This window comes from Mesorhizobium sp. M0119, assembly GCF_040322615.1.
Classification (GTDB): Bacteria; Pseudomonadota; Alphaproteobacteria; order Rhizobiales; family Rhizobiaceae; genus Mesorhizobium.
In genome coordinates this window covers 114,973-171,293 of record NZ_JAMYTU010000007.1, presented here as the reverse complement: position 1 = coordinate 171,293, position 56,321 = coordinate 114,973, and the positions used below count along the sequence as shown (strand labels likewise).

Annotated in this window: 55 protein-coding genes (2 of these 55 only partly in view); 31 read left to right on the top strand and 24 right to left on the bottom strand. The window is 63.5% G+C overall.

Annotated features, from left to right (window positions below; genetic code table 11):
* Positions 1-845: the 3' portion of a BMP family lipoprotein gene (locus NKJ40_RS09840; protein WP_292657345.1), read on the top strand. 145 nt of this gene lie to the left of the window's left edge; the window shows 845 of its 990 coding nt (coding positions 146-990); its start codon lies off the left edge, out of view; it ends in the stop codon at positions 843-845.
* Between the two features lie 83 nt (positions 846-928).
* Here NKJ40_RS09840 and NKJ40_RS09835 read toward each other — a convergent pair whose 3' ends face one another.
* Positions 929-1,138 carry a SlyX family protein gene (locus NKJ40_RS09835; RefSeq protein ID WP_352465915.1) on the bottom strand — a complete coding sequence of 70 codons (210 nt, stop codon included), beginning with the start codon at positions 1,136-1,138 and terminating at the stop codon, positions 929-931.
* A 181-nt stretch (positions 1,139-1,319) separates the two neighbouring features.
* Between NKJ40_RS09835 and NKJ40_RS09830 the strand changes: the two genes are divergently transcribed.
* From NKJ40_RS09830 to deoA, 6 genes are read left to right on the top strand one after another with little or no spacing between them, the layout of a single operon-like run.
* A complete protein-coding gene (locus tag NKJ40_RS09830) occupies positions 1,320-2,852 on the top strand; it encodes an ABC transporter ATP-binding protein (RefSeq protein WP_352465914.1) in 1,533 nt (510 codons plus the stop codon).
* Positions 2,849-3,988 (top strand): ABC transporter permease, encoded by a 1,140-nt coding sequence (locus NKJ40_RS09825; protein ID WP_352465913.1) that lies wholly within the window; start codon positions 2,849-2,851, stop codon positions 3,986-3,988. The genes NKJ40_RS09830 and NKJ40_RS09825 overlap by 4 nt, the downstream gene beginning before the upstream one ends.
* Before the next feature lies 1 nt (position 3,989).
* Positions 3,990-4,961, top strand: a complete 972-nt coding sequence (locus NKJ40_RS09820) for an ABC transporter permease (RefSeq protein WP_352465912.1) — start codon at positions 3,990-3,992, stop codon at positions 4,959-4,961.
* Between the two features lie 6 nt (positions 4,962-4,967).
* Positions 4,968-5,360, top strand: a complete 393-nt coding sequence (cdd, locus tag NKJ40_RS09815; protein ID WP_352465911.1) for a cytidine deaminase — start codon at positions 4,968-4,970, stop codon at positions 5,358-5,360.
* The gene (locus NKJ40_RS09810; RefSeq protein WP_352465910.1) at positions 5,357-6,175 is read left to right on the top strand and encodes a purine-nucleoside phosphorylase; all 819 of its coding nucleotides are present in this window, start codon (positions 5,357-5,359) and stop codon (positions 6,173-6,175) included. The genes cdd and NKJ40_RS09810 overlap by 4 nt, the downstream gene beginning before the upstream one ends.
* A complete protein-coding gene (deoA, locus tag NKJ40_RS09805) occupies positions 6,175-7,494 on the top strand; it encodes a thymidine phosphorylase (protein ID WP_352465909.1) in 1,320 nt (439 codons plus the stop codon). Before NKJ40_RS09810 ends, deoA begins: the two co-directional genes overlap by 1 nt.
* Here deoA and NKJ40_RS09800 read toward each other — a convergent pair whose 3' ends face one another.
* The 3 genes from NKJ40_RS09800 to NKJ40_RS09790 form a co-directional block, all read right to left on the bottom strand.
* Positions 7,495-8,055 (bottom strand): TIGR02281 family clan AA aspartic protease, encoded by a 561-nt coding sequence (locus NKJ40_RS09800; protein WP_352465908.1) that lies wholly within the window; start codon positions 8,053-8,055, stop codon positions 7,495-7,497.
* Between the two features lie 100 nt (positions 8,056-8,155).
* Positions 8,156-8,785 (bottom strand): uracil phosphoribosyltransferase, encoded by a 630-nt coding sequence (upp, locus tag NKJ40_RS09795; protein ID WP_352465907.1) that lies wholly within the window; start codon positions 8,783-8,785, stop codon positions 8,156-8,158.
* 143 nt (positions 8,786-8,928) lie between these two features.
* Complete coding sequence (locus tag NKJ40_RS09790; RefSeq protein ID WP_352465906.1) at positions 8,929-9,903, bottom strand: adenosine deaminase; 975 nt, start codon at positions 9,901-9,903, stop codon at positions 8,929-8,931.
* 168 nt (positions 9,904-10,071) lie between these two features.
* Between NKJ40_RS09790 and ubiE the strand changes: the two genes are divergently transcribed.
* From ubiE to coaBC, 3 genes are all read left to right on the top strand, one after another.
* Complete coding sequence (gene ubiE, locus NKJ40_RS09785) at positions 10,072-10,848, top strand: bifunctional demethylmenaquinone methyltransferase/2-methoxy-6-polyprenyl-1,4-benzoquinol methylase UbiE (RefSeq protein ID WP_352465905.1); 777 nt, start codon at positions 10,072-10,074, stop codon at positions 10,846-10,848.
* Between the two features lie 70 nt (positions 10,849-10,918).
* Complete coding sequence (ubiB, locus tag NKJ40_RS09780) at positions 10,919-12,493, top strand: 2-polyprenylphenol 6-hydroxylase (protein ID WP_352465904.1); 1,575 nt, start codon at positions 10,919-10,921, stop codon at positions 12,491-12,493.
* A gap of 66 nt (positions 12,494-12,559) precedes the next feature.
* Entirely contained in the window at positions 12,560-14,023 is a 1,464-nt protein-coding gene (gene coaBC / locus NKJ40_RS09775; protein ID WP_352465903.1) for a bifunctional phosphopantothenoylcysteine decarboxylase/phosphopantothenate--cysteine ligase CoaBC, read from the top strand.
* Here coaBC and NKJ40_RS09770 read toward each other — a convergent pair.
* From NKJ40_RS09770 to NKJ40_RS09745, 6 genes are all read right to left on the bottom strand, one after another.
* On the bottom strand, positions 14,020-15,477 hold the full coding sequence (locus tag NKJ40_RS09770; RefSeq protein ID WP_352465902.1) for an MFS transporter: 1,458 nt from the start codon (positions 15,475-15,477) through the stop codon (positions 14,020-14,022). The genes coaBC and NKJ40_RS09770 overlap by 4 nt on opposite strands.
* Before the next feature lie 414 nt (positions 15,478-15,891).
* Positions 15,892-16,365, bottom strand: coding sequence for a DUF992 domain-containing protein (locus NKJ40_RS09765; RefSeq protein ID WP_292657306.1), 474 nt, complete (start codon positions 16,363-16,365; stop codon positions 15,892-15,894).
* Positions 16,366-16,501: 136 nt separating this feature from the next.
* A complete protein-coding gene (locus NKJ40_RS09760; protein ID WP_352465901.1) occupies positions 16,502-17,347 on the bottom strand; it encodes a tetratricopeptide repeat protein in 846 nt (281 codons plus the stop codon).
* Positions 17,348-17,508: 161 nt separating this feature from the next.
* Positions 17,509-17,781 (bottom strand): 30S ribosomal protein S21, encoded by a 273-nt coding sequence (gene rpsU, locus NKJ40_RS09755; protein WP_023675331.1) that lies wholly within the window; start codon positions 17,779-17,781, stop codon positions 17,509-17,511.
* A 265-nt stretch (positions 17,782-18,046) separates the two neighbouring features.
* Positions 18,047-18,433, bottom strand: coding sequence for an SET domain-containing protein (locus NKJ40_RS09750; protein ID WP_352465900.1), 387 nt, complete (start codon positions 18,431-18,433; stop codon positions 18,047-18,049).
* Between the two features lie 109 nt (positions 18,434-18,542).
* The gene (locus NKJ40_RS09745) at positions 18,543-19,301 is read right to left on the bottom strand and encodes an SDR family oxidoreductase (protein ID WP_352465899.1); all 759 of its coding nucleotides are present in this window, start codon (positions 19,299-19,301) and stop codon (positions 18,543-18,545) included.
* Between the two features lie 197 nt (positions 19,302-19,498).
* Between NKJ40_RS09745 and NKJ40_RS09740 the strand changes: the two genes are divergently transcribed.
* The 7 genes from NKJ40_RS09740 (at position 19,499) to NKJ40_RS09710 (ending at position 26,190) form a co-directional block, all read left to right on the top strand.
* Complete coding sequence (locus NKJ40_RS09740; RefSeq protein ID WP_352465898.1) at positions 19,499-20,239, top strand: hypothetical protein; 741 nt, start codon at positions 19,499-19,501, stop codon at positions 20,237-20,239.
* Positions 20,240-20,367: 128 nt separating this feature from the next.
* Positions 20,368-21,621 carry a sarcosine oxidase subunit beta gene (locus NKJ40_RS09735; RefSeq protein ID WP_352465897.1) on the top strand — a complete coding sequence of 418 codons (1,254 nt, stop codon included), beginning with the start codon at positions 20,368-20,370 and terminating at the stop codon, positions 21,619-21,621.
* Positions 21,621-22,043 carry a hypothetical protein gene (locus NKJ40_RS09730; RefSeq protein ID WP_352465896.1) on the top strand — a complete coding sequence of 141 codons (423 nt, stop codon included), beginning with the start codon at positions 21,621-21,623 and terminating at the stop codon, positions 22,041-22,043. Before NKJ40_RS09735 ends, NKJ40_RS09730 begins: the two co-directional genes overlap by 1 nt.
* 11 nt (positions 22,044-22,054) lie before the next feature.
* Entirely contained in the window at positions 22,055-22,351 is a 297-nt protein-coding gene (locus NKJ40_RS09725; RefSeq protein ID WP_292519105.1) for a sarcosine oxidase subunit delta, read from the top strand.
* Positions 22,348-25,341 carry a sarcosine oxidase subunit alpha gene (locus tag NKJ40_RS09720; protein ID WP_352465895.1) on the top strand — a complete coding sequence of 998 codons (2,994 nt, stop codon included), beginning with the start codon at positions 22,348-22,350 and terminating at the stop codon, positions 25,339-25,341. The genes NKJ40_RS09725 and NKJ40_RS09720 overlap by 4 nt, the downstream gene beginning before the upstream one ends.
* A complete protein-coding gene (locus NKJ40_RS09715) occupies positions 25,334-25,912 on the top strand; it encodes a sarcosine oxidase subunit gamma (protein ID WP_352465894.1) in 579 nt (192 codons plus the stop codon). Before NKJ40_RS09720 ends, NKJ40_RS09715 begins: the two co-directional genes overlap by 8 nt.
* A 53-nt stretch (positions 25,913-25,965) precedes the next feature.
* Positions 25,966-26,190, top strand: a complete 225-nt coding sequence (locus NKJ40_RS09710) for a hypothetical protein (RefSeq protein ID WP_352465893.1) — start codon at positions 25,966-25,968, stop codon at positions 26,188-26,190.
* Positions 26,191-26,667: 477 nt separating this feature from the next.
* On the opposite strand, the gene NKJ40_RS09705 is transcribed toward NKJ40_RS09710, so the two are convergent.
* From NKJ40_RS09705 to NKJ40_RS09685, 5 genes are all read right to left on the bottom strand, one after another.
* Positions 26,668-26,907, bottom strand: coding sequence for a DUF680 domain-containing protein (locus NKJ40_RS09705; RefSeq protein WP_352465892.1), 240 nt, complete (start codon positions 26,905-26,907; stop codon positions 26,668-26,670).
* 190 nt (positions 26,908-27,097) lie between these two features.
* Positions 27,098-27,739: a TetR/AcrR family transcriptional regulator gene (locus NKJ40_RS09700; RefSeq protein WP_352465891.1), complete on the bottom strand. Its 642-nt coding sequence runs from the start codon at positions 27,737-27,739 to the stop codon at positions 27,098-27,100.
* A gap of 397 nt (positions 27,740-28,136) precedes the next feature.
* Positions 28,137-28,631: a MaoC family dehydratase gene (locus tag NKJ40_RS09695; protein ID WP_031211357.1), complete on the bottom strand. Its 495-nt coding sequence runs from the start codon at positions 28,629-28,631 to the stop codon at positions 28,137-28,139.
* 39 nt (positions 28,632-28,670) lie between these two features.
* The gene (locus NKJ40_RS09690) at positions 28,671-29,486 is read right to left on the bottom strand and encodes an SDR family oxidoreductase (RefSeq protein WP_352465890.1); all 816 of its coding nucleotides are present in this window, start codon (positions 29,484-29,486) and stop codon (positions 28,671-28,673) included.
* A gap of 522 nt (positions 29,487-30,008) precedes the next feature.
* Positions 30,009-30,836 (bottom strand): MurR/RpiR family transcriptional regulator, encoded by an 828-nt coding sequence (locus NKJ40_RS09685; protein ID WP_352465889.1) that lies wholly within the window; start codon positions 30,834-30,836, stop codon positions 30,009-30,011.
* A gap of 145 nt (positions 30,837-30,981) precedes the next feature.
* Between NKJ40_RS09685 and NKJ40_RS09680 the strand changes: the two genes are divergently transcribed.
* The 14 genes from NKJ40_RS09680 to NKJ40_RS09615 all read left to right on the top strand — a co-directional run bounded on the left by NKJ40_RS09680 (position 30,982) and on the right by NKJ40_RS09615 (position 46,110).
* The gene (locus NKJ40_RS09680; protein ID WP_352465888.1) at positions 30,982-31,806 is read left to right on the top strand and encodes an N-formylglutamate amidohydrolase; all 825 of its coding nucleotides are present in this window, start codon (positions 30,982-30,984) and stop codon (positions 31,804-31,806) included.
* Between the two features lie 21 nt (positions 31,807-31,827).
* Positions 31,828-33,390 (top strand): amino acid permease, encoded by a 1,563-nt coding sequence (locus NKJ40_RS09675; RefSeq protein WP_352465887.1) that lies wholly within the window; start codon positions 31,828-31,830, stop codon positions 33,388-33,390.
* Positions 33,391-33,474: 84 nt separating this feature from the next.
* Positions 33,475-34,845, top strand: a complete 1,371-nt coding sequence (locus tag NKJ40_RS09670) for a glutamine synthetase family protein (RefSeq protein WP_352465886.1) — start codon at positions 33,475-33,477, stop codon at positions 34,843-34,845.
* Between the two features lie 115 nt (positions 34,846-34,960).
* Complete coding sequence (locus tag NKJ40_RS09665; RefSeq protein ID WP_352465885.1) at positions 34,961-35,365, top strand: helix-turn-helix domain-containing protein; 405 nt, start codon at positions 34,961-34,963, stop codon at positions 35,363-35,365.
* On the top strand, positions 35,355-35,774 hold the full coding sequence (locus tag NKJ40_RS09660) for a type II toxin-antitoxin system VapC family toxin (protein WP_352465884.1): 420 nt from the start codon (positions 35,355-35,357) through the stop codon (positions 35,772-35,774). Before NKJ40_RS09665 ends, NKJ40_RS09660 begins: the two co-directional genes overlap by 11 nt.
* Complete coding sequence (locus NKJ40_RS09655) at positions 35,737-37,173, top strand: aldehyde dehydrogenase family protein (protein WP_352465883.1); 1,437 nt, start codon at positions 35,737-35,739, stop codon at positions 37,171-37,173. The genes NKJ40_RS09660 and NKJ40_RS09655 overlap by 38 nt, the downstream gene beginning before the upstream one ends.
* An 18-nt stretch (positions 37,174-37,191) precedes the next feature.
* The gene (locus NKJ40_RS09650) at positions 37,192-38,364 is read left to right on the top strand and encodes an iron-containing alcohol dehydrogenase (protein WP_352465882.1); all 1,173 of its coding nucleotides are present in this window, start codon (positions 37,192-37,194) and stop codon (positions 38,362-38,364) included.
* A gap of 242 nt (positions 38,365-38,606) precedes the next feature.
* Positions 38,607-39,713, top strand: coding sequence for an ABC transporter substrate-binding protein (locus NKJ40_RS09645; protein ID WP_352465881.1), 1,107 nt, complete (start codon positions 38,607-38,609; stop codon positions 39,711-39,713).
* 64 nt (positions 39,714-39,777) lie between these two features.
* A complete protein-coding gene (locus tag NKJ40_RS09640) occupies positions 39,778-40,692 on the top strand; it encodes an ABC transporter permease (protein WP_352465880.1) in 915 nt (304 codons plus the stop codon).
* Positions 40,689-41,480 carry an ABC transporter permease gene (locus tag NKJ40_RS09635; protein WP_352465879.1) on the top strand — a complete coding sequence of 264 codons (792 nt, stop codon included), beginning with the start codon at positions 40,689-40,691 and terminating at the stop codon, positions 41,478-41,480. The genes NKJ40_RS09640 and NKJ40_RS09635 overlap by 4 nt, the downstream gene beginning before the upstream one ends.
* Positions 41,481-41,496: 16 nt before the next feature.
* Positions 41,497-42,561 (top strand): ABC transporter ATP-binding protein, encoded by a 1,065-nt coding sequence (locus tag NKJ40_RS09630; protein ID WP_352465878.1) that lies wholly within the window; start codon positions 41,497-41,499, stop codon positions 42,559-42,561.
* Positions 42,562-42,702: 141 nt separating this feature from the next.
* The gene (locus NKJ40_RS09625; RefSeq protein WP_352465877.1) at positions 42,703-44,253 is read left to right on the top strand and encodes a cation:proton antiporter; all 1,551 of its coding nucleotides are present in this window, start codon (positions 42,703-42,705) and stop codon (positions 44,251-44,253) included.
* 89 nt (positions 44,254-44,342) lie between these two features.
* Complete coding sequence (locus tag NKJ40_RS09620; RefSeq protein ID WP_352465876.1) at positions 44,343-45,257, top strand: endonuclease/exonuclease/phosphatase family protein; 915 nt, start codon at positions 44,343-44,345, stop codon at positions 45,255-45,257.
* Positions 45,258-45,264: 7 nt separating this feature from the next.
* Positions 45,265-46,110, top strand: coding sequence for an EamA family transporter (locus NKJ40_RS09615; RefSeq protein ID WP_352465875.1), 846 nt, complete (start codon positions 45,265-45,267; stop codon positions 46,108-46,110).
* Here the strand turns inward: NKJ40_RS09615 and NKJ40_RS09610 are convergent, their stop codons facing one another.
* From NKJ40_RS09610 to NKJ40_RS09570, 9 genes are all read right to left on the bottom strand, one after another.
* Positions 46,111-46,422, bottom strand: coding sequence for a Dabb family protein (locus NKJ40_RS09610; protein WP_352465874.1), 312 nt, complete (start codon positions 46,420-46,422; stop codon positions 46,111-46,113). It abuts the gene before it with no gap.
* 10 nt (positions 46,423-46,432) lie between these two features.
* Positions 46,433-48,061: a GMC family oxidoreductase gene (locus tag NKJ40_RS09605; protein WP_352465873.1), complete on the bottom strand. Its 1,629-nt coding sequence runs from the start codon at positions 48,059-48,061 to the stop codon at positions 46,433-46,435.
* 29 nt (positions 48,062-48,090) lie between these two features.
* Positions 48,091-48,852 carry a 3-ketoacyl-ACP reductase gene (locus NKJ40_RS09600; protein WP_352465872.1) on the bottom strand — a complete coding sequence of 254 codons (762 nt, stop codon included), beginning with the start codon at positions 48,850-48,852 and terminating at the stop codon, positions 48,091-48,093.
* Positions 48,849-50,363 (bottom strand): GMC oxidoreductase, encoded by a 1,515-nt coding sequence (locus tag NKJ40_RS09595; RefSeq protein ID WP_352465871.1) that lies wholly within the window; start codon positions 50,361-50,363, stop codon positions 48,849-48,851. Before NKJ40_RS09595 ends, NKJ40_RS09600 begins: the two co-directional genes overlap by 4 nt.
* Positions 50,364-50,368: 5 nt before the next feature.
* Positions 50,369-51,484: an ABC transporter ATP-binding protein gene (locus NKJ40_RS09590; RefSeq protein ID WP_352465870.1), complete on the bottom strand. Its 1,116-nt coding sequence runs from the start codon at positions 51,482-51,484 to the stop codon at positions 50,369-50,371.
* Between the two features lie 4 nt (positions 51,485-51,488).
* Entirely contained in the window at positions 51,489-52,433 is a 945-nt protein-coding gene (locus tag NKJ40_RS09585; protein WP_352465869.1) for a carbohydrate ABC transporter permease, read from the bottom strand.
* A complete protein-coding gene (locus NKJ40_RS09580) occupies positions 52,430-53,389 on the bottom strand; it encodes a carbohydrate ABC transporter permease (protein ID WP_352465868.1) in 960 nt (319 codons plus the stop codon). The genes NKJ40_RS09585 and NKJ40_RS09580 overlap by 4 nt, the downstream gene beginning before the upstream one ends.
* Before the next feature lie 141 nt (positions 53,390-53,530).
* Positions 53,531-54,784, bottom strand: a complete 1,254-nt coding sequence (locus NKJ40_RS09575; RefSeq protein WP_031194023.1) for an ABC transporter substrate-binding protein — start codon at positions 54,782-54,784, stop codon at positions 53,531-53,533.
* Positions 54,785-54,843: 59 nt separating this feature from the next.
* Positions 54,844-56,321 carry the 3' portion of an aldehyde dehydrogenase family protein gene (locus tag NKJ40_RS09570; protein ID WP_352465867.1) on the bottom strand. The gene runs 34 nt beyond the window's last position, so only the last 1,478 of its 1,512 coding nucleotides appear in the window; the start codon falls outside the window, past its right edge; its stop codon occupies positions 54,844-54,846.

Sequence of the window (56,321 nt, the reverse complement as noted above, 5' to 3'; positions counted from 1 at the left end):
AGTTCAAGACCGAGACCGGCATCCCCTATGTGGAATTCGAGGTCAGCAACGCCACCCAGCGCGAGCAGGCGCTGCGCCGCTTCGCCGAGGACGGCCGCAATCCGATCGTCATGGCGGGCTTTTCCTGGGCTGACGCGCTGGACAAGATCGCCACCGAGTTCCCCGACACCAAATTCGCCATCATCGACATGGTCGTCGACAAGCCCAATGTCCGCTCCCTGGTCTACAAGGAGCAGGAAGGCTCCTATCTCGTCGGCGTGATGGCGGCGATGGCTTCCAAGACCAAGAAGGTCGGCTTCGTCGGCGGCATGGACATTCCGCTGATCCGCAGGTTTGGCTGCGGCTATGTCGGCGGCGCCAAGGCGGCCGGCGCCACCGACGTCATCCAGAACATGACCGGCGATACGCCGGCAGCCTGGAACGATCCGGCCAAGGGCGGCGAGATCGCCAAGACGCAGATCGACCAGGGCGCCGACGTGGTCTACGCAGCGGCAGGCGGCACCGGTGTCGGTGTGCTGCAGGCAGCGGCCGACGCCGGCAAGCTCGGCATCGGCGTCGATTCCAACCAGAACGGCCTGCAGCCCGGCAAGGTGCTGACCTCCATGGTCAAGCGCGTCGACGTTGCCGTCTACAACACCTTCATGGATGCCAAGGACGGCAAGTTCACGGCCGGCGTCAACGATCTCGGCCTCAAGGAAGGCGGCGTCGACTACGCCATGGACGATAACAACAAGGCACTTGTCGACGATGCGATGAAGGCAGCGGTCGAAAAGGCCAAGGCCGACATCATCGCCGGCACCATCAAGGTGCACGACTACATGTCGGACAATGCCTGCCCGTATTGATTTGATTGCCCTTATTGATCGACTAGCACTGCTGAATTGACGCGCCGCCGGGTCAAAGCCCGGCGGTTTGCATTGTCAGCCGCTCACCAGTGCGGCGGCTTGGTTACCGGCACGTCGGGTGCGGCCTGTTCCTCCAGCGCTAGGAAGCGCTCGGCCAGCGCATCGAGCTTGCGCTGCATGCGCTCGATCACCTTCCACTGTTCGGCGATCTGGCCGGACAGGTCCTCGATGGTCTTCTCCTGCTCGGCGGCGCGGATTTCCAGCGTCGTCAGCCGGTCGTCGGGCATGGTCATTTGAAATCCTCGATCAGGCGATTGTGCAGGCTGCGGCTACGTTGGAAATTGACAAGCATGGCGGGATTTGTCGAGAGTGAACCCTGCTCCGGCCAATTGGCACAGACCCAATTGGCACAGACTGGGCGTCATGCTAGGCGTTTGACCAAGCGGTAAAAAAATAACAGTGGGAACAGGCTGCATGGCGCAAGCCGCAATCGAGCTGATCGGCATCGACAAGAGCTTTGGCGCCGTGCGCGCCAACCGCGACATCAATCTGGAGATCATGCGCGGCACCATCCATGGCATCGTCGGCGAAAACGGCGCCGGCAAGTCGACGCTGATGTCGATCCTCTACGGTTTCTATCAGGCCGATTCCGGCGAAATCCGTGTCGGCGGCCAGCCGGCATCGATCAAGACACCCAATGATGCGATCGCGCTCGGCATCGGCATGGTGCATCAGCATTTCATGCTGGTCGACAATTTCTCGGTGCTGGAAAACGTCATCCTCGGCGCCGAAAGCGATGCGCTGCTGAAGAAGAGCATCGCCAAGGCGCGTTCCGAGCTGGAGCGGCTCGAGCGCGAATACGGGCTCGAAGTCGATCCAGACGCGATCATCGAGGAGTTGCCGGTCGGCCTGCAGCAACGCGTCGAAATCCTCAAGGCGCTCTATCGCGGCGCCGAGATCCTGATCCTCGACGAACCGACCGGCGTGCTCACGCCGGCCGAGGCCGACCACCTGTTCCGTATCCTCAGGCAGTTGAAGGAGCAGGGCAAGACGATCGTGCTGATCACCCACAAACTGCGCGAGATCATGGCGATCACCGACACGGTCTCGGTGATGCGCCAGGGCACGATGGTGGCGACACGCGAAACCAGGAAGACCACGGTCGAGGAGTTGGCCGAGCTGATGGTCGGCCGGCGCGTGCTGCTGCGCGTCGAGAAGGGCGAGGCGAAGGCCGGCGGCGTCAAGCTCGCGGTCAAGAACCTGAGGGTCAAGGATTCCCGCGGCGTCACCATGGTCGACGACGTCTCCTTCGACGTACACGCCGGCGAGATCGTCGGCATTGCCGGCGTCGCCGGCAACGGACAATCCGAACTGCTCGAGGCGATTTCCGGCATCAGGCATGCCGTGTCGGGCTCGGTTATGCTGGACGGAAAGCCGATCGACCTGACCGGCGCCGCCGACCCTGGCGAGCTGCGCGAGCGCGGCCTTGCCCATGTGCCGGAGGACCGCCACCATGTCGGCTTGGTGTTGGCCTTCGAGGAGAACGAGAATTCGATCCTCGGCTACCAGGACGACGAGCGCTATCTGAAGGGGCCGTTCCTCGACATCGACGCCATCCGTAACGATGCCAGGGACAAGATCGTCAAATACGACATCCGCCCGGCCGACTGCCGCCTCAAGACCGCCAATTTCTCCGGCGGCAACCAGCAGAAGATCGTGCTGGCGCGGGAAATGGAGCAGGATCCCGGCGTGTTGATCGTCGGCCAGCCGACGCGCGGCGTCGATGTCGGCGCCATCGAATTCATCCACAAGCGCCTCATCGCGATGCGCGACCAGGGCAAAGCGGTGCTGGTGGTTTCGGTCGAGCTCGACGAGATCCGTTCGCTTTCCGACCGCATTCTGGTGATGTTTGCCGGCCGCATCGTCGGCGAGCGCGGCCCCGACGCGACCGAGGGCGAACTCGGTCTGCTGATGGCCGGCGTCGAGCACCGGGAGGCGGCCGAGTGAGCACTCCCTATGCCAAGCTGCCGGCCTGGGCCGATTACGTGCTGATCCCGCTGATCAATCTGTTCGTCGCCTTCGTCGTTGCCGGCTTCGTCGTCATATTGGTTGGCGAGAACCCGCTGCGCGCAGCCGTCGTCCTGGTCGAGGGCGCCTTCGGTCGCGGCCAAGGCATCGCGTTCACGCTTTTCTATGCCACCACCTTCATCTTCAGCGGGCTTTCGGTGGCGGTTGCGGCGCATTGCGGCCTGTTCAACATCGGTGGCGAGGGCCAGGGCTATATCGCCGGTCTCGGCATCGGCATCGTTTGCCTGGCCTTCGACAGCGTGCTGCCCTGGTGGCTGACCTTCCCGATTGCCATTGTCGCCGCAGCGGCGATGGGCGCGCTGTGGGCGCTGATCCCGGCCTATCTGCAGGCCAAGCGCGGCTCGCACATCGTCATCACCACCATCATGTTCAATTTCATCGCCGCCAGCGTCATGGTCTATGCGCTGGTGGGCATGCTGAAGCCGCCCGGCTCGATGGCGCCGCAGACGCGCACCTTCCTCGAAGGCGCACAATTGCCGAAGCTCAACTGGATCATCGAATTGTTCGGCGCCAAAATCCGTTCGGCGCCGTTCAACGTCAGCTCGCTGCTGGCGCTGGCCATGGCCTTTCTCGTGTGGGTGCTGATCTGGCGCACCAAGCTGGGCTACGAGATGCGCACCTATGGCCATAGCCCGAAAGCGGCGCGCTATGCCGGCATTTCGGAGATCCGCATCATCATCATCGCGATGATGATCTCGGGCGCGCTGGCCGGCATGATGGCGCTCAACCCGACGATGGGCGACCAGCACAATGTCGCACTCGAATTCGTTTCGGGCGCCGGTTTCGTCGGCATCGCAGTGGCGTTGATGGGCCGCCTGCACCCGGTCGGCATCGTGCTTGCCGCAATACTGTTCGGCATGCTCTACCAGGGCGGCGCCGAGCTCGCCTTCGAGATGCCGGCGATCAGCCGCGACATGATCGTCATCATCCAGGGCCTCGTCATCCTGTTCGCCGGCGCGCTCGAGCATATGTTCCGGCCCTACGTCCAGGCGCTGTTCGCCTCGCTCAGCCCGAGATCGGTTGGTATGGAAGCGGTCAAGGGGAAGGGTGCCTGAGATGGATTTCTTCAATGCCATCGTGCAGGTCCTGGACTCGACCATCCGCCTGTCGGTTCCCTTGCTGCTCGCCTGCCTCGCCGGCCTCTATTCGGAGCGCGCCGGCGTCTTCGACATCGGGCTCGAGGGCAAGATGCTTGTCGGCGCCTTCGCCGGAGCCGCCGCCGCCTCGGTCTTCCACTCGGCCTATCTCGGGCTCGGCATGGCCATCCTCATCTCGGTTGCCTTCGCGCTGATCCACGGCTTTGCCTCGATCACCCATCGCGGCAACCAGATCGTTTCCGGCGTCGCGATCAATTTCATTGCGGCCGGATCGACGATCGTGCTCGGCCAGGCCTGGTTCCAGCAAGGCGGGCGCACGCCAGCGCTGGCCGCCGGCGAGCGCTTCGAGGCAATCATCTGGCCGGGCGCGGATGCGCTCAGGAGCGTTCCGATCCTCGGGCCGATCTATTCGGAACTCATCTCCGGCCACTCCGTGCTGGTCTATCTCGCCTTCCTGGCCGTGCCGTTCACCTGGTGGGTGCTGTTTCGCACCCGCTTCGGCTTGCGCCTGCGCGCCGTCGGCGAGAACCCGGCCGCGGTCGATACCGCCGGAATATCCGTCGCCTGGCTGCGCTACCGGGCGCTGATCTGCACCGGCGTGCTCACCGGCATTGCCGGCGCCTATCTGTCGATGGTGCAGAATGGCGGCTTCGTGAAGGACATGACCGCCGGCAAGGGCTACATCGCGCTGGCCGCGCTGATCTTCGCCAAATGGAAACCGGTCAACGCCATGTTCGCCTGCCTGCTGTTCGGCTTCCTCGACGCGGCGTCGATCCGCCTGCAAGGCACGCCGCTGCCGCTGATCGGCAAGGTGCCGGTGCAATTCATGCAGGCGCTGCCCTATGTGCTGACCGTCATCCTGCTTGCCGGCTTCATCGGCAAGGCAATCCCGCCGCGCGCCGGCGGCGTGCCGTATGTCAAGGAACGCTGATTTATCATGGCTCGTGATCTGTTCGAAGCGGCGAAAGCCGCCATGGCCAAGGCCTATGCGCCCTATTCGAAATTTCCGGTCGGCGCGGCGTTGCGCACCGAGGACGGCCGTGTCTTCACCGGCGCCAATGTCGAGATCGCGTCCTATCCAGAGGGCTGGTGCGCTGAAACCACCGCGCTTGCCAACTACATCATGGGCGGCGGCGGCAAGATCACGGAAGTCGCCGTGATCGCCGAACGCGTGGCAAAATGCTCGCCCTGCGGCGGCTGTCGGCAGCGGCTGGCGGAATTCTGCCGGCCGGAAACGAAGTTCTATCTCTGCGACGATGGCGGCGTGGTCGAGACCGTGACCATGGGCGAGTTGCTGCCATACGGATTCCAGGGCGATGTGTTGAAATGAAGGAAGCGCTCGATCACCTCGTCGAAAGGCTGGACGGGCTGGCGCCGACCACTGCTTTGGTTCTGGGCTCAGGGCTTGGCGGGCTTGTCGACAAGGTCGAAGATGCGGTGCGCATTTCCTACGCCGACTTGCCAGGCTTCCCGAGAAGCGGCGTCAGCGGCCATGCCGGCGAGGTGGTGGCGGGGCTCTTTGCCGGCACGCCGGTGCTGATGCTGTCCGGCCGCGCGCATTATTACGAGCACGGCAACGCAGCGGCAATGCGGCCGGCACTCGAGGTGCTCGCCGGCCTCGGCATCTCCAAACTGATCCTCACCAACGCCGCCGGTTCGGTCGATCCCGGGATGGGCCCGGGCTCGGTGATGCTGATCACCGACCACATCAATTTCTCGGGCTCCAACCCGCTGATCGGCGAACCGAGCGACCGCCGTTTCGTCGGCCTGACCGAAGCCTACGACGCCGGTCTCCGCTTCGCCATCGAGCAGGCGGCGAAGGCCACCGGTACCAGGCTGCACAAGGGCGTCTATATGTGGTTCTCCGGCCCATGCTTCGAGACGCCCGCCGAGATCCGCATGGCGCGCGTCATGGGCGCCAACGCGGTCGGCATGTCGACGGTGCCGGAGGTCATTCTCGCCCGCTTCCTCGGGCTGCGCGTCGCCGCCTGTTCGGTCGTGACCAACCTTGCCGCTGGCATGACCGGAGCCGAGCTGTCGCACCAGGAGACCAAGGACATGGCGCCGGTCGGCGGGGCGCGGCTGGCGACCATCCTGCAGCGTGTTTTTCAGGACGGGCTTCCGGAGCACAGGATCGACGCCTGATGCTTCCCCAGGAAATCATCCGCCGCAAGCGCGATGGCCAGAAGCTCTCGGCTGAGGAGATCGCGTTCTTCATCGAGGGCCTGACCGCCGGCACCGTCACCGACGCGCAGGTCGGCGCCTTCGCCATGGCGGTATTCTTCAACGGCATGAGCCGCGACGAGGCGGTGGCGCTGACAATGGCGATGCGCGATTCCGGCGATGTGCTCGACTGGTCGGATCTGCCCGGCCCGGTCACCGACAAGCATTCGACGGGCGGCGTCGGCGACAATGTCTCCTTGATGCTGGCGCCGATCGTCGCTGCCTGCGGCGCCTATGTGCCGATGATTTCCGGCAGGGGTCTGGGCCATACCGGCGGCACGCTGGACAAGATGGATGCCATCCCCGGTTATATCAGCCAGCCGGACATTGCACGCTTCCGCAAGACGGTGCTCGAAACCGGCTGCGCCATCATCGGCCAGACCGCCGATCTCGCACCCGCCGACGCCAGGCTCTACGCCATCCGCGATGTGACGGGAACAGTGGAATCGGTGCCGCTGATCACCGCCTCGATCCTATCGAAGAAGCTGGCCGCCGGTCTCAATTCGCTAGTGCTGGACGTCAAGGTCGGCAACGGCGCCTTCATGGAGAAATCGCGCGATGCAACCGCGCTGGCCAACAGCCTGGTCGACGTCGCCAATGGCGCCGGCCTTAAGGCCTCGGCGCTGGTCACCGGCATGAACGAGCCGCTGGCATCCGCTGCCGGCAATGCGGTCGAGGTGCGCAACGCCGTCGATTTTCTCACCGGCCGCTTTCGCGACCGGCGGCTGGAGGACGTGACGCTGGCGCTGGCCGCCGAGATGCTGCAATCGGCAGGCCTGGTGTCGTCCAACCAGAACGGCCTGCGCCGCGCCGCCGAGACGCTGGCCGGCGGCCGCGCCGCTGCCATCTTCGCCCGCATGGTGGCGGCACTTGGCGGTCCCGCCGACTTCATCGAAAATCCGGAAAAATATCTGCCGAAAACGGCAACGGAATTTGCCGTCAAGGCGAGCGCGAACGGCTTTGTCACCGGCATCGCGACCCGCGAGATCGGGCTTGCGGTGGTCGGGCTTGGCGGCGGGCGGACGCGGCCCGACGACAGGATCGATCACGCCGTCGGCATCACCAGGCTGTTGCCGGTCGGCGCTGAAGTGCGGACCGGCGAAGCGCTGGCGCTGGTCCATGCCCGCAATACCGGGGATGCCGAAGCGGCCGCCGCCGCCGTGCTTTCGGCCTATACGATCGGCACTTCCAAACCGGCCACGGAGAAAACCGTCATCCGGCGGATCCTGCCGCGCGGGTGATCACTGAACCAGCAGCAGCGTGCCGTCTTCGACCTGGTATCTTTCAAGCCGCTGCAGAAAGCTCATGCCGATCAGATTGGTGTGCAGCGCCCTGTCGTCGAGCACGACGGCCTCGACGCCCTCGACGGCGATCTTGCCGATCTGCAGGCGGTCGATCGTCACCACGGCGGCCTTGATCGCGCCGTTGGCGGTGTTGACCTGATGGCTGAAGTCCGACGAATTGAGCGAGATGCCGATCCTGCGCGCTGTCGAGCTGTTGATGGCGACGAGCGTTGCGCCGGTATCGATCATGCCGTCGATCTGGCGGCCGTTCAACTTGAAGACGGACATGAAATGCCCGCGCGCGTCCGCGGTGACGACGACCTTGCGGCCGAGCGGCTGCGGCGTCGCCGGCCTGTCCGGAACGGCGGCGAGGTTCAGGTCGGTTTGTGTGTCGGCCGGCTTGGTTCCGACGGCGGATTTCAACAGCCGCTCGATTACCTGTGGATTCGACTGATAGACGATCGGCAGCGATGCCGACGTTCCGGCAAACACGCCAAGGATGAGAAGCTTGCGCAGCATGGACCGGCCTTTGTGGTTGCCGATCCTTAGTCCGACATGGTGTTTGCCGCTTTAACGAATGCGGAAACCAGCCGTTTGGGTAAACAATCGGTAAACGGATCTATTTGGTGCCGTACATGCGGTCGCCGGCATCGCCGAGACCGGGCATGATGTAGCCCTTCTCGTTGAGTTGGCGGTCGATGGAAGCGGTGAAGACCGGAACATCGGGATGCGCCTGGGTAAATCGCTCGAGGCCCTCTGGTGCCGCCAACAGGCAGAGAAAGCGGATGTTGGTAGCACCGCGGCCTTTCAGCTTGTCGATCGCCGCGATCGCCGAATTGGCGGTCGCCAGCATCGGGTCGACGACGATCACCAGCCGGTCGGCGAGGTCGCCCGGCGCCTTGAAGAAATACTCGACCGCTTCCAGCGTCTCATGGTCGCGGTAGAGGCCGATATGGGCGACACGCGCCGCCGGCACCAGATCGAGCAGGCCTTCAAGCAAGCCGTTGCCGGCGCGCAGCACCGAGGCGAAGACCAGTTTCTTGCCCTCCAGCATCGGCGCCTCCATCGTCTCGATCGGCGTTTCGATCGTCGTCGTCGTCAGTTCGAGGTTGCGGGTGACCTCGTAGCCGAGCAATAGCGAGATCTCGCGCAGCAGCCGCCGGAAACCGGCCGTCGAGGTTTCCTTCTTGCGCATGATGGTCAGCTTGTGCTGGACAAGCGGATGGTCGACGACGGTGACGCCCTTCATGGTGTTCTCCGAACTGCGCAGGTGAATAGTGGATGGTGAATGGTGAATAGTGAATAGTGAACTGGTTTGCGAGTCCTTGGTTGCGCGGAAAAACTCGCGGTTGATGGACCGAAGCGCCGGGTGAACCATTCACCATTCACCATTCACCTGCCCTTGGCGCCGAGCCTGCCCAGCAGCGCCGCCCTGGTCTTCCTGTCGACGAAGGCTGCCTCGATGGCCGTCCTGGTGACGGCGGTGAGCGCCTTGTCATCCATGGCAAAATGCTCGGCGGCGATGTCGTATTCGCGTTTCAGCGAGGTCCAGAAATAGGGCGGGTCATCGGAGTTGAGCGTCACCTTGCAGCCCGCCGCGCGCAAGGCGGGAAAGGGATGGTCGGCGAAGCTGTCGAAGATTTTCAGGGCGATATTGGAGCCGGGGCAGCATTCGAGCACGACGCCTTCGTCGGCGATGCGCCGCACAAGCTCGGGGTTCTCGATGGCGCGCACGCCATGGCCGATGCGAGACGGGCGGATGTGGTCGAGTGCCGCCTCGACGCTTTCCCAGCCCAACAACTCGCCGGCATGAACGGTGATGCCGAGGCCGGCCTCGCGGGCGATCTCGAAGGCCCTGACATAGTCTTCCAGGTCGCCTATCCGCTCGTCGCCGGCGACGCCGAAGCCGGTGACCAGCGGATGTCCGCTGCGGGCGGCGAAACGTGCCGCCCGCTCGATCGATTCGACGCCGAAATTGCGCACGCCGGTGACGATCATGCGGCCTTCGATGCCGGTCTTTGCCTTGGCGCGGGCCATGCCTTCGCCGAGCGCGTCGGTATAGGCCTTCGGCGACAGCCCGGCCTTGCTGGCGTGGTCGGGCGAGGTGAAAACCTCGGAATAGATGGCGCCGTCTCGGGCAAGGCTGGTCAGGTAATGATCGGCCAGCCGCGCATAGTCTTCTTCGGTGCGGAACAGGTTGGACGAGAAGTCGTAGGCGGCGAGGAAAGAGGTGAAATCGTGCCAGACGAAGGAGCCGTCCTGGATGTAGGGCGAGGCATCCTTGCCGTATTTCTCAGCCTGGCGGAGGACGAGTTCAGGCGCCGCTGCCCCTTCGATGTGGCAGTGCAGTTCTGCTTTCAAAGGCATTCGATTATCCCGTCAGGCTTTTTCTTATGACGCAAGTTCTTGCCGGAAAACCGTGTGACACTTTTCCGGAACCTGCCTTCGAAGCGCGGCCGAACACCGCGCCTTAAACAATAGCGCCCGCACCATCGATCGGCTATGGTCCCGCCGATTTTATGGCGGATCAAAACGATGTCGGTTGAAAGAACCACTGCTGCGGGCGGTATGGAAACCTCCTATGGTTTCAAGCGGGTAGGACCAGGCGACAAGCAGTCCCTGGTCAATGATGTTTTCCACAAGGTGGCGAACCGCTACGACCTGATGAACGACCTGATGTCGGCCGGGTTGCATCGGTTGTGGAAGGACGCCATGGTCGCCTGGCTCAATCCACCGAAGCGGCCGGGCTGGAGCGTTCTCGACGTTGCCGGCGGCACCGGCGACGTCGCCTTCCGCATCGTCGAGGCGAGCGGCAGGCACGCTCATGCAACGGTTCTCGATATCAACGGCTCGATGCTCGCCGTCGGCCGCGACCGGGCCGAGAAAAAGGGCCTGTCGGCAAATACCGATTTCGTCGAAGCCAATGCCGAGGAATTGCCTTTTGCCGACGCTACTTTCGATGCCTACACCATTGCTTTCGGCATCCGCAACGTGCCGCGCATCGATGTGGCGCTTGCCGAAACCTATCGAGTGCTGAAGCCTGGCGGGCGCTTTCTCTGCCTTGAATTTTCCGAGGTCGAGATGCCGCTGCTCGACAAGGTCTATGAAGCATGGTCGTTCAACGCCATCCCGTGGATCGGCAAGGTGGTGACCGGCGATGGCGAGCCATATTCCTATCTGGTCGAATCGATCCGCAAATTTCCCAATCAGCAGAATTTCGCGGCGATGATTTCGCGCGCGGGCTTCGACCGCGCCTCATTCCGCAATTATTCCGGCGGCATCGCCGCGCTTCATTCGGGCTGGAAGCTTTGAGGCTGGCCCGCATTTTCATAGCCCGACGTGCCTTTCGCCAGTTCAGGAAACCGGCAGGGCGAAGCCAGCCATGAGCAGCATCGGCGCTGGTTTCAGGCTCGTGCGGGCCGGCTGGGTGCTGGTCCGCGAAGGCGTCATCGCGGCTTTGCCTGGCGACGAACTCTTCGGCCTGCCGAAATTCGGCTGGCGCATGGCCCGGCTGTTCACCCGCCGGCGCGCGCTTGCCTATGAGCGCGGCGACAGGCTGGCCAAGGCGGTCGTGCGGCTCGGCCCGTCCTACGTCAAGCTCGGCCAGTTCCTGGCGACACGGCCAGACGTCGTCGGCAACGATATCGCGCTTGATCTCGCCATGCTGCAGGACAAGATGCAGACCTTTCCCAAGGCCGAGGCCATAGCGGCGATAGAAGCATCGCTCGGACGCAAGGTCGGTGAGCTCTATGCCAGTTTTGGCGAGGCCGTCGCCGCCGCCTCGATCGCGCAGGTCCATACCGCCGAAACGATGCAGGACGGCGTCGTTAGGCGAGTGGCGGTGAAGGTCATCCGGCCGGGCGTGCGCCGCCGCTTCTTTCGCGATCTCGAGAGCTATTTCCTCGCCGCCCGGCTGCAGGAAAAGTACATCCCGTCGTCGCGCCGGCTGCGGCCGGTCGAGGTGACGGAGACGCTGGCCCAGACCACCAAGATCGAAATGGATTTGAGGTTGGAGGCGGCGGCTTTTTCGGAGCTCGGCGAGAACACCAAGGACGATCCCGGCTTTCGCGTGCCGTCGGTCGACTGGGAGCGCACCGGTCGTGACGTGCTGACCATGGAATGGGTCGACGGCATCAAGTTGAACGATATTGCCGGCCTCGCCGCCGCCGGCCACGACCTGAAGGCGATTGCCGCCAACCTGGTCCAGTCGTTCCTGCGCCATACGCTGCGTGACGGTTTCTTCCATGCCGACATGCATCCGGGCAACTTGTTCGTCGAGGCCGACGGCACCATCGTCGCTGTCGATCTCGGCATTGCCGGCCGGCTCGGCAGGAAGGAGCGCCGCTTCCTCGCCGAAATCCTCTACGGCTTCATCACGCGCGATTACCAGCGCGTCGCCGAGGTGCATTTCGAGGCCGGCTACGTGCCGCGCCAGCACAATGTCGCAGCCTTTGCCCAGGCGATCCGGGCGATCGGCGAACCGATCCACGGCCAGCCGGCTGAGACCATCTCGATGGCCAAGCTTTTGACGCTGCTGTTCGAGGTGACCGACCTCTTCGACATGGCGACGCGATCCGAGCTGGTGCTGCTGCAGAAGACCATGGTGGTCGTCGAAGGCGTCGCCCGCACCCTCGACCCGGCCTTCAACATGTGGAAGACGTCGGAACCTGTGGTGAGCGGCTGGATTACGCGCAATCTCGGCCCGCGCGCTTTGCTGGCCGATGCGCGCGACGGCGCCAACGCGCTGCTGGCGCTGGCCCGCCAGGCGCCGGACCTCGCTGCCCGCACCGAGCGGCTGTCGCGTGAGATCGACCTGATGGCCGAACACGGCCTGCGCTTCGACGAAAGGACCGCGCACGCGATCGGCAAGGCCGAGGCGCGCTACACCCGCTCCGGCCGGCTGGCGCTGTGGGTGATCGCGCTGACGCTGGTGTATATCGCCTGGAAGCTGCTCTAACGCCTTGTTGTCGATTGATTGCATTGCTATCATTGCCTTCGGCGATTTCGGGTAAAGTGCAATCACATGGCCAGCATCACGATCCGCAACCTTGATGACGAGGTCAAGGATATGCTGCGCCGATTGGCTGCGGAGAATGGCCGGTCAATGGAAGACCAGGCGCGGGTCATGATCCGCGCAGCGGTCGAAGGTCAACTCGGTTCGTCCGGCCGCATCGACCAGATCGAGAAAACGTTGCGCGAACTGACAAGCTTGCAGAATCCTGCAGCCCCGGTGGTCGCGGTCCCCAGCCAAGTCGCGCGAGGTGTCCTCTCCGGCAAGCGCATCCTGCTCATCATCGGCGGAGGCATCGCTGCCTACAAAGCGCTCGACCTGATCCGTCGGCTGCGCGAGCGTGGTGCTTCGGTGCGCGTGGTGATGACCGCGGCGGCGCAGGAATTCGTCACCACGCTGTCGGTCGGGGCGCTGTCGGCGGATCATGTCTTCACCGATTTGTTCGACCGCCAGGACGAGCACGATGTCGGCCACATCCGCCTGTCGCGCGAGGCCGACCTTATCGTCGTGGCGCCGGCCACCGCCGACCTGATGGCGAAGCTCGCCAACGGCCACGCCAATGATCTTGCCTCCACCGTGCTCATCGCCACCGACAAGCAGGTTTTAATGGCGCCCGCCATGAACCCGAAGATGTGGGCGCATCCGGCGACCCGGCGCAACCGCTCGACGTTGCAGAAGGACGGCATCGCATTTATCGGCCCGTCGAAGGGCGAGATGGCCGAGGGCAACGAGGCGGGCGAGGGCCGCATGGCCGAGCCGCTGGAGATCGTCGCCGCGATCGAGGCGCTGCTCGACAGCCGGCCAAAGCCGCTGGCGGGAAGAAAGATCATCGTCACTTCCGGACCGACACATGAACCGATCGACCCGGTGCGCTACATCGCCAACCGCTCGTCGGGCAAGCAGGGCCATGCGATCGCGGCGGCGCTGGCCAGGCTTGGCGCCGACGTGCGTCTCGTCTCCGGTCCGGTCGGCGTTGCCGATCCGGCCGGCGTCGCCACGCTGCATGTCGAAACTGCCGTCGAGATGAAGGATGCGGTCGAACAGCTGCTGCCGGCCGACGCGGCAGTGTTCGTCGCGGCTGTCGCCGACTGGCGCGCTCAAAGCTCGGCCGGGGAAAAGATCAAGAAGGTGGCGGGCGAGGGTCCGCCGGTGCTGCAGATGGTGGAAAATCCCGATATTCTTGCCGGTGTCGGGCATCACAAAAAGCGGCCGATGCTGGTGGTCGGTTTCGCCGCGGAGACGCAGGACCTGGTCAGGAATGCCGAGGCCAAGCTTGCGAAAAAGGGCGCCGATCTTATCGTCGCCAATGATGTCTCGCATGAAGGCGGTTCTCCGGGCGTGATGGGCGGCGACCGCAACCAGGTGCGGATCGTCTCAAAGGCGGGCGTCGAGGAATGGCCGGAGATGAGCAAGGACGAGGTGGCGACGCGGCTCGCGGCATTGATCGCTGAGCGGCTGACGACGGTCGTCGTCTAGTCAATCTCCCCCACGGAGATTGGCAGCTTCGCCGGCTTCGTGGCGCTCGCCCCCGAAATCCGCAAGGCGGCAAGGCATCCCAGGTTGCCGAGCGGAATAAAGGCGAGGAACAGCCAGGCGGCAACATTTGCCGCGGCCTCGCGGTTCAGGCCTTCAGAAAAGCCGCTGGCGTTGGCGATGATGCCGGTTAACGCGGCACCCACGGCATAGCCGATGCGCTGCATGGTCGGCACGGCGGCCGAGGCGATCGTCTGCTCGCCTTCCCGCGCCGATGCCACGATGACACGCGTGACGAACGGCCAGGCGATGCCGAAACCGCCGCCTTGCAGCAAAGCGCAAAGCAGGATCAACGGGATCGAGCCCGCCGGCACCGTATAGGCGAAACCGGCGACGCCCGTGGCGATCATCAGCGCACCGCCGACGATGATCAGCCGTTCGCGCTCCGGCGGCGCATTGGCGACGAGGATCGACAGGATCGACCAGGCGATCGATTCGGCGGCGATGATGTAGCCGGTGGTGAGGATCGGAATGCCGTGCAGGCTGGTCAGGAGCAGTGGCCCGTAGACCGCGAACGAGCAGGTCGCCATCGAAAATGCGGCGACCATGGTCATGCCCGCGCCGACCGGCGAGCGCCATGAGAACAGCCGCGACGGGAACAGGCGCGAGCGCGGCTTCAACGCGTCGATATGGATAAACAGCGCCAGGCCGATCAGGCCGAGGGTGAGGAGCAGCGACGAGCGCAGCAGGGCGATGTCGACGCCGGCGGTGGCGATCAGCACGACGCTGACGGCAAGGCAGCCAAGTGCTGCAAACGGGAAAGGCGGTGCTGAGCCGCCGGTCGCCTGCGGCCTTGTTGCTTCAGGCGTATCGAGCACGATGAAGCTTGCCAGGGCCATGGCCGTGCCGCCGAGGGTGAAGACGCCGAAGGCCCAGCGCCAGGACAGCAATTCGGTCATGACCGCGCCGAGCACCGGCCCGCTGAAGGCGGCGACACCCCAGATCGCCGACATGACGCCGAAAAGCTGCGGCCAGATCGCGCGGGCAAACAGCCGCTCGACCGAGACGAAGGCCAGCGACACCAGCGCGCCGCCGCCGAGCCCCTCGATCAGGCGGCCGCTGAGGAACAGCGGCATCGAAGGCGCGGTGGCGCAGACCAGCGCGCCGCCGGCATAGAGCATTGCGGCGACCATCATATTGGTACGCAGCGCGACATAGCTCACCAGCCGTCCGGCGGCCGCACCGGCAACGATGGCGCCGAGCTCGTAGATCGCCAGCGACCAGCCGACCAGTTGCACGCCGGCGAGTTCGCCGACCATGGCCGGCATGACCGTCGCCACCATCGTTTCGTTGGTGGCGTGCAGCAGGATGCCGAGGCTGATGAAGCAGAAGCGCGCCAGATCGCCGCTCGCCCACAGCGCGCGCCAGTCGACCCTGTTTGTACTTGTTTTGGTCATCCAGTCCCCCGAGCTTCCTTAGACGCCGGTCTAAAATATTGGAGCGTTCTTCACGTACAAATGAGCGCATGCCGCAGTATGGGGAGGGCTTCTAGGACCTCAACCGCAGTTGAGATCAAGCGGTTTTGAGCGCCGTTGACGTGGCAGATGTCAAAATTGTGCGATGGGGGACGATCACTATGCGTTGAGATTCTGGTCGGACCGAAGACAAGCAATATTGGATCGCCGCAATCTTCGGTCCACGGTAAACGGCATGAACACAGTTGCCATGCCGTGATCTTCGAGCGCTGCAACTTTGAACATCAGGGCGGCCCATCCTCTGCGGAGTGGGCCTGCCGGAATCCATGAGCTTTCGGCAGCTATTGGCAGGCCGACACCTACGCTCCCCGCCGCTCGGGGAGCCATGATACGCCGTTATTTGAACGAGTGGATCAGGTCCAGCGACGTGACGGCGACCGCCAGGTTGACGCCGGTCTGTGCCTGGACGCTGAGCGGCTGCAGCGAAAAGGCGCTGTCGAGGCCGCCGACGAGGAGATTGGCGCCGCCACCGGTGACCACGCTGGCCTCGGCATTCACGCCATAATAGCTGCCGGCAAGGTCGCCTTCATCGTGGTTGCGGGTCGCCGCCAGAACCGCCCATACCAGCTGACCCTGATGCGTCCGGCCAACATCGACGCCGAGCTTGGAAATCACCCCGGTATAGACTTCGGAGGGACCGCCACGATGCGGACGAAAGACACAGGAAACACCCTTGTTGGAGGTGACGAGATAGGCCGTGCCGCCGTCGATGGTGCAGTCGAGCACGCCGAGCTGGAGCTTGCTGGCGCTGGCGGGAGCGACAACGACGGTCGTCGCCAGAGCGGCGGCACAGGCGAGTTTCTTGATCATGGCAGGGTCCTTTCCAATGGCTTTGTACAAACGGCTGAGCACGCCGAGCGTTCCGCCGAAAACTTGGCGCCAGCAAGGCAAGGGTAAACGCAGGGTTGTCGGGGTGCGGAAAGGGCCGCCCGATAAACCGGCCCGATCAGCCGGCGCTGGTGCGGGCCAGGCCGTCCTTGGCCGGCTGGTAGGTCGGATTGAGGTGCACGGCCTCGCGGTAGGATTTCGCGGCCCTGACCTTGTCGCCGCGCCGCTCGTAGATCAGCGCCTGGTTGGACCACGCCTCGGCATTCTTGCCGTCGAGCTTGATGGCCATATTGAAGTCGGCGAAGGCATTGTCCTCGTCGTTCATGGCAAGGTAGGAGAGGCCGCGTCCGTTGTAAGGCTCGGAGGCGTCCGGCGCCAGCGAAATGGCAGTCGAGAAGTCCTCGATAGCAAAGGCGTGCTGGCCCTGACTCTGGTAGATCAGGCCGCGATTGTGATAGGCGCGCGCGTCGGTCGTGTCGAGCTGGATGGCCTTTTGGAAATCGTTGAAGGCTTCCTGGACCCGGCCCGCCCTGCGGTAGAGATTGCCGCGGCCGATATAGGCGGCGTCATAATTGGAATTGATCTGGATCGAGCGGTTGTAGTCGGCGAGCGCGCTCGCCTGGTCGCCGAGGAAGCGCTGGATGAGCGCGCGGTTCGAATAGGCCTGGTAAAAATTCGGATTGAGCTGGATGGCGGTGTCGAAGTCCTTCAGCGCCGCCTGGTACTGGCCGCCGCGGCCATAGGCCGAGCCGCGCACATTGTAGGCTTCCGGATCCTGGGGGTTGCGCTGGATCACCGCCGACAGCGAGGAGATGTTCTCGCTCGAGGCTTGCGCCTTGTCGATGTTGTTGAACTCGCCGGTCGGAACGCTCTGGCAGCTGGCAAGCGCCATCCCGGAAAGCAGGGCTGCCGTCAGGGCGAGGCCGCGCCACGCGGTTCTGCGCTCTACGGTGATTGCGTCCATGTCTGCCCTGTCCTCACTGCGCCGTCAGGTCCGTTCCCCCTCCGAACCGGCATCTCTCCCAACCGGTCCTCTCGGACCGGGTCGAACTCACAACAAAAAGGTGGCGGCGATTCCGCATCGCGCCACCTTGGATATCCTTGGAAAAGGACGAAAAATTGACGTCAGAACCGCGGCGGACGCGGAGCACCGGCACCGGCAGCACCGGCCGCGACCGGACGCGGCGTCATCGGCAGCAGGCCTTCGCGCTGGGCGCGCTTGCGGGCCAGCTTGCGGGCGCGCCGCACGGCTTCCGCCTTTTCACGGGCGCGCTTCTCGGACGGCTTCTCGTAATGTCCGCGCATCTTCATTTCGCGGAAGATGCCTTCGCGCTGCATCTTTTTCTTGAGCGCGCGAAGCGCCTGATCAACATTGTTGTCGCGGACGAGTACCTGCACGTGCAATCCTGTCTTTCGGTTTGAAATCAACAGGCAAGCGGCCATAGCCACAAGCCTCCGCGGCGCGTTACACCACGAATTGGGGCGGCTGATAGCAGAATCAAGGGGCGCTGTCCACAGCCGATTGAGAGACGGTGCCGACCCCGAAACGAAAAACCCGCCTCGGCGGCGGGTCTTCGGTGTAAATCAGTACCATACTCAAATTAGTAGCATAGCTGCCGGCACAAAGCAAGAACAAAATTCGCCTTGGGGTCAAATAGCGCCGCTACGCAATGGCCAGGTGGAGCTGCTCGAAACCCTCGAAGAACTCGCCGTAGTCGCAGGTTATCTCCTCGCCGGCGGCGATGTCGCGGGTCGCGGTGGCCCCGCCATATTGCGAAAAGTCGGTGTTCGGCTTGTCGGCGTGGTTCATGAAGCGGCCATTGTCGACCTCATAGACCATGAAGCCCGGCCGGTCCGGACTGGGATAGGCATATCTGTCGAGCAATTCCTTGAGGTGCGGCGGCGCCGTCTCGTATCTTTCGACCGGGATCAGCCGGTCAAAGTCCGGATCGAGACGCCAGATCTGCGCCCCCTTCCGGACCGGCTCGGCGGCGAACACGCCGACGCCTTCGATTGCGCTTGCAGCGATATAGGTCCTGATCAGTAGCATGTTTCCAACCCGTTTTCGAGGAGAAGACGGAATCGTCAAATCGCCGGAAAAAGCAAGACCGGTTTTTTTGACGTTGGCTTACGCGCCGATGGGCCGACCGCGAAACGCCTCACGTCCGGGTGATCGAGACGCCGCCGTCGGCGAACAGTGCCGTGCCGGTGGTGAAACTCGATGCATCGGAAGCCAGGTAAAGCGCCGAGCGGGCGATCTCCTCAGGCTCGGCGACGCGCTTCAAGGCATGCAGGTTTTCGACGAAGGCTCGTGATTCAGGTGTCTTGAATGTTGCCGAGGGCGTATCGGTGCCGCCCGGCAGCAACGCGTTGACCCGAACGCCCTTGGCGCCAAATTCGGCCGCCAGCACCTGCGTCAATCCGATCAGTCCGGCCTTGCTCGCCGCATAGCTGGTCATGCCGGGCATGCCGACCGTGTAGCCGACGAAGGTGGAGGTGAAGATAAGCGAGCCGCCGCCGCGATCGATCATCGCCGGCACCTGGTATTTCGCGCCGAGAAAGGCGCTGGTCAGATTGGTATCGAGCGTCTCGTGCCAGCCCTCCAGCGACAGCTCCGAAACCGGCCCCATCCTACCGACCGAGCCGGCATTGTTGAAGGCGATGTCGAGCCCGCCGAATTTCTCGACCGCCAGGTCGACCAGCGCTTTTGCGTAGGCTTCGTCGCGCACATCGCCGGCAAGGGCAATGGCCGTGCCGTCGGCGTCTTCGATTTCGGTGACCAGTGCATCGAGCTCCGCCTGACGACGGGCGGCGACGACGAGCCTGGCGCCTTCCTCCGCAAACACCTTGGCCGTGGTGCGGCCGATGCCGGAGCTGGCGCCGGTGACGATGGCAACCTTGTTGGCAAGCGCGAGCATTTTTTTGCATCCTTTTTCGCGCCGGCCCTTGCCGGCAATTGGATGCTTGGTCGCAAAATGGAGCGGCGCGAGCCACCCGAAACGTGCGAAGGGATCGGCGAAGATTTCTTGACGCCGGATGGGCAGCGGGTTACCAAGTCGCCATTCAACCTTGCGGGTGGACGCGCCGCCCATTTGCAATGACCCCCCAAGACATGATGAGCAAGTTGCTGGAGCCCGGCTACGAGGGCGACAGCGAGTTGACGTTCGCTCTTCAATCGGAGTTCAACAAGGGCTTTCCGCTCGAAAACCTTCGGCCGCTGCTGACATCCGACAACCTTTATACGCAGGCCGCGGCCGCGTACTTGGTGGCCGAAGCCAATTCCAAAATGAGTTACAAGATGAATTGCGTCGTCGCGGAGATCGCCGATCTGCTCGACAGTGAATCTTCGGGTATCCGGTTCGACGCGATCGAGGCGCTTCTGGGATGCACGACGCCGGCCGATGGAGCCGTTCTCGGTCGCCTCATGCTGCGGCTGGATGACGAACATGCCGGTGTGCGGTGGAGGGTCGTCCAGTTCATCTGCCTTGCGGAGCGCTGGCAGCTAAGGCTTGCGGTGGAAAATGCCGCTACCCTGCGCCCGGACTCGGCTTTCAAGACACTGGTCAATGCTTATGGTCAATATAACATGCCGAGCGCCAAGGACCTGCCACGGTTGCTCGCGAATCCGGATGCCGTGTTGCGGCGCTTTGCTGCGGCAGTGGCTATCAGGCCGCGCCAGGTGATTATCGAGCGCTTCGTGGCCATCGTGGAGCAGTCGGACGATGCGGAAATTCGTAAAATCGCCGCCGATTGCCGTGAGGGTTATTTGCGACCGATCTATGCAATCGAGCCGTCCGTCTTGAAGCGTGCTTCGTCTGAAACGTCAAAAGGCGAAACGCAGAACAGCGGCTGTTGAAGGCACGGCGCAAAACGGCAAGCGCCGTCGCAAACAGTGCAAGGCTGGCAGCGCGGTTTCGCTAGTGATACAGCTCGCGCGCCGGGGTTGGCTGATCTGCCCGGCCGCCATTTGCGAGGCCTGCAACGTTGAAGAAATACTCGGTATTCGCCATCGCCCGCGAGGCCATGCGCGGCCACAAGGGTTGGGAGGAACAGTGGTCCTCGCCGGAGCCGAAGAAGGAATACGACGTCATCATCGTCGGCGCCGGCGGCCACGGCCTGGCCACAGCCTATTACCTCGCTACCGTGCACGGCATCACCAACGTCGCGGTATTGGAAAAAGGCTGGCTCGGCGGCGGCAATACCGGCCGCAACACCACCATCATCCGCTCGAACTATCTCTATGACGAGAGCGCCGGCATCTACGACCATGCGCTGAAGCTTTGGGACGGGCTCAGCCAGGAGCTCAACTACAACGTCATGTATTCGCCGCGCGGCGTCATGATGCTCGCCCACAACATCCACGACATCCAGGTGCTGAAGCGGCACGTCCACGCCAACCGGCTGAACGGCATCGACAATGAATGGCTGACGCCGGAACAGGCCAAGGAATTCTGCCCGCCGCTCAACATTTCGCGCGATGCCCGCTACCCGGTGATGGGTGCTGCCCTGCAACGCCGCGGCGGCACGGCGCGCCACGATGCGGTCGCCTGGGGCTATGCGCGCGGTGCCTCGGCGCGCGGCGTCCACATCATCCAGAATTGCGAGGTCACCGGCGTCAAGCGGGCGCCGAACGGCGCCGTCACCGGTGTCGAGACGACGCGCGGCTTCATCGGCGCCAGGAAGGTCGGCGTGGTCGCCGCCGGGCACTCATCGGTGATCATGAACATGGCCGGCGTGCGCATGCCGCTGGAAAGCTATCCGCTGCAGGCGCTGGTGTCGGAGCCGGTCAAGCCGGTGGTGCCCTGCGTCGTCATGTCGAACACCGTGCATGCCTATATCTCGCAGTCCGACAAGGGCGAGCTGGTCATCGGCGCCGGCACCGACCAGTATGTCTCCTATTCGCAGACGGGCGGGCTGCACATCCTGCAGCATACGCTCGACGCCATCTGCGAGATGTTCCCGATCTTCACGCGCATGAAGATGCTGCGCTCGTGGGGCGGCATCGTCGACGTGACGCCCGACCGTTCGCCGATCCTGGCCAAGACGCCGGTGCCCGGTCTCTATGTCAATTGCGGCTGGGGTACGGGCGGCTTCAAGGCGACGCCGGGTTCGGGCCACGTCTTTGCCCATACGATCGCCAGGGACGATCCGCACCCGATCAACGCGCCCTTCACCATCGAGCGCTTCCGCACCGGCCGGCTGATCGACGAGGCGGCAGCGGCAGCGGTGGCGCACTGATGATGACCGAGATGGCTGTCGCCATGCCGCTGATGCTCGCCGGCGAGCAAGGCCTGTTTCATATCCCCACGCCAGAGGAGGTGCGCCTGCAGCCCATCAGCCGCGCCGGCAATGAAGCGGATTGGCCGTTTTCCGTCGACGAGGGTGTACTCGCCTGCGCCTGGAGCGCCGGTCAGAGAGTGGTCACCTTTATGGAGAACCGGCCAGCCGATCTCGAGGAAGGCGAAAAATTCGAGCGGCGCTACGTCATCGTGACGACCGAACCGATGACGCTTTCGGTCGGCAATATGGCGTATCGCGACCTTTTCCGCCCGGTAGCCAGCATCGAGGAGCGCATCCGGCTGGTCGCCCCTTTCATGGCCCTGGGTCTGCGGCTTTGCAATCAACCGGCCGGCACCCATGTCGGCCCCGGCGAATTGTAGGAACGAACAGAATGCTTCTCATCCGCTGCCCCTATTGCGAGGAAGAGCGTCCGGAGCTCGAATTCCGCAACGCCGGCGAGGCGCATATTGCGCGTTCCCCAAACATCGCCGGTGAGAGCGACGACGATTTCGAAAAGTTCTTCTTCATCCGCTCCAATCCCAAGGGGATCATCTATGAGCGCTGGCGGCACATGCATGGCTGCGCGCGGTTCTTCAACGCCGTGCGCGACACCGTCAGCGACAGGTTCCTGATGACTTACAAGGCCGGCGAACCGAAGCCCACGAAGCTGCCGGGAGCCGCCAAATGAGCGCCATGTTCCGCATTGCCGGCGCTGGGCGGCTCAAGCAGGCAAAGATAGCCGGCTTCAGCTTCGACGGCCGCCCCTATACCGGGATCGAGGGCGACACGCTGGCCTCGGCGCTGCTTGCCAATGGCGTCCACCTTGTCGGCCGCTCGTTCAAGTACCACCGGCCGCGCGGCTTCCTGTCGGCAGGCGCCGAAGAGCCGAACGCGCTGGTCGAGATCAAGCGCGACCAGGCACGCAAGACACCGAACGTCCGCGCCACGGTGCAGGAACTCTATGACGGGCTGACCGCACAGTCGCAGAACCGCTGGCCGTCGCTCGCTTTCGACATCGGCGCAGTCAGCAGCATCGCCTCGCCGATGCTTTCGGCCGGCTTCTACTACAAGACCTTCATGTGGCCGAAGGCTGCGTGGAAAAACCTCTACGAGCCCAAGATCCGGGCCGCCGCCGGTCTCGGCGTCGCCCCCAACCAGCCGGATCCCGACCATTATTCGGCGCGCTTCGCCCATTGCGAGGTGCTGGTGCTTGGCGGCGGTGCCGCGGGCATCGCCGCGGCATTGGCCGCGGCCGAGACCGGCGCGCGTGTCATCCTTGCCGACGAGCAGGCGGAATTCGGTGGCAGCCTGCGCTTCGAGAGCGGCGCGAAGATTGAAGGCCAGGACGGCTTTCCCTGGGCGCAATCCGCCGTCGCCAAGTTGAGGGCGATGGACAATGTCCGCGTGCTGCCGCGCACCACGGCCTTCGGCTATTACGCGCAGAATTTCGTCGGGCTGGTCGAGCGCGTCAGCGACCATCTGCAGAGCCCCGGCCGCGACCTGCCGCGCGAGCGGCTGTGGCAGGTTCGCGCCAAACGCGTGGTGCTGGCGACCGGCGCCATCGAGCGCCACATGGTGTTTGCCGACAACGACCGGCCGGGCATCATGCTGGCGTCGGCGGCGCGCACCTATCTCAACCATTACGGCGTCGCCGTCGGCAGGAATGTCGGCGTCTATACGGCAAACGATTCCGCCTATGCGGCGGCGATCGACCTGAAGAAGGCCGGCATCAACGTGGCGGCGATCGTCGATCTGCGCGACAACCCGGCCGGGCCGGTGATCGACGAGGCGAGGGCGCTCGGCATAGAGGTCAATTTCGGCCGCGCCGTGATCCGCGCCGGCGGCAAGCTGCGGGTGTCGTCGATGACCGTGCAGCCGAAGAATGGCGGCGGCGAACGCACCATGCCGGTTGACGCGATCTTGATGTCGGCCGGCTGGACACCGTCGGTGCATCTGTTCTCGCAATCGCGCGGCAAGGTCGCCTTCAATGACGAGACCAAGCGCTTCGTGCCCGGAATTTATGCGCAGGACTGCGTCTCGGTCGGCGCCTGCAACGGCACCGACGGGCTGTCGGCGACGATCGACGAGGCCTATGCTGCGGGCACCAAGGCGGCCAAGGACGCCGGCAGCAAGCCGGCCAGGGGCACCAAGCCGAAGGTCGATGCCGGCGAGAGCTGGTCGCGCGGCATGCTGGGTCCGGCGCCCGGCGCCGGGGCGGATACGACGGTAAAGGCGTTCGTCGATTTCCAGAACGACGTCACCGCCAAGGACATTCGCCAGGCGGTGCATGAAGGCATGCGCTCGATCGAGCACGTCAAGCGCTTCACCACCAACGGCATGGCGACCGACCAGGGCAAGACCTCCAACATGCACGGCCTGGCGATTGCCGCCGAGACGCTGGGCAAGCCGATCCCGCAGGTCGGGCTGACGACGTTCCGCGCGCCCTATACGCCGGTGACATTCGGCTCGATCGTCGGGCACGCGCGGGGTCCCCTGTTCGACCCGACCCGCAAGACGGCGATCCATCCCTGGGCAAAGCGCCAAGGCGCGATGTTCGAGGATGTCGGCCAGTGGAAGCGCGCCTGGTACTTCCCGAAGCCGGGCGAGGACATACATGCGGCCGTCGACCGCGAATGCGTCACGGTGCGCAAGACGGCCGGCCTGTTCGACGCCTCGACGCTGGGCAAGATCGAGGTGGTCGGGCCGGATGCGGCCAAATTCATGGAACTGCTCTACACCAATCCATGGGAGAAGCTCGAGCCCGGCCGCTGCCGTTACGGCATCATGCTGCGCGAGGACGGCTTCATCTATGACGACGGTGTCGTTGGCAGGCTCGCACCCGACCGTTTCCATGTGACGACGACGACCGGCGGCGCGCCGCGCGTCATGAACCATATGGAAGACTATCTCCAGACCGAGTTCCCGCATCTCAACGTCTGGCTGACCTCGATCACCGAGCAGTGGGCGGTCATCGCCGTGCAGGGGCCCAAGTCTCGCGACATCATCGCGCCGCTGGTCGAGGGCATCGACATGTCCGACGAGGCGCTGCCGCATATGTCGGTGCGCGAAGGCCGGATCTGCGGCGTGCCGACCAGGCTGTTTCGCATGTCGTTCAGTGGTGAGCGCGGCTTCGAGGTCAACGTGCCGGCCGATTACGGCGAGGCGGTTTGGGAAGCGCTATGGGCCGAGGGCCAGAAGCATGGCGCCTGCGCCTACGGCACTGAGTCCATGCATGTGCTGCGCGCCGAAAAAGGCTACATCATCGTCGGCCAGGACACCGACGGCACGGTTACGCCGAACGATGCCGGCCTCGACTGGGCGGTCGGCAAGAAGAAGACCGACTTCGTCGGCATTCGCGGCATGGCGCGGCCGGACTTGGTCGCCAAGGGCCGCAAGCAGCTTGTCGGCCTGAAGACCAGGGATCCCAAGGTGGTGCTGGAGGAGGGCGCGCAGATCGTCGCTGACCCGAAGCAGGCAATCCCGATGAAGATGATCGGCCATGTCACCTCGAGCTATTGGTCGCAAAATTGCGGCCGCTCGATCGCGCTGGGGCTGGTCGCCGGCGGCCGCGATCGCATGGGCGAGACGCTCTATGTGCCGATGCCGAACGGGGTGATCGAGGTGGAGGTCACCGGTATGGTGTTCTTCGACGAGAAGGGAGAGCGCCTCAATGGCTAAGGCCGCTTTGAAAACCGCCGCCGCCGGGCCGTCGGTCGAACGCCGTCCGGCTCTGGCCAGCCAGTCGCTTTCCGCCACCGGCGTCACACTTGCCGTACTACCGCCGGCCGAGCGCATATCGCTGCGCGCGCCGGACGCCTCGATCGCGGCACTTTCGAAAGCGCTCGGCGTCGTCCTGCCGCAAAGGCCGAAAACCTCGGCGGCAAAGGCCGGACGCACGGCCTTGTGGCTGGGGCCGGACGAATGGCTGGTCATCGACGAGAGCGGAAAAGATCCGCTCGCCGATTGCGCCAGCATTCCCGCGCTGCATTCGGCGGTCGGCATCTCGCACCGCAACGTCGCCATATCGATCATCGGTCCGGCTGCCGCGGCGACGATCAATGCCGGCTGCCCGCAGGATCTGTCGCTCGACGCCTTTCCGGTCGGGGCGGCGTCGCGCACCATTCTCGGCAAGGTCGAAATCGTGCTGCTGCGCACCGCGGCCGACGCGTTCCGCGTCGAATGCTGGCGTTCCTTTTCCGATTATGTCTTTACGTTTCTGTCGGAGGCAGCGCGCGACGCGGCAGCATAGGCATGTTCGCCGCGCCCGACCGTTCTGCGACAGCGAGCCGAGGGAGAATGCAAATGCCGTCGAACTCCGCGCCGAAGTCGCCGGCCAAGACGCCGGCCGTGCGCTCTTTCGAAGACGAGCAGCGCACTGAGACGGATATTGAAGAGGAACTTGAGCAAGGCCTCGAGGATACATTCCCGGCCAGCGATCCGGTGTCGATCACCGGAACAGCCATTCCCGGCGCACCGGCAAGACCCGGCAAGCCCAAAAGCGTAGTGGGACAGAAGCGCAAGAGATAATTTCTATCGGCCCGGCGGAGCCGGCCTCGACCAGCAGGGCAATCGCTGCAGGTTTGCGCGGTTCCATGTGGATATGCGTTCCAGCGTCGATGAATGGCGAAAGCCCGAACGAGGGCGATCTCCCACGCAAGGGCAGCCTATCGCAGGTGGAAAGCCGAGGCTTTCGCTCTACGATGTACCCCCTAACCCCTCCCCACAAGGGGAGGGAGACTTCAGTTGGCGCTAACCTCGGGCAAATTGCCTGCCTTTCGGCGCCAAAGAGGAAGGAAAGGCGCGCGGCAGCGCTCCCTCCCCCTTGTGGGGAAGGATAGGGTGGGGGTCCATCTTCGCAAGAATCCATATGCGATTGCCCAGCCTGCGAGTGGGGAGATCGGCAGCTTCGCCGACGGCGCCCATTTCGGTGCCGGCGTCGACCAGCCACGAAGACGGGCAATCAGGATATCCTGCCGCTCCTCATCTTCATGCCGCTCGAAGTCCTCAGAAGCTGCTTGGCACGATCCATGGGTCGATGCCGATGCCGAGCCTCGGGCCCTTGCTGTCGGCCTTGTGGGTCGCGGCATCCACCTTTTCAAGCGATCCGGTCGGCGCGCAATCGAGCTTCACATCGGTCTTGGTGCCGATGCAGGCCGCTTCCTGCTTGGCTGGCTGACTGCCGCCGGCAAATGCGGCGCCAGAGAGCGCCAGCAGGGCGGCGAGCGTGAGGATTGCCTTCTTCATGGTCTGTCTCCGGTTCCAGTTGTTGGATTCGTACATGTACGGCATTGCGTGCAGATACGCCCAGAACTTAGGGAGTTCAAGCAAAATCGTACATGTACGGAGAAGTTGAGCGCAGGAATTGCCGAACGCTCGGCGCCGGAGCGCGGATCGTTCGGAGAAAGATCCTACAGATCGGGAGAAGCGCTGCTCTTCAGCAATTGACCGGCGGCGTGAGCGGCGCGATCTCGTGCGCAGCGATGGCTTCGAGCATGATGTCGCCGATCCGTGTGATGAACGTCGTCTGGTCGCCGAACGGGTAGAACGGGAAGGTGATCAGCAGCGAGATGGCGCCGTGGCCGACCGCCCACAACATGGTGGCGATGGCGCGCGGATCGCCTTTGAGCCTGCCGGCGGCAACGCAGGCTTCGACCCTCTCGATCAGCACTTTCATCGCCGGGTTGCCGCTCTCCATTTCGGCGAAGGTCTTGCCGGTCGGCGGCCTGACTTTTTCGGTCATGAAGACCGTGCGGTATTCGTTGGGATTTTCCAGCCCGAAGGCGGCGTATTCGACAAGCACCGCCTTGAGCGCCTCGATCGGGTCGTCGGCCGTATGATTTGCGATGCGCCTGGCCAAGGTCTCGAAGGCATCCTCCGCCAGCGCGAACAGGATGTCCTGCTTGTCGGCGAAATAGGAATAGACCGACATCGGCGCATAGCCGACGCGCTTGGCGAGCTTGCGGATGGTGAGGCCGTCATAGCCTTCTTCCTGGACAAGCTTGTGCGCGGCATCGACAAGTTCGGAACGCAGTTCGGCCTTTTGTTTTTCGCGGCGCTCCTGGACGCTTAGCTGCAACTTTCTACTGCCTTATGACTGATGGCTGGATGCAGCATATATACGCTGTACGGCGTCGGGCAAGGGTGGCACGAAGCAGAAGCTTGACTGTCACAAAACGATGTAGCCCGGCAATAAAGCCGGCAACATCGGACTGTTACAGACAAAGGCTAATTCGCGGCTCTGCAAAAATTTCGTTTCGGGAGGCCGTTATGACCGGAACCGAGCTTTCGTCCGGCGTGCCGGACGTGACCACTGCCGCAGGCGATCACAACCGGGGTCAACGAGATCGTGTTCCCGATCGGCTGCGCGCTGGTCGTCTACATCGCCCTGCAGGTCAGCCGGCATGAAGCTCATCACCGCCGAAGCCAAATAGATTTGGGCCGGATAGATTTGGGCTTCTCCGCCTGACGAACAGTCAAACCGCTTCCGGCTGGCGTTCGATCAGCGTCAGGGTCAGCCAGCGGGCAGTTAGCGCCGGTTTCTTCGAGCCCTCGATCTCGATCGTCACGTCGTGCGCCGTCTGCACCCAGCCCGACGGCCTGACCTTGACGTCGGCCAGCACGAAGCGGGTGCGGATGCGCGAGCCGGTCTTCACCGGCGCCAGGAAGCGCAGCGAATCGAAGCCGTGATTGACGCCCATCTTGCTGTTTTCCAGCGGCGGCATGGTTTCGAAGGTCATCGCCGATAACAGCGAAAGCGACAGGAAGCCGTGCGCGATGGTGCCGCCGAACGGCGTCTCGCGGCTGGCGCGTTCCGGATCGCAATGGATGAACTGATGGTCGTCGGTGGCATCGGCGAACTGGTCGATCATGCGCTGAGTGACCACCCGCCATGGCGACACGCCGACTTCCTTGCCGACGTTGGCCAGAAGCACATCGAGACTGATCGGTTCCACGCTGATGTCCTCCATCTTCACCCCCGGCATTTCACTCGCCGGATGGCGTGCGTCTCATTCCTTGAACAATGTCAGCCCGTGTTGCACCGACTGCCCGCCATCGATCGGCAGGATGGCGCCGGTGACATAGCTGCCGGCACGGCTGCACAAATAGAGCGTTGCGCCGGCAATGTCATCCGGTGCGCCGATGCGGCCGATCGGAACATGGCTGCCGACATGTCTTGCCTGGTCTTCGTTGCCGGTGGCGAAGGCCGTCATCCGGCTCTGGAAAGGGCCAGGCGCAAAGGCGTTGACGGTGATGCGGCTGGCGGCGAATTCGATCGCCAGGATGCGTGTCAGGTGGTGAACCGCAGCCTTCGAGGCCGAGTAGGAGTAGGCGTCTTCCGCCAAAGGCTGCGTGCCCATCACCGATCCGAGATTGATCACCCGGGCCGGGTCGGCATCGCTGGCGGCGGCTTCGAGCAGAGGCAGCAATTCGCGAGTCAGGTGGAAGACCGCGGTGACGTTGATGCCGAACACCTTGGCCCAGGCATGGTAGGGAAAACTTTCCAGCGGCGCGCCCCAGGAGATGCCGGCATTGTTGACCAGGATATGCAGCCGCTCGGTCCGCGCCCTGACCTCGGCGACAAGCGCTGCAATGCCGGCCTCGCTGGAGACGTCGCCGGCAAAACCTTCCGCCCGGCCGGACGCGCCAAAGCTATTCAACTCGCCGGCAACCCTGACGCAATCTTCACCCTTGCGCGAGGCGATCATCACGACGGCGCCCGCTCTGACCAGAGCGGTCGCCGCCATGCGGCCGATGCCGGTGGCGGCGCCGGTGACCAGCGCCGTCTTGCCGGCGACTGAGAACAGCTCGTCCAGATAGCTCATGGAATTCCTCCGCGCAGTTCACCGCTGTTCGACAGGTGGTTCAAGGAGCGGCTTCGCATCGACAAGGCTAGCCGAACTTCGATCATCCTCGCCACGGATAAAGTACCTGGACCGGGGCGATGGCACGCTTTGCGGCTGAATTGGTTAAGCCCCAGCGGCAAGGCGGTCATTCGGCCGTGACATGGGTCGGATGAATGATGCGGCCATCCCCGTTAGCGAGCACCTTGGTAAGCTGTTCATTTCGCGCGTGAACCAGTCGTCATTACTCCTCCGCCCAAGCCGCAGGCGGGTCTTGAGGAGTCGGGAGGGTGGCCGAGCAGTGGGGCGAGACTGACGTTCGTATTCGTGGACGGGGACTATGCTTTCAAGGCGAAAGCTATGGGTAAGAAACAACGCACCGTCCTGCTGGCAGCGGTCTTTGCGTCTGTCTTTGGCGTTTTTTTGCTGATCCTGATCCTGCAGATGGTCAGCCTTTTGGTTGACTAGGCCCAGCCAGCAGCGTGCCTTTCCGAAGGTGCTGCGCTACCGCAGGTTTTCCAGCTCGCGGATGCGTTTGGCGCCGTCGGCCTCGAGCTGCCTTGTGACGGCGCCGATCAGCGTCTCGGCAACGACGAAAAGTGCGGCGGATGAGTCCCAGGCCGAAGGCACGGCGGTGCGCCCGGCAATGACGTGGCGGGCGAAGCGGGCGATCGGCGACAGCCACTGGTCGGTAAACAGCACGATCTGCACGCCGCGCTGGTTGGCGGTCTCGGCGAAACGGACCAGGCTGTCCTGGTAGCGCCTGATGTCGAAGATCACCAGCACGTCGCGCTTGCCCATGTCGATCAGCCGGTCGCGCCAGACGCTTTCCTGGCCGGCGAGATGGAAGACGTTGGGTTGGATGATAGCGAGGTGGGCGGCCATGTAGCGCGCCAGCGGGTCAGTAAAGCGGCCGCCGATCAGGAATGTCTTGCCGCGCCGGTCGGCAAGCTTGGCGACGATGTCGGCAAGCTGCTTGTCCGAGAGATGCCGGAATGTCTCGCGCATATTGTCGAGCGTCGCCTCCAGCATCGGCGAGACGGCGCTGCTGCCCTGGGAGGGGGGATTGAGGGTGCGCGAGGCTGGCGACTGCAATTGCGCCGCCAACTCGTCTTGCAGCGCCGACTGGAATTCCGGGTAGTTCTGGAAGCCGAGCCGGGCGACGAAACGCAGGATCGTCGGCGACGATACGCCGGCCGTGGTCGAGAATTCGGCGACCGTCTTCAGCCCGATCAGCGGATAGCTGGCGATCAGCGTTTGCGCTGCGCGCCGTTCGCCGGCCGGCATGGTGCCGATGCGGTCGGAGATCAGTTCGGCAATGCTCGAAACCATGTTTTTCCCCACCCTGGCCGGGCCGTTACCGCGTTATCGAAATCGCGTTTGACAAAGCCGGCCAAACTGTATGAAATCATCCGCAGGGACGCAATGAGGCAAAATACGTAACATACGGTACAGCGTTCCCCGGGGACAGCAGACAATGGAGACAGCACGGCCCGCCAGCTTTGCATCGCCTGAAACCGTAAGAGTGACGAACCCCGGCGGATCAAGCCCTTTCGTGCTGACCTGCGACCACGCCTCCAACTTCCTGCCGCCGGAATTCGGAACGCTCGGCCTTGCCGCCGAGGAGCTTTCCCGCCACATCGCCTGGGATCCCGGCGCCTTGCCGGTGGCGCGCCGCATGGCCGAGGTGCTCGATGCGACGCTGGTCGAGACCTGCATTTCGCGGCTCGTCATCGACTGCAACCGACCGCTCGATGCGCCGGACCTGATAGTGACGGTCAGCGCCAGCGAAAAAACCGTTGTCCCGGCCAACCAGGGGCTTTCCGCCGACGAGCGGGAGGCGCGCATCGCGCTGGCTTGGCGGCCGTTCCACGACCGGATCGCGACGATCATCGACGAGCGCCTGGCGGTCGGGCGGGAGACGCGGCTAGTGTCCATCCATTCCTTCACGCCGGTGTACAAGGGCAAGAGCCGGCCCTGGCACATCGGCATCATCCATGACGAGGACCGCCGGCTGGCGGCGCCGCTGATCGCGGCGCTGCACCAGCTTGCCGGCATCACCGTCGGCGTCAACGAACCCTATTCGCCGGCCGATCGCGTCTATTTCACACTGGAACGCCATGCCCGCGCGCGCGGGCTGCCCTGCGCGATGATCGAAATCCGCAACGACGAGATCTCCGGCGCAGCCGGGCAGCGGAAATGGGCGGATCTGCTCGCGGGTATTTTTCTCAATCTGGAGCCCGAAGCGGCCAAGGCCTCCAGACCAAGCGCAGTCGGAAAGTCAGTTCAATCGGCCAGCTAAGAAACCAAAGGGGACTTCAAAATGGTAGCACCGGGTTATACCGAAGTTGACAAGAAGGAGGACCTGAAAGTTCTCCACGGAATGGGCTATGCCCAGGAACTGTCGCGAAGCATGAGCCGCTTCTCGAATTTCGCGATCTCCTTCTCGATCATCTGCATCCTCTCAGGCGGCATCAATTCGTTCGCGCAGGCGACATCGTCGATCGGTGGCGCTGGCGCTGGCATCGGCTGGATCGTCGGGTGCATGGTTTCAGGATTTTTCGCGCTCGCCATGGCCCAGATCGCTTCGGCATTTCCGACCGCCGGCGGCCTCTATCACTGGGCATCCATCCTAGGGAACCGTTTCACTGGCTGGCTCACCGCATGGCTCAATCTGCTCGGCCTGATCACCGTGCTCGGCGCCATCAACATCGGTACTGCTTTCTTCTTCGTCGGCACGTTCGGCGGAGCCTTCGGCATGACCGGTACGCCTGGCGAGATCGTCGGGTTTGTCGCCTTCATCACCGTGCTGCAGGCGCTGCTCAACCATTTCGGCATCAAGTTGACGGCGATGCTGACGGACGCCTCCGGCTTCCTGATCCTGGCAACGACGGCGGTGCTGATCGTCGCTTGCCTGATGTTTGCTCCAGCGATCGACGTCAGCCGGCTGTGGACGTTCACGAACTATTCGGGCGATGCGGGCGGCGGCGTTTTCCCGCAGTCCGATTCCATGACTTATCTCTTCCTGCTTTGCCTGCTGCTGCCAGTTTACACCATCACCGGCTATGACGCCTCGGCGCATACTTCGGAAGAAACGTTGAGGGCGGCGCACTCGGTTCCGCGGGCGATCGTTTCGTCGGTGCTCTGGTCGTCGCTGATCGGCTGGGTGATGCTGTGCGCGATCGTACTGGCGATCCCGGATCTGGCGGCCGGCGCCAAGCAAGGCTGGAGCGTGTTCTTCGCGACGATGGACGCCATCTTGCCGGCATGGCTGAAGACACTGCTCTATCTAGGAATCCTGATCGCACAGCTCCTCTGCGGCCTTGCAACGGTCACTTCCGCCTCGCGCATGCTGTTCGCCTTCTCGCGTGACGGCGGCATGCCGGTCGGCTCGGCCTCGCTCGCCAAGGTCAGCCCGGCATGGCGCACGCCGGTCAATGCGATTTGGACGGCTGCGGTCCTCGAGATCATCTATGTCTTTCTTGCCCAGTTCATCTCGGTCGGCGGCACGAACATCTATACCATCGTCGTCAATTCGACATTGGTGTTCCTGTTCCTGTCCTTCATCATTCCGATCGTGCTCGGCATGATGACTTTCGGAACGGCGAAATGGCCGAATCCTGGTCCATGGAATCTCGGTGCGGGCCTGTTCAAGCTGATTTGCATCCTGTCGGTCATCGGCATGGCAATCATCTTCTACATCGCCATCCAGCCGCCGAACGACAAAGTGCTCTATATCACCCTGGGCTTCATTGTACTGACCGCGGTGCTTTGGTTCGGTTTCGAGAACCGCCGCTTCCAGGGTCCGCCCATTGGCGACCAGATCGCAAAACGCCAGGCGGCGATCAAGGCAGCCGAGATAGCCATCGGCGAGGCCGGGGCCTGACGCTCTCTCATGACCATGGCCGGCATCGCGCCGGCCATGGTTTTCATCCCTTTTCAAAACGACAAGCGCTGGAGTGCCAAAGGAATGGCCGGAAATTTCTCGTTCGATCAGTTGAAGCAAGCGGTCTCCAGCGGCGAGGTCGACACGGTGCTGGCCTGCATCGTCGATATGCAGGGACGGCTTGCGGGAAAGCGGTTCCTGGCCCGCTATTTCGTCGATTCCGCGCATGACGAGACGCATGGCTGCAACTATCTCTTGGCCGCCGACATCGATATGGAACCGGTGCCCGGCTACAAGGCGGCGAGCTGGTCGAAGGGCTATGGCGATTTCGTCATGAAGCCGGACCTTGCGACGCTGCGGCGCGTTCCGTGGCTGGAGAAGACGGCGCTGGTGATCTGCGACGTGCTCGACCACCATACCCATGACGACCTGGCGCATTCGCCGCGCGCCATGCTGAAGAAGCAGGTCAAGCGGCTGCAGGAACGCGGCTATATCGGCTATTTCGCTTCCGAGCTCGAATTCTATCTGTTCAGCGAAACCTACGATTCCGCCCGCAAGAAGCACTGGCAGGGCCTCGAGACGGCATCGCCCTACATCGGCGACTACCAGATCGGCATCACCACCAAGGAAGAGGGCGTCATGCGCCGGCTGCGCAACGAGATGGAGGCGGCCGGCATCCCGATCGAGAATTCGAAGGGCGAGTGGGGTCCCGGCCAGGAAGAGATCAATGTCCGCTACGCCGAGGCGCTCGACATGGCCGACCGCCACGTCATCCTGAAGAACGGCGCCAAGGAAATCGCCGAGTCCGAAGGCAAGGCGATCTCGTTCATGGCCAAGTACAATTACGGGCTCGCCGGCAATTCCAGCCACATCCATAATTCGCTGTGGAGCGCCGACGGCAAGACGCCATTGTTCTACGACAAAAATGCCGAGTGGACGCTGTCGACGCTCGGCCAGCAATGGGCGGCCGGCCAGCTTAAATATGCCAAGGAATTCACCTGGTTCCTGGCGCCCTACGTCAATTCCTACAAGCGCTTCCAGGCCGGCACCTTTGCGCCGACCAAGATCATGTGGAGCGAGGACAACCGCACCGCCGGTTTCCGTCTTTGCGGCGAGGGCACCAAGGGCATCCGCATGGAATGCCGCATCGGCGGCGCCGATTTGAACCCCTATCTGGCTTTCGCCGCGCTGATCGCGGCCGGGCTTGCCGGCATCGATGAAAAGCTTGAGCTGCAGAAGCCCTTCGTCGGCGACGCCTACCAGGCCTCGCAGCTGCCCGAAATTCCAAAGACATTGCGCGACGCCACCGCGACGCTGGCGGAATCGAAAATGCTGAGGCAGGCGCTCGGCGACGATGTGCTGGAACATTATGTCCACACGGCACACTGGGAACAGTTCGAATACGACCGCCGGATTACAGACTGGGAACTGCACAGGGGGTTCGAGCGGTATTGACGGCGTTGCGCTTTACGCAATAATGTTGCGATTATTGCACCGCAACACGCAGGAGGCAGCGTTGCCCAAAGGCAGAGCTCCCAAAGGTAGGGCAAATGTCGACAAGGCGTGGTTCATGAGTCGGATGAAGGAGCGCAAGCTCACGGTACGCAGCATGGCCGGCCGCATGAACATACACTACAGCGCCTTGTCACGGACACTGAACGGTGAGCGGCGTATGCAGGTCGACGAGATACGCAAGATCGCTGAAATTCTCGACCGGCAGGAAAGCGAGATATTGGTGCACCTCGGAAGTTCCAATGATGGGGCGAGGCTATCGGAGCCTGGTCGCCGGTCTGGTTTCAGGGAGGAGCAAATGGATTTCAACAATGCGGCCGACATGACCGGCGAAGAATACGTCGTGCCACCTCGGGGTGCCGATCCGTTGTTTGGATGCATGGCCGGGACGCTCACCCTGCTTCCGGATGTCGATTACACCGCACCCGCCGATCCGGATTGGGGCAATGTCTATGACGACTGACGGAGTGCTGCTCGACACATGCTTCATGCTGTGGCTGTCGACGGAGCAGCCGGTCACGAGGACGGCGGTCGAGAAGGTGACCAATGCGCGAAAGAATGGCGGCGTGATCGCCGTTTCCGTGATGTCCGCCTGGGAAATCGGCATGCTTGTCGCCAAGGGCCGGTTGCCATTCATCAAGTCGCCGCTCGCATGGTTCGAACGGTTCGTGCAAACCGGGGAAGCGAGCGTCGAGGGGATCGACAGTGAGCTTTTGGTCGAGTCTTCGTTCCTGCCCGGCGTCGTTCACAATGATCCGACCGACCGGATCATCATAGCCACGGCGCGTTCGAAAAACCTCGAGATCATCACCCGCGATCGCGCGATCCTTGCCTATGGCGCGGCCGGCTACGTCAAAACAATTCCTTGTTGATTTGGAGACCTCTTTGGAAACCGTGAAAATAAAATCCCCCATCGATGGTTCGATCTATGCCGAACTGCCTCTGGCCACGGACCAGGCGATCGGTGCCGCGGTCGAGCGCGCCAGGGCGGCGCAGGAGAAGTGGGCGCAGACGCCAGTCGTCGAGCGCGGCAAATACATGCTTGCCATGCTGGAAGCGCTGGTCGCCATGACCGACGAGATCGTGCCGGAGATCGCCTGGCAGATGGGCCGGCCAGTGCGCTATGGCGGTGAGTTCGGCGGCGTCAGGGAACGCGTCAGCTACATGGTCGAGATCGCCGAGGCGGCACTGAAGCCGGTCGTGGCCTCCAACCCGAAGGACGGCTTTCGCCGCTATGTGAAAAAGGTACCGCTCGGCGTGGTCATGGTGATCGCGCCGTGGAACTATCCTTATCTCACCGCCGTCAACACCATCGTGCCGGCGCTGATGGCGGGCAGCGCCGTCATCCTCAAGCACGCGGCGCAGACATTGTTGGTCGGCGGACGGTTTCAGCAGGCGTTCGACAAAGCAGGCCTACCCAAAGGCCTGTTCCAGAACCTCATCATGAACCACACGCAGACCGAAAGGCTGCTCGGCTCCGGCAAGATCGACCATGTCAACTTCACCGGCTCGGTCGCCGGCGGCCGCGCCATCGAAAAGGCGGCGGCGGGCACCTTCATGACGCTTGGCCTCGAACTCGGCGGCAAGGATCCGGCCTATGTGCTGCCGGACGCCAAGATGGACCATGCCGTTGCCAATCTGGTCGACGGCGCCTTCTACAATTCCGGCCAGTGCTGCTGCGGCATCGAGCGCGTCTATGTCCACGAGAAGGTCTACGACGAATTCGTCGAGGGCTTCATCGCCGAGACGAAGAACTACGTCGTCGGCAATCCGCTAGACGAGGCGACCACCATGGGGCCGATGGCGCAGGCGCGCTTCGCCGACCTGATCCGCGAGCAGAAGGCCGAGGCGTTGCGCAAGGGCGCCAGGGCGCACATCAATATGAAGGTGGCCAACGACAAGGCAGGTTCGCCCTATCTGGCGCCGGAAGTGCTGACCCAGGTCGACCACCAGATGAGCGTCATGCGCGAGGAAAGCTTTGGCCCGATCGTCGGCATCATGAGGGTGCGCAACGACGAGGAGGCGATCGCGCTGATGAACGACAGCCCCTATGGGCTGACGGCCTCGATCTGGACGCGCGACACCGACCATGCAGCGGCGATCGGCGATCGCGTCGAGACCGGCACGGTGTTCATGAACCGCTGCGACTATCTCGACCCGGCGCTGGTCTGGACCGGCGTCAAGGACACCGGCAAGGGCGCGGCACTGTCGGCCATCGGCTACGACAACCTGACCAGGCCGAAATCATACCACCTGCGCGAAGCCATCTGAATTTTCTGAAAGACAAAAATGACAAAACTCGTTTCCAAATGGAATTACCCAACGACCGTCCGCTTCGGCGCCGGACGCATCAAGGAGCTGCCGGAGGTGCTGGCGGCGACCGGCATCAAGCGGCCGCTGTTCGTCACCGATCCGGGACTGGCCAAGCTGCCGGTGGTGGCCTCGACGCTGAAGATCCTCGACGACGCCAAAGTGCCGTATGGCGTGTTTTCGGAGGTCAAGCCGAACCCGGTGGATTCCAACCTGACCGCCGGCATTGCCGTGTTCAAGAAGGGCAAGCATGACGGCGTCATCGCCTTTGGCGGCGGCTCGGCGCTCGACCTCGGCAAGCTGATCGCTTTCCAGGCGGGGCAGACACGGCCGGTCTGGGATTTCGAGGACGTCGGCGACTGGTGGACGCGCGCCGATGCCGATGCGATCGCGCCGATCATCGCGGTGCCGACCACCGCAGGCACCGGCTCGGAGGTCGGCCGCGCCGGCGTCATCACCAATGAAGCGACCCATACCAAGAAGGTCATCTTCCATCCGAAGCTTTTGCCGGCGATCGTCATTGCCGATCCGGAGCTGTCGGTCGGCATGCCGGGCTTCATCACCGCCGGCACCGGCATGGACGCGCTCGCCCATTGCCTGGAAGCCTATTGCGCGCCGGGCTATCACCCGATGGCCGACGGCATTGCGGTGGAAGGCATCAGGCTGGTCTTCGAAAACCTGCCGAAAGCCTATGCCAACGGCAAGGACCTGGCCGCCCGCGCCAACATGATGAGCGCCGCCGCCATGGGGGCTGCCGCCTTCCAGAAAGGGCTTGGCGCCATTCATTCGCTGTCGCATCCGATCGGCGCGCTCTACGACACCCACCACGGCATGACCAACGCCGTGTTCATGCCCTATGTGCTGGCCTTCAACCGCGAGGCGATCGAGCCGCGCATCGCCCGGCTCGCCGCCTATTGCGGCATCAAGGGCGGCTTCGACGGCTTTGCCAAGGCGATCATCAAGCTGCGCAAGGAGCTCAAGGTGCCGCACGCACTACCCGGCCTGATCAAGGGGCTCGACATGGACAAGAAGCGCAAGGGCCTGATCGCCGACATGGCGGTGGTCGACCCGACCGCCGGCGGCAACCCGGTCAAGCTGACCAAGAAGGCGGCACTGACGCTGCTCGAAAACGCCATCGCCGGCGCCGTCTGAGAAAACGTCAGCATTGCAAATCCATTTTGGAGAACAGGCGAAGAAAGGGGGAAAGGATGAAAGGCAAGGCCGAAACTAGTTAGCCGGAAAAATAACGGCATAGCGATTGCTACAGCCGGTTAAAAAGAGTTTACTTTTTCGTACTGCAGGGCATCGCTTTCACAAAGCTTTCATCTGGCTGTCACACGAAAACGATACCGCATCGCAGGCGTCCAACGGCGTCAGTTCAACGGAGAGAACACATGTTCAAATTCACGGGGAAAGTGCTTTCCCTTTCGGCCGTCGCCCTGATGGCGACCTCTGCCATCTCGTCGGCCCAGTCCATGGATGAACTGGTCGCCGCAGCCAAGGCTGAAGGCCAGCTCACCACCATCGCGCTGCCGCATGACTGGTGCGGCTACGGCGCGGTCATCGACGGCTTCAAGGCAAAATATCCGGGGATCACCGTCAATGAGCTCAACCCCGATGCCGGCTCCGGCGACGAGGTCGAGGCGATCAAAGCCAATAAGGACAACAAGGGTCCGCAGGCGCCCGACGTCATCGACGTCGGCCTGTCGTTCGGCCCGACCGCAAAGAAGGATGGCCTGATCCAGGCTTACAAAGTATCGACCTGGGACTCGATCCCCGATAGCGCCAAGGATGCCGAGGGTTATTGGACCGGCGACTATTACGGCGTGCTCGCTTTCGAGGTGAACAAGGATCTGGTCAAGGAAGCGCCGGCCGATTGGGCCGATCTGCTGAAGCCGGAATTCGCCAATTCGGTAGCTCTTGCCGGTGATCCGCGCGCCTCGAACCAGGCTATCCAGGCGGTCTACGCCGCTGGTCTTTCCGGCGGCGCCGCTGGCGGTGAAGCCTCCGGCACGGCTGGTCTCGACTTCTTCAAGAAGCTCAATGCCGCCGGCAATTTCGTGCCGGTGATCGGCAAGGCAGCAACCCTTGCCCAGGGTCAGACCCCGATCCTGGTGACCTGGGATTACAACGCGCTTGCCGGCCGTGACACGCTGAAAGGCAATCCGCCGGTCGACGTGATCGTGCCGAAGACCGGCGTCGTCGCCGGCGTCTATGTTCAGGCGATTAGTGCCTACGCGCCGCACCCGAATGCTGCCAAGCTATGGCTGGAATATCTCTATTCCGACGAAGGCCAGATCGGCTGGTTGAAGGGCTATTGTCACCCGATCCGCTTCAACGACCTTGCCAAGAGCGGCAAACTTCCGGCGGACGTGATGGCGAAGATGCCGCCAGCTGAATCCTACGCGGCCGCGGTGTTCCCGACGCTCGACGAGCAGGGCAAGGCCAAGGAAGCCATCACCAAGAACTGGGACGCCGTGGTCGGCGCCAACGTCAAGTAAGGCTTGAGACTAGCCGGGCGGCTTAAATCGCCGCCCGGCATACCTCCAGGACGGTAGCCGGCGCATGACCGATATCTCGTTGTCCGATCACGCTGTTGCCGGGAAGACCGCGCCTCCCGCCGACGCCCGCAGCATGAGGCTGCCGACGCAATGGCTTGGCGTCGCGCCGTTCTTCATCTTCGCCCTCATGTTCCTGATCCTGCCGACGCTCTATCTGATGCTGGGCGCATTCCAGAACGATGCCGGCGGGTTCACCTTCGAAAACATCGCCGCACTGGCGCAGCCGTCGATCGTTGCCGCCTATTGGATCTCGATCAAGGTCAGCCTCGCCTCGTCGCTGATCGGTGCTTTCGCGGGGCTTGCCATTGCCATCGCCATCGTGCGCGGCGGGCTGCCGGAGTGGATACGGTCGGCGACGCTGACTTTTTCCGGCGTGGCTTCCAACTTTGCCGGCGTGCCATTGGCCTTCGCTTTCATCGCGACGCTTGGCCGTCTCGGGCTGGTCACCATTTTGCTCAACACGCTGGTCGGCCTGAACATCTACGCGCATGGCTTTAATCTGCTGTCGTTCTGGGGTCTCACGCTGACCTACGTCTACTTCCAGATTCCGCTGATGGTGGTGATTATCGTGCCCGCGATCGACGGGCTGAAGAAAGAATGGGGCGAGGCCGCCGCAACGCTCGGCGCCACCACCGCGCAATATTGGCGCATGGTTGTCATACCCGTGGTCTGGCCAAGCTTCCTCGGCACCGTCATCCTTCTGTTCGCCAATGCCTTTGGCGCCATCGCAACCGCCTATGCCCTGACCGGTTCGTCGCTCAACATCGTGCCGATCCTGCTCTATGCGCAGATCCGCGGCGACGTGTTGCACAATGCTCATCTCGGCTATGCGATCGCTTTTGGCATGATCGTTATCACCGGCCTTGCGAACATCTTCTATATCTGGTTCCGGACCCGTTCCGAGAGGTGGCTCAAATGAAGTCCGGCAAGTTCTGGGCCTGGGTCGTCTTCATCCTCGGCGCGGCGTACTTCTTCATACCTTTGATTGCAACGGTCGAGTTCTCGCTGCGTATGCGGCGTGGCGTGTACTCGTTTGACGCCTACAAGGTGGTGCTCGGCGATAGCCAGTTTCAGACGACCTTCACGTACTCGGTTGTCGTGGCGATCTTCACGATCATCCTCGGTGTGCTGGTGGTGGTGCCGACCGCGTATTGGATCAGATTGAGGCTGCCGCAGCTTCGTCCCGTCGTCGAGTTCATCACGCTCCTGCCCCTCGTCATCCCAGCCATTGTCATCGTCTTCGGCTATATCAGAATGTATGGTTCGAACTCGCCGCTGCCGTTCCTGTCGAACAACATGGCCACCAATGGGCTGCTGGTTATCGGATATGCCGCGCTGGCGCTGCCCTATATGTACAGGGCGGTCGACACGGGGCTGCGGACCATCGATGTGCGTACGCTGACCGAGGCGGCACAAATTCTCGGCGCCGGTTGGGGCACGATCATCACCCGCGTCATCCTGCCCAATGTGTTGATCGCGGTGCTGTCGGGCGCCTTCCTGACCTTCGCCATCGTCATCGGTGAATTTACCATGGCCAGTCTGCTCAATCGGCCTGCCTTCGGACCCTATCTGCAAAACCTGGTTGCCAACCGAGCCTATGAACCAGCAGCGCTTTCCATTATCGCCTTCGCCATCACCTGGGGCTGCATGTCGCTGATCCAGATCCTGTCGCGTTTCGCGCCGCGATCGACGAACCGTCCGAACTGACCCGAAAGAAAAAGCCATGGCCGAGCCCTTCCTCTCAATCCAGCACGTGCGAAAATCCTTCGGCCCCATCACCGTGGTGCAGGATTTCAACCTCGACGTCGAGCCGGGCGAATTCGTCTCCTTCCTCGGCCCGTCGGGCTGCGGCAAGACGACGGTGCTGCGCATGGTCGCCGGCTTCGAGGAGCCGTCCGCCGGTAAGGTCGTCGTGGCCGGCAAGGATATCACGCGGCTCAAGCCCAACCAGCGCAACATCGGCATGGTGTTCCAGGCCTATGCGCTGTTTCCGAACCTCACCGTGGCGCAGAATATCGGCTTCGGGCTGAAGGTCGCCGGTATGCCGAAGGCCGATGCCGACAGGCGCGTTGCCGAAATGCTCGACATCATCAAGCTGCCGCAGATGGGCGATCGCTATCCCTACCAGTTGTCCGGCGGCCAGCAGCAGCGCATCGCGCTGGCGCGGGCGATTGCGCCCAAGCCGAAGCTGTTGCTGCTCGATGAGCCGCTGTCGGCGCTCGACGCCAAGGTGCGCGTGTCGCTGCGCGAGGAAATCCGCTCGATCCAGAAGAAGCTCGGCATCACCACCATCTTCGTCACCCACGACCAGGAAGAGGCGCTGTCGATTTCCGATCGCATCGCCGTGATGTATGGCGGCAAGGCCGAGCAGGTCGGCACGCCGTTCGAGATCTACAACCGGCCGGCAACCAAATTCGTCGCCAATTTCGTCGGTACGCTGAACGTGCTCGAAGGGACGGTCACCGACGCGGCATCGGGCAAGGTGCGCGTCAATTCGCAAGAGGTCTCGCTCAAGGGCAAGCTCAACGGCTCGAAATCCGGCGACACGCTGTCGCTGGCGTTGCGGCCCGAGGCGATCTCGCTCGGCCGCCACCCCGGTCGCGACTCCAGCCTTTCGGGCGAAATCGCCGAGGTGCATTTCCTCGGCTCGGTCATCCGGGTGCGCGTCGGCATCGGCGGCAGCACGGTCTCGCTCGACACGTTCAACAGCCCGGCCACGCCGCCGCCTGCCGTCGGCGAAAAGGCCGAGATTTCCTTCTCGTCGGGCGACATGCTGGTGCTGCATTAGGGAAGAGGTGAATAGTGAATAGTGAGAATGCACTCTACGCGCCGAAATTTCTCTGCAAGCAACCATTCACCATTCACCAGCAGCCAAAGCCGCGGCCGTTTTTGCAGTGCCAATCGCCCGGCTTCACCGCTACGATAAGGCATGGCGCTTTTTGAACTCACCCTTGTCCTGCTTCTCATCGCGGTCGCCCTGACCGCGCTGTCGCGGCGTCTGCAGATTCCCTATCCGTCGTTGCTGGCGCTGGCCGGCGCCGGCATCGCCTTCCTGCCGTTTGCACCGACCATCGAGATTGACCCGGAGCTGGCGCTCGCTCTGTTCATCGCGCCGGTTCTGCTCGACGCGGCCTATGACACGTCGCTGCGCGATCTCAACCGCTACAAGGTTTCGCTCATCCTGCTGGCGCTTGGCGCCGTCATCTTCACCACGGTGACGGTCGCGCTGGTCGGCTGGACGATGGCAGGCCTGCCCATCGCCGCCGCCATAGCGCTTGGCGCGATCGTGGCGCCGCCCGATGCCGTGGCAGCCGCGGCCGTGCTCGGACAGTTCAAGGTGCCGCACCGCATCACCGCCATCCTGGAAGGCGAGAGCCTTCTCAACGACGCCACGGCGCTGTTGATCTACAGGATGTCGGTTTCCGCAGCCGCCGGCTCCATCCTGTTGAGCAGTGCCGTTCCAATGATCCTGCTGTCGACGGTCGGCAGCCTTGCCGCAGGCTATGTGCTCGGCCGGTTGTCTCTCGCCGTACTCGGCCGCATCGACGATCCGGCGAGCGGCACAGTGGTGCAATTCGCCTCAACCTTCGGTGTCTGGATCCTGGCCGACAGGATAGGGCTTTCCGCCATCATTACGATCGTCGTCTATGCCATGACGATCGCACGTACGTCGCCGCGCCGCATGCCGGCAAGGAATCGTGTCAGCTCCTACTCGGTCTGGGAGACGGCGGTGTTCGTGCTCAATGTTCTGGCCTTCGTTCTGATGGGCCTGCAAGCGCGATCGATCGTCGGCCGACTTGCCGAACAAGGGCAAAGCGAGGCGTTCGTCTTTGCGCTGGCCGTGCTGGCCGTCGTCATCGTATCGCGGCTTGTCTGGGTGCTGGGCTGCGGCGCGATCCTCAGGGGGCTGGCACGTCTGGGCGACGAGGACAGGCGGAAGGACGCACCGACATTCCGCGGCGGCGTGCTCATCGGCTGGTGCGGCATGCGCGGCCTGGTGACGCTTGCGGCAGCCTTCGCCTTGCCGGCCGACTTTCCGGGCCGTGATCCGATCGTGCTCGCCGCTTTCACGGTCGTGCTCGGCACATTGGTGCTGCAAGGCGTCAGCCTGAAACCGTTGCTGCTTCTGCTCAATCTCGACCTCGACCGGACGGTCGACCGGGAGGTGGCGCAGGCGCGCGTCGCCATCATGCAGGCAGCGCTCGACGTGCTCAGCGGCAAGACATCGAGCGCGGCAGGGGCGGTGCGCGAGCAATATGCCGCCCAGCGCGCCATCGCCGAAAACCCGGAGGATGCCCAGGCGGCGACCGAGTATGACAGGTTGCGTCTTTATGCCATCAAGAGCCAGCGCGATGCGCTGGAGCGCCTGCGCATCGACGGAACGATCGGCGACGAGGCCTACCACCGCCTCGAGGAAGAGATCGACTGGTCGGAACTGGCAGCATCCCCGCCCGGTCGGTTCCAGCCGCTAACCACTTAGCATCTGGCCCAAGCTGCCTCTGTCCGGCTGCACATTGCAACCAATCCAGCGAACGGCTACTGCCAGCAAGAAATTGAGCCGGATATGCAATGAAGCTGGTCAGCTATAACATCCAGTACGGCTTCGGCAGCGATGGCCGCTACGACCTGGCGCGCTGTGCCAATGTCGTGGCCGGTGCCGACATTATCGCCTTGCAGGAAGTGGAGCGGCACTGGCGGCGCAGCAACGAGGACGACCAGCCGGAACTTCTTTCGCAATTGCTGCCCGACTATTATTGGGCCTATGGCCCGGCCTTCGACATGGATGCCAGCGAGCGGCGTGACGGCCGCGTCGCCAACCGGCGGCGGCAATTCGGCACCATGGTTCTGTCGAAGCTGCCGATCGTCTGGTCGCGGCTGCATACGCTGCCGCTCAGGCGCACGCTGCGGCCGCTCAACACCCGCAACGCGGCACTCGAATGCATGATCCGCACCCCCGCTGGCCCGGTGCGGTTCTTCTCGCTGCATCTGGCGCATATCGCCGCCGAGGAGCGGCTGGAGCAGATCGACTATTTGCTCGCCGAGCATCGCCGCGCCCCGTCCGAGGGCGGACCATGGAGCGGCGGCGACGACGAGCCGGCGCGCAACTGGAGCAATGGCGAACAGGAGCCGGAAAACCCCTTGGCGGCGATCTGGATGGGCGACTTCAACATGGAGCCGGGCAGCGCCGAGTACCGGCGCATCGTCGGCAGCACGCCCTATCATCGCGGTGCCGCCTATCTCGACGGTTTTGTCGACGCAGCCGCCGTCGCCAGCGAGCCGACGTCGGACTTTCATACCCATGTGAAGACCATCGACGGCAGGCTGGCAAAGCGCCGGCTCGACCATTGCTTCGTCGGCGGCATGCTTGCAGGGCGCGTCCGCTCGGTCAGTGCCGAAATCGGCCAAATCGCCTCCGACCATTTTCCGCTCTGGGTGGATATCGACCTGGAGACGCCGATCGCCATCGGAACGGGCGGCGGATGAACCGCCGATGAGCCTGTTTGTCTTTTTCGCGGTGCTCGCCGCCGCTTCCATGCATGCGATCTGGAACGCGCTGGTCAAGGTCCACCTCGACCGTTTCCTGTCGATCACACTGATGACGCTCGGCATGGGTGCCGCTGCGCTGGTGACGTTGCCCTTTGTCGAGGTGCCGAAGCCGGAAGTGTGGCCATACATCCTCGCCTCGGTTGTCTTCCACATGGGCTACAGGACGTTCCTGATCGGCGCCTACAAGGCCGGCGATTTCGCCCAGACCTATCCGCTGGCGCGCGGCACCGCGCCGTTGCTGGCCGCTTTGGGGGGCATTGTGGTGGTTGCCGAGATGCCTGCGCCGCTCGCCATCGTCGGCATCCTCTTGTTGTCGGCGGGCACGCTGGTGCTGTCGTTTCGCGGCGGCGCGCATCTGGAGAAATTGAACCTGCGCGCCGTCGGCTTCGCGCTGGGCACATCGATCTTCATCGCCAGCTACACGCTGTCGGACGGCAGCGGCGCGCGGCTGGCCGCCACCGCGTCGAGTTATGCGGCCTGGCTGTTCGTCTGCGATGCGCTGTGGGCGCTGGTGCTGTGCGTCGTCTTTCGCGGCCCACAGGCGCTGCCGGTGCTGGCGCGCGACTGGAAGGCGGGAATCTATACCGGCGTGCTCAGCGGCGGCGCCTACTGGATCGTCATGTGGGCGATGACCAAGGCGCCGATCGCCTCGGTGGCGTCGCTGCGAGAAACATCGATCCTGTTCGCCATGATGATCTCGGTGTTCGCGCTCGGCGAGAAGATGACGGCATGGCGAGGTGCCGCGGTGCTTAGCATCGTCGCTGGCGTCGTTGCGCTGAGAATGGGATAGTCACGCGATCTCCAGGTCGAACACCATCAGCCCGTCGATGCCGCCTTCGAGCGCCGCGACCAGTCTTGCGCCGGCTCGCTGATGCGCTTCATGCTCCAGATATCCATCGCGTACCGCAGCGTCGCGAAAGTCGATGGTGAAGCCGTGTGTGAAGCCGCGAGCGAAGGGTTCCGGGCTGGTATTGGCGCTGAATTCGACCTTGCCCATGCCGTCGATCACCGGCCGCAACGCTTCGAGATCGGCATGGATTGCCGCGCGCTCGGCGTTGGCGACATCGTCGCGGAATCTGACGAAGACACAGTGCCTGATCATTCTTTGTCCTTCATGCCGCTCGGTTGGTGGAAAACACTGCCGGCGGCAGCGGCTCGCGGCCAAGGATCAGATCGGCGCCCTTTTCGCCGACCATGATCGTCGGGGCATTGGTGTTGGAGGAGGGGATGCGCGGCATCACCGAGGCGTCGCAGACGCGCAGGCCCTCGATACCGCGCAGCCTGAGATCGGGCGTCACCACGCTCATCGCATCGTGGCCCATGCGGCAGGTGCCAACCGGGTGGTGGTCGGTCTTGGAGCTGCGGCAGGCGTAGTCGAACAGTTCGTCGCCGCTCCGCAGGTCGGGTCCCGGCAGTACCTCGCGCAATACATAGGGCTGCAGCGCCTTCTGCCGCATGATCTCGCGCGCCAGCCTCAGCCCCTTGATCGACATGTCGCGGTCATAGGGATCGGACCAATAGTTCGGATCGATCAGCGGGTGGTCGGCCGGGTCGGCACTGTTCAGCCGCACGGTGCCGCGCGAGCGCGGACGCAGGAAGGCCGAGTTCAATGTCACGCCCGGATTGTTCAGCTTCTCGACGCCGGCCTCGATGCCGGAGCCGAGGCCGAGATGCAGCTGGATATCGGGAGAGGCGGCGGTCGGATCGGCGTACCAGAAGCCGCCGGTCTCGAACAGGCTGGAGGCTACCGGGCCTTTCTTCAGGAGCAGATACTGCAGCCCGGCCCACGCCGTCCAGTGCAGCTTGGCGTAGTTGTCGTAGGTGTGGTCGCCGGTGCATTCGGCGATGACGAACAGGTCGAGATGATCCTGCAGATTGGAGCCGACGCCTGGCAGCTCGTGCACCGGCGTCACGCCGACCGCCTTCAAATGGTCGGCCGGGCCGATGCCCGACTGCATCAAAAGCTTCGGCGAGCCGATGGCGCCGGACGAGACGATCACTTCGCGTTCGGCGCGTAGGATCGTTGGCCGGCCGCCCGGCCTGTCGACGATCTCGACCCCTGCGGCGCGGCCCTTGTCGACGACGATGCGTGTCACCAGTACGCCGGTCCTGACGGTGAGATTCTTGCGCTCGCGGATCGGCCGGAGATAGGCGACCGAGGCGGAGGAGCGCTTGGCGTCCTTCTGCGTCAATTGGTAATAGCCGACGCCCTCCTGGCTGGTGCCGTTGAAGTCGGGATTGAAGGGAATGCCCATCTCTTGTCCGGCACGGAAATAGGCCTCGCAGATCGGCAGCGGCGCGATCGGGTTCGACACGCCGAGCGGGCCCTGGTCGCCGTGAAAATCGTTGGCGTAGCGCTGGTTGTTCTCGGCGCGTTTGAAATAGGGCAGCACGTCGCGATAGCCCCAGCCGGCAAGGCCTTCCTCCTTCTCCCAGGCGTCGTAGTCGCGGGCATTGCCGCGCGTGTAGATCTGGGCGTTGATCGAGGAGCCGCCGCCGATCACCTTGGCCTGCGTGTACCGGAAGACGCGGTCCTGCATGTGCTTTTGCGGCACTGTCGACCAGCCCCAGGCGGCGATGCCCTTGGTCATCTTGGCAAAACCCGCCGGCATGTGGATCAGCGGATGCCAGTCCTTGCCGCCGGCTTCGAGCAGCAGCACCTGATGCGATGGATCTTCGCTCAGCCGGTTGGCGAGTACGCAGCCGGCCGGGCCGGCGCCGACGATTATGTAGTCGGTCATGGGATGTAGTCGATCATGGCGTCACCTGTTCATAGCCTCGGCACCGACAGCGCGCCGTCGACATTGATGACCGAGCCGGTCGAAAAGCCGAGCTTGCCGCCGGCGAGTGCTGCCACGGCGGCACCGATATCTTCGCTCTCGCCCCAGCGCATTGCCGGCACCAGCCCGCCGTCGATCAGCCCGTCATATTTGGCGGTGACACCGGCTGTCATGTCGGTGCGGATGATGCCCGGGCGCACCTCGAACACGGCTATGTTTTCGCTGGCAAGCCGCAGCGCCAGGTTCTTCACCCACATCGAAAGCCCAGCCTTGGAGATGCAGTAATCGGCACGTTCCGGCGAGGCCATGGCGGCGCTGACCGAGGTGATGGTGATGATCGATCTCGCACCATCGCTCGGCAGGCCGAGCATCGCTTTGGCAACGGCCTGGCTGAGGAATACGGTGCCGCGCAGATTGATGCCGAGCACCCGGTCGAAATTTTCCGGCTTGAGCTCGAGCAGGTCGCCGCGCAGGACGGTGCCGATGCCGGCATTGTTGACCAGGCAGTCGATGCGGCCGAAGGCGCTTGTCGCGGCATCGATCAGTGCTGCATGGCCGTCGAGGTCGGCGATGTCGCCACTGACATAGGCGAATTTCGCGCCGCGCCCGGTGATGTCGGCGGCGAGCCCGTCGGCGGCTTCGTCGGCAAGGTCTGCGACGAGGATGTCGAAGCCTGCATCGGCCAGCGCCTCGGCGCAAGCAAGGCCGATGCCGCGCGCGCCGCCGGTGACGATGGCTGCCGGGCGGCTCATGTTGCGAGCTCCGTCTTGCGGATATGATCCGCGACGCGCAGCGCCTGTGCGGCGATCGATAGCGCCGGATTGACGGCGGCCGAATTCGGCAGGAAGCCGGCGTCGACGACGAACAAATTGCTGTGGTCGAAGGAGCGGCAGAACGGATCCAGCGGCGAGGTCGCTGGATCGTTGCCCATCTTCACCGTGCCGCACTGATGCGAGGGCGTGCGCTTGTCAAACGGCCGCGACAGCACGATCGGATAGCCGCAGGCGCGGAAATTCTCGCGCATCACCTTGGTCAGTCCGTCGAGCGACTGCATGTTGGAGCGCCGCCACTGCATGACGATGTCCTTGCCGTCGACCACGATGCGGCTCTCGGGATCGGGCAGGTCTTCGCACATCAGATACCAGTCGACGGCGTGGCCGGCCATGAAATCGAGCGCGAATTTGGGCGCGCGCCTGACATTGGCCTTGAGGATGTTGCCGTCGATCTTGCCGAGGAGCTGGACGTTGCCGAGCGGCTTGCCGCCCTTGCCGTCGGACAGATAATAGTCGTTCAGCATCAGCGTCTTCTGGTAGACGGATTTGTTCCGGCGGCGCGGGTCGATCGCCAGCATGGCGCTCGAATTGTGGTTCATGAAGTTGCGGCCGACCTGGTCTGAGCGGTTGGCCAAGCCTTTGCCACCGCCTTTGCCCTTAGGGGAAGGCGAGCGCAGCAGGATGGCGGCGGAATTGACCGCGCCGGCCGATAGGATGACCAGCTTCGGCGCGACTTTCTTCAACGTACCGTCCTGTCGATAGTGGACGGCGGCGATTGTCCTCGCATCCGGCGATGCCTCGAGATGTTCGACATGGGCGCCGGTCTCGAGCTTGATGTTCTGATCGGCTAGGGCGGCCGCCAGCGGCCCGGATTGGGCGTCGACCTTGCCGGCGCCGGTGTTGGGAAACGCGTCCCACGGCGTGCTGCCGTCTTTCAGCCAGGCTTCGATGTCGACGCCGAGCGGCAGCGATGCCGGGTGCAGGCCGAGGCTCTTGAGTTCGGCGCGGGCGCTCGCGATCGGCGGCTCGTCGGGTACCGGCCCGAAAGGGTAGGGCATCGAGTGGAACGGCTCGGTCGGGTCTTCACCCAGCGCACCGCGCACGCGGAAAAGCTGCTCGGCCCTGGAATACCAGGGTTCGAATTCCTCATAGGAAAACGGCCAGGCCGGTGAGATGCCGCCATAGTGCTCCATCTCCGAAAAGTCTTGCCTGCGGTAGCGGATCAGCACGGCGCCGTAGAATTTCGAATTGCCGCCGACATAGTAGTAATTGCCGGGATTGAACGCAGCACCTCCGGCCTCGAGCCACATCTCCTTAGGGCGATAATGGCCGTCGACGAAGATTGCGCGGGTGTCGCGTGTGTGCGGCGTTGCCGGCAGTGGTTCGCCGCGCTCCAGCATCAGGATCGAGGCGCCACTGCCGGCAAGGCCGGAGGCGATCGTGGCGCCGCCTATGCCGGAGCCGATGATGACGATGTCGGGATTTGTCATGGCCGTCAGACGATGCGTTTCTCGGTCGCCGGATCGAAGAACACCGCTTTGGTCAGATTGAAGGCGAGCGGGGTGACCGTGCCGGGCTGGATGTTGGCATCGGCGCGCAGCCGCGCCACCACCGCCTTGCCGCCGAGATTGGTGACCGCGAATGTATCCGAGCCGGCCGGCTCGATGACCTCGATGTGACAGTCGGCGCGGGCGATGTTCGAGGCGTTGCGTTCGGCACCCTCGGGATCGGTCAGTGCTTCCGGGCGGACGCCGAAGATGATCGGTTTTCCCTGGAATGCCGAAAGACCGGCCGGCGCATTGCCCAGCGGCAGCGAGATCGGCTGGCGCGCCTCGCGCTCCATGACGACGGAGAAGCCGCTGCCGTTGCTGCCGATCGTCGCCGGGATCAGGTTCATCGCCGGCGAGCCCATGAAGTCGGCAACAAACAGGTTGGTCGGATTGTTATAGATTTCGGCCGGCGTGCCGAATTGCTGCACCTCGCCGTCGCGCATCACCGCGATCTTGGTGGCCAGCGTCATCGCCTCGATCTGGTCGTGCGTGACGTAGACGATGGTGGTGCCGGTGGTGGCGTGCAGGCGCTTGATCTCGATGCGCATGTCGACGCGCAGCTTGGCGTCGAGATTGGACAAAGGCTCGTCGAACAGGAACAGCTTTGGATCGCGCACCAGCGCCCGGCCCATGGCGACCCGCTGGCGCTGGCCGCCGGAAAGCTGGCTTGGCTTGCGCTTAAGCAAATGGCCGATCTGCAGGACTTTCGCCACCTTGTCGATCGCCTTCTGGCGCTCATCGGCCGGCACGCCGCGCATCTCCATGCCGAAGGCAATATTCCCGGCCACCGTCATGTTCGGATAGAGCGCGTAGCTCTGGAAGACCATGGCGATGTCGCGCTTGGACGGGTGGAGATCGTTGATCGTGCGTCCGTCGACGCGGATTTCGCCTTCGGTGATGGTCTCCAGGCCGGCAATGGTGTTGAGCAGCGTGGACTTGCCGCAGCCGGACGGCCCGACCAGCACGAGGAACCCGCCCTTTTCGAGGTCGAGGTCGATGCCTTTCAGGATCTCGACCGATCCGAAACGCTTCTTCAACCCGTCAATTTCCAGAAAAGCCATGCGATTATCCTTTGACGGCGCCGGCCATCAGGCCGCGCACGAAATAGCGGCCGGCGAGCACATAGACGAGGAGCGTCGGCAGCGCGGCAATCATCGCCGCCGCCATGTTGACGTTGTATTCGACGACGCCGGTCGAGGTGTTGACGACGTTGTTCAGCGCCACCGTCATCGGCATCACGTCGCCGGAGCCGGCATAGGCGGAAGCGAAGAGGAAGTCGTTCCAGATGTTGGTGAACTGGTAGATCACCGTCACCACGATGATCGGCAGCGAGTTGGGCAGCATGATGCGCCGGAAGATCTGGAAGAAGCTGGCGCCGTCGATCTGAGCCGCCTTAACCAGCTCGTTCGGAAACGCTTCGTAATAATTGCGGAAGAACAGGGTGGTGAAGCCGATGCCGTAGACGACGTGAACGAACACCAGGTTCACCGTCGGATTGCCGAAGCCGAAGGTGAGGCCGGTCACGTTCTGCAGCTTGACGCCGAACCGGCCGAGGCTGCCGAGGATCGTTGCCATCGGCAAGAGGACCGACTGGAACGGGATAAAGCAGGCAAACAGCATCAGCCCGAACACCAGCGTCGCCCCGCGAAAGCGCCACTTCGTCAGCACATAGCCGTTGAGCGCGCCGAGCAGGGTCGAGATGATGACGGCCGGAACCACCATCTTGATCGAGTTCCAGAAATAACCCTTCATGCCGACGCAGGTGAGACCCGAGCAGACCTCGCTCCACGCCCTTATCCAGGGTGCGAAGGTCGGCTCCTGCGGCAGCGCCAGCATGTTGCCGTTCTGGATCTCGTCCATGGTCTTGAACGAGGTCACCAGCATGACGAACAGCGGCATCAGGTAGAACAGCGCGAACAGCGCCAGCAGCCCGTAAATGACGATACGGTTGACCGTCCTGGCGCTGATACCGCCAGTGCCCTGGCGAGCAGGAGTGGCCACGGCGCTCATCGCGGCTTCTCCCGAAGCTCGGAATAGAGATAGGGAACGATGATCGCGGTGATGGTCATCAGCATGATCACAGCGCTGGCCGAGCCGACGGCCATTTCGTTGCGCTTGAAGGTGTATTCATACATGAAATTGGACGGCAGCCAGGCCGAACCGCCCGGCCCGCCGCTGGTCAGCGCCACCACCAAATCGTAGGATTTGATGGCGAGGTGCGCGAGCACGATCAAGGCCGAAAGGAAGATCGGCCGCAGCAGCGGGATAACGATGCGGCGGTAGAGCTGGAAGGTGGTGGCGCCGTCGATCTGCGCCGCCTTCAGGATCTCGCCGTCAATGCCGCGCAGGCCGGCCAGGAACATCGCCATGATGAAGCCCGACGCCTGCCAGACGCCGGCGATGACCACCGTGTAGATGACAAAATCCTTGTTCTTGATCCAGTCGAAATGGAAGCTCGTCCAGCCCCATTGGTGCAGCGTCTGCTCGAGGCCGAGGCCGGGGTCGAGAAACCATTTCCAGGCAACGCCGGTGACGATGAACGACAGTGCCATCGGGTAGAGATAGATCGGCCGCAGCACACCTTCGCCGCGGATCTTCTGGTCGAGCAGGATCGCCAGGAACAGGCCGAGTGCTAGGCAGATGGAAATATAGAGGAAGCCGAAAACTCCCATATTGGTGATCGATGTATACCAGGAGGACGGCGGATCGCTTTCGAAAGTCCAGCGCCATAGCCGCTGATAGGCGCGTGGCCCGGTGATGGCGTAGGAGGGAAAGGTCTTGGAGTTGGTGAAGGACAGATAGATCGTCCACAGGATGAAGCCGTAGACGAAGACGATGGTGGCGGCGAAGCTTGGCGCCAGCACGAGCTTCGGCAGCGCGTCCTGAAGGCGCGAGCGCACCGTGGCGCCCGGACGGGCATCGTGCTCCGGCGTCAGCGCGATACTGGTTTCAGCAACTGTGCTCATCTGTCCATTCCGTATGGCGGTCCGGAACTCTGCTGTCGCGGGCCCTGCGGCACGAAGCGTGCCGGTCGGCGCAACCGCAAACCCCACCGCAGAGGACTCTCCCCGGCTTGCGCCGGGGAGATCATTCACATCGACGGGCGCTTACTTGGCGTCTTCGATCGCGCTGACCAGTTGGGTCACGGCCTCGTCCGAGGTCTTGATCTGGCCGTGGACGAATTTCGAGACGACATCCTTGTAGGCGTTGGCAACCGCCGGCGGCGCGCCATAGCCCTGCGCCAGCGAACCGAACAGCGTGCCGCCTTCATTGGCGGCCTTCAGGTCGGCCATGCCCTTCTTGCCGCAAGCGTCGAAATCGGTGTCCGGCACGTCGGTGCGGGCCGGAACCGAGCCTTTGACGACGTTGAAGGCCGACTGGAAGCTCTTCGACAGCGTGGCGGTGGCCAGGGCGATCTGGGCGGCCTTGCGGTCCTCCGGAACGTTGAACATGCCGAACATGTCGGAGTTGTAGACGACGCTGCCGTCGGTGCCCGGGAAGCGGTAGCACAGGAAGTCGGTGCCCGGGACCTTCTTGGCGGCGTTGAATTCGCCCTTGGCCCAGTCACCCATCACCTGCACCAGCGCATCGCCCTTGATGACCATGGCGGTGGCGAGGTTCCAGTCCCGGCCCGAGAAGTTCGGGTCGACATAGGTGACGAGCTTGGCGAGATTGTCGAACGACTTCTTCATCGTGTCGGACTTCAGCGACTCCTCGTCGAGGTCGTTGAAGGCCTTCTTGTAGAACTCGGGCCCGCCGGTCGACAGCACGACCGAGTCGAACATGGTCGCTTCCTGCCAGTTCTGGCCGCCCAACGCGAGCGGGATGACGCCCGCCGCCTTGGCCTTGTCGAGCAGCGCGATGAAGTCGTCGAAGGTCTTGGGCTCGGTGCCGCCGATCTTGTCCATCACCGCCTTGTTGATCCACAGCCAGTTGACCGAGTGGACGTTGACCGGGGCCGCGACCCACTTGCCGTCATAGACCGAGAATTTCTGCAGGGCCGCGGGAACGGACTTGTCCCAGCCTTCCTTTATCGCCGTCTCGGTCAGGTCGCCCATGACGCCGGCTGCGGCGTAGTCGAGCACGGTATAGCCAAGCATTTGCGAGGCGGTGGGGTAGTTGCCGGCCGCCACCATCGCCTTCAGCGCGGTCATGGCGGCGTCGCCGCCGCCGCCGGCCACCGGCACGTCCTTCCAGGCAAAGCCTTCCTTGGCCAGATCCTGCTTGAGCACGTTCAGGGCGGCAGCTTCGCCGCCCGACGTCCACCAATGCAGCATCTGGACTTCCTTGACGTCCTCGGCATGGGCCGCGAACGCAACGCCTGATGCGAGAGCCGTCCCGATAAGCAGTTTGCGCAACATGTACTTCCTCCCTTGTTGACCTTGCACGACCGGCGGATACCCGCCGGGTTCTTCCCAACTCAGCCGACCCACCATCCGGTGCGCTGGCCGCGATGAAACTGGATTGTCTTTTCTTCTGTATAGTCCTCGACGGCGCGCTTGCCGAGTTCGCGTCCGAGACCGGACTGCTTGTAACCGCCGAAAGGCAGTTCGGGATAACCCTCCATGAACGTGTTCACCCAAACGGTTCCCGAACGCACATTCCGCGCCACCGACATGCAGGTATCGATGCTGGCGCTCCACACGCCCGCCGACAGACCATAGGGCGTGTTGTTGGCGATGTGCAACGCCCTTTCAATCGATCCAAAAGTCAGCACCGAGAGCACCGGACCGAACACTTCCTCGCGCGCAATGGCCATGTCTTCGGTGACGTCGCGAACGATGGTCGGATCAAGATACTGGCCAGCGCTGGAAGCAAGCTGCTTGCCGCCGCAATAGATCCGACTGCCGTCGTTTCCCGCGGCCGTTACGTAGCCGGTGACCTTGGCCACATGGTCGGCGGAGATCATCGCGCCGACCTTGGTGCGGTCGTCGAGCGGGTCGCCGACAATCACCTTGGCGGTGAGTGCTTTGACGGCGCCGAGGAACTCGTCGGCGATCGCCTCATGGACGATCAGCCGGCTGCCGGCATTGCAGCACTCGCCGGCATTGAAGAAGCCGCCGAAAACCGCCGCGTCGGCGGCGGCTTCGAGGTCGGCATCGGGAAAGACAATCTGGCCGTTCTTGCCGCCGAGCTCCATCGAGACTTTCTTCAGCGAGTTGGCGGCAGACGCCATGGTCATCTTGCCGACCCGGGTGGAGCCGGTGAACGACACCATCTCGACCAGCGGATGGCTGACCATCGGTGCGCCGACATCGGCGCCCAGCCCGGCAAGGATGTTGACGACGCCATCGGGCGAGCCAGCCTGCATCAGGATCTCGCCGAGAACAAAGGTCGAGGCCGAGGTCATCTCGCTCGGCTTGACCACTGCCGTGCAGCCGGCGGCAAGCGCGAAGGGCAGCTTCTGGCTGACGATCAGGAAGGGAAAATTCCACGGCGTGATGATCGAGACGACGCCGATCGGTTCGCGCAGCACGACGCCGAGCATCGCATCGCCGAGATTGGCGTAGCTTTCACCGTGAAGCGTACGCGCAAGTGCCGCGGCATAGCGCCAGATGTCGACGGCGCCGCCGATCTCGCCGCGCGCCTGGGCAACCGGCTTGCCGGATTCCAGCGCGTCGAGCCGGGCAATCTCGTCCAGCCGCGCCTCGATCAGGTCAGCCGCCTTGAGCAGGATCGCGGCGCGCTCGGCCGCCTTCATGCGCGGCCACGGGCCGGTCTCGAAGGCCTTGTGCGCGGCCTGTACCGCCGCCTCCACGTCCGCCGCGCCGGCTTGTGCATAGCGCGAGACGGTGAAGCCGTGGCCGGGGCTGCTGCGCTCCAGCGTGCGGCCGTCCTGGGCATCGACGAACTTGCCGGCGATCAGCAGCCGGTAGCTTTTCGGCGCTGCGGCTGCCT

Excerpts from the sequence above, each read along its gene's own strand:
- NKJ40_RS09590 (WP_352465870.1), bottom strand. The coding sequence starts at position 51,484 with ATGGCTTTTCTGGAAATTGACGGGTTGAAGAAGCGTTTCGGATCGGTC.
- NKJ40_RS09715 (WP_352465894.1), top strand. The coding sequence starts at position 25,334 with ATGGCTAAGGCCGCTTTGAAAACCGCCGCCGCCGGGCCGTCGGTCGAA.
- NKJ40_RS09615 (WP_352465875.1), top strand. The coding sequence starts at position 45,265 with ATGAGCCTGTTTGTCTTTTTCGCGGTGCTCGCCGCCGCTTCCATGCAT.
- NKJ40_RS09695 (WP_031211357.1), bottom strand. The coding sequence starts at position 28,631 with ATGGAGGACATCAGCGTGGAACCGATCAGTCTCGATGTGCTTCTGGCC.
- NKJ40_RS09585 (WP_352465869.1), bottom strand. The coding sequence starts at position 52,433 with ATGAGCGCCGTGGCCACTCCTGCTCGCCAGGGCACTGGCGGTATCAGC.
- NKJ40_RS09660 (WP_352465884.1), top strand. The coding sequence starts at position 35,355 with ATGACGACTGACGGAGTGCTGCTCGACACATGCTTCATGCTGTGGCTG.
- NKJ40_RS09810 (WP_352465910.1), top strand. The coding sequence starts at position 5,357 with ATGAAGGAAGCGCTCGATCACCTCGTCGAAAGGCTGGACGGGCTGGCG.
- ubiE (WP_352465905.1), top strand. The coding sequence starts at position 10,072 with ATGTCGGTTGAAAGAACCACTGCTGCGGGCGGTATGGAAACCTCCTAT.
- NKJ40_RS09800 (WP_352465908.1), bottom strand. The coding sequence starts at position 8,055 with ATGCTGCGCAAGCTTCTCATCCTTGGCGTGTTTGCCGGAACGTCGGCA.
- NKJ40_RS09640 (WP_352465880.1), top strand. The coding sequence starts at position 39,778 with ATGACCGATATCTCGTTGTCCGATCACGCTGTTGCCGGGAAGACCGCG.
- NKJ40_RS09665 (WP_352465885.1), top strand. The coding sequence starts at position 34,961 with ATGAGTCGGATGAAGGAGCGCAAGCTCACGGTACGCAGCATGGCCGGC.
- NKJ40_RS09670 (WP_352465886.1), top strand. The coding sequence starts at position 33,475 with ATGGCCGGAAATTTCTCGTTCGATCAGTTGAAGCAAGCGGTCTCCAGC.
- upp (WP_352465907.1), bottom strand. The coding sequence starts at position 8,785 with ATGAAGGGCGTCACCGTCGTCGACCATCCGCTTGTCCAGCACAAGCTG.
- NKJ40_RS09835 (WP_352465915.1), bottom strand. The coding sequence starts at position 1,138 with ATGACCATGCCCGACGACCGGCTGACGACGCTGGAAATCCGCGCCGCC.
- NKJ40_RS09790 (WP_352465906.1), bottom strand. The coding sequence starts at position 9,903 with ATGCCTTTGAAAGCAGAACTGCACTGCCACATCGAAGGGGCAGCGGCG.
- NKJ40_RS09820 (WP_352465912.1), top strand. The coding sequence starts at position 3,990 with ATGGATTTCTTCAATGCCATCGTGCAGGTCCTGGACTCGACCATCCGC.
- NKJ40_RS09690 (WP_352465890.1), bottom strand. The coding sequence starts at position 29,486 with ATGAGCTATCTGGACGAGCTGTTCTCAGTCGCCGGCAAGACGGCGCTG.
- NKJ40_RS09710 (WP_352465893.1), top strand. The coding sequence starts at position 25,966 with ATGCCGTCGAACTCCGCGCCGAAGTCGCCGGCCAAGACGCCGGCCGTG.
- NKJ40_RS09575 (WP_031194023.1), bottom strand. The coding sequence starts at position 54,784 with ATGTTGCGCAAACTGCTTATCGGGACGGCTCTCGCATCAGGCGTTGCG.
- NKJ40_RS09770 (WP_352465902.1), bottom strand. The coding sequence starts at position 15,477 with ATGACCAAAACAAGTACAAACAGGGTCGACTGGCGCGCGCTGTGGGCG.
- NKJ40_RS09595 (WP_352465871.1), bottom strand. The coding sequence starts at position 50,363 with ATGACAAATCCCGACATCGTCATCATCGGCTCCGGCATAGGCGGCGCC.
- NKJ40_RS09750 (WP_352465900.1), bottom strand. The coding sequence starts at position 18,433 with ATGCTACTGATCAGGACCTATATCGCTGCAAGCGCAATCGAAGGCGTC.
- NKJ40_RS09580 (WP_352465868.1), bottom strand. The coding sequence starts at position 53,389 with ATGAGCACAGTTGCTGAAACCAGTATCGCGCTGACGCCGGAGCACGAT.
- NKJ40_RS09605 (WP_352465873.1), bottom strand. The coding sequence starts at position 48,061 with ATGACCGACTACATAATCGTCGGCGCCGGCCCGGCCGGCTGCGTACTC.
- NKJ40_RS09610 (WP_352465874.1), bottom strand. The coding sequence starts at position 46,422 with ATGATCAGGCACTGTGTCTTCGTCAGATTCCGCGACGATGTCGCCAAC.
- NKJ40_RS09730 (WP_352465896.1), top strand. The coding sequence starts at position 21,621 with ATGATGACCGAGATGGCTGTCGCCATGCCGCTGATGCTCGCCGGCGAG.
- NKJ40_RS09765 (WP_292657306.1), bottom strand. The coding sequence starts at position 16,365 with ATGATCAAGAAACTCGCCTGTGCCGCCGCTCTGGCGACGACCGTCGTT.
- deoA (WP_352465909.1), top strand. The coding sequence starts at position 6,175 with ATGCTTCCCCAGGAAATCATCCGCCGCAAGCGCGATGGCCAGAAGCTC.
- NKJ40_RS09620 (WP_352465876.1), top strand. The coding sequence starts at position 44,343 with ATGAAGCTGGTCAGCTATAACATCCAGTACGGCTTCGGCAGCGATGGC.
- NKJ40_RS09650 (WP_352465882.1), top strand. The coding sequence starts at position 37,192 with ATGACAAAACTCGTTTCCAAATGGAATTACCCAACGACCGTCCGCTTC.
- NKJ40_RS09725 (WP_292519105.1), top strand. The coding sequence starts at position 22,055 with ATGCTTCTCATCCGCTGCCCCTATTGCGAGGAAGAGCGTCCGGAGCTC.
- NKJ40_RS09740 (WP_352465898.1), top strand. The coding sequence starts at position 19,499 with ATGAGCAAGTTGCTGGAGCCCGGCTACGAGGGCGACAGCGAGTTGACG.
- NKJ40_RS09720 (WP_352465895.1), top strand. The coding sequence starts at position 22,348 with ATGAGCGCCATGTTCCGCATTGCCGGCGCTGGGCGGCTCAAGCAGGCA.
- NKJ40_RS09705 (WP_352465892.1), bottom strand. The coding sequence starts at position 26,907 with ATGAAGAAGGCAATCCTCACGCTCGCCGCCCTGCTGGCGCTCTCTGGC.
- NKJ40_RS09645 (WP_352465881.1), top strand. The coding sequence starts at position 38,607 with ATGTTCAAATTCACGGGGAAAGTGCTTTCCCTTTCGGCCGTCGCCCTG.
- NKJ40_RS09830 (WP_352465914.1), top strand. The coding sequence starts at position 1,320 with ATGGCGCAAGCCGCAATCGAGCTGATCGGCATCGACAAGAGCTTTGGC.
- NKJ40_RS09680 (WP_352465888.1), top strand. The coding sequence starts at position 30,982 with ATGGAGACAGCACGGCCCGCCAGCTTTGCATCGCCTGAAACCGTAAGA.
- NKJ40_RS09630 (WP_352465878.1), top strand. The coding sequence starts at position 41,497 with ATGGCCGAGCCCTTCCTCTCAATCCAGCACGTGCGAAAATCCTTCGGC.
- NKJ40_RS09685 (WP_352465889.1), bottom strand. The coding sequence starts at position 30,836 with ATGGTTTCGAGCATTGCCGAACTGATCTCCGACCGCATCGGCACCATG.
- NKJ40_RS09675 (WP_352465887.1), top strand. The coding sequence starts at position 31,828 with ATGGTAGCACCGGGTTATACCGAAGTTGACAAGAAGGAGGACCTGAAA.
- NKJ40_RS09625 (WP_352465877.1), top strand. The coding sequence starts at position 42,703 with ATGGCGCTTTTTGAACTCACCCTTGTCCTGCTTCTCATCGCGGTCGCC.
- cdd (WP_352465911.1), top strand. The coding sequence starts at position 4,968 with ATGGCTCGTGATCTGTTCGAAGCGGCGAAAGCCGCCATGGCCAAGGCC.
- ubiB (WP_352465904.1), top strand. The coding sequence starts at position 10,919 with ATGAGCAGCATCGGCGCTGGTTTCAGGCTCGTGCGGGCCGGCTGGGTG.
- NKJ40_RS09655 (WP_352465883.1), top strand. The coding sequence starts at position 35,737 with ATGGCGCGGCCGGCTACGTCAAAACAATTCCTTGTTGATTTGGAGACC.
- NKJ40_RS09600 (WP_352465872.1), bottom strand. The coding sequence starts at position 48,852 with ATGAGCCGCCCGGCAGCCATCGTCACCGGCGGCGCGCGCGGCATCGGC.
- coaBC (WP_352465903.1), top strand. The coding sequence starts at position 12,560 with ATGGCCAGCATCACGATCCGCAACCTTGATGACGAGGTCAAGGATATG.
- NKJ40_RS09745 (WP_352465899.1), bottom strand. The coding sequence starts at position 19,301 with ATGCTCGCGCTTGCCAACAAGGTTGCCATCGTCACCGGCGCCAGCTCC.
- NKJ40_RS09760 (WP_352465901.1), bottom strand. The coding sequence starts at position 17,347 with ATGGACGCAATCACCGTAGAGCGCAGAACCGCGTGGCGCGGCCTCGCC.
- NKJ40_RS09635 (WP_352465879.1), top strand. The coding sequence starts at position 40,689 with ATGAAGTCCGGCAAGTTCTGGGCCTGGGTCGTCTTCATCCTCGGCGCG.